Annotated in this window: 50 protein-coding genes, 3 tRNA genes and 1 pseudogene (1 of these 54 running past the window's edge); 18 read left to right on the plus strand and 36 right to left on the minus strand. The window is 53.5% G+C overall.

Going from position 1 to position 57,671, the window contains the following annotated elements; translation table 11 throughout:
- Window positions 1-397: 397 nt before the first annotated feature.
- The 4 genes from nac to WFK59_RS08085 all read right to left on the minus strand — a co-directional run bounded on the left by nac (window position 398) and on the right by WFK59_RS08085 (window position 5,294).
- Window positions 398-1,315 carry a nitrogen assimilation transcriptional regulator NAC gene (gene nac, locus WFK59_RS08070; RefSeq protein WP_336755545.1) on the minus strand — a complete coding sequence of 306 codons (918 nt, stop codon included), beginning with the start codon at window positions 1,313-1,315 and terminating at the stop codon, window positions 398-400.
- A 489-nt stretch (window positions 1,316-1,804) separates the two neighbouring features.
- The gene (locus tag WFK59_RS08075; protein ID WP_233988156.1) at window positions 1,805-2,830 is read right to left on the minus strand and encodes an ABC transporter permease; all 1,026 of its coding nucleotides are present in this window, start codon (window positions 2,828-2,830) and stop codon (window positions 1,805-1,807) included.
- Window positions 2,831-2,853: 23 nt separating this feature from the next.
- On the minus strand, window positions 2,854-4,338 hold the full coding sequence (locus tag WFK59_RS08080) for a sugar ABC transporter ATP-binding protein (protein ID WP_336755546.1): 1,485 nt from the start codon (window positions 4,336-4,338) through the stop codon (window positions 2,854-2,856).
- A 32-nt stretch (window positions 4,339-4,370) separates the two neighbouring features.
- The gene (locus WFK59_RS08085) at window positions 4,371-5,294 is read right to left on the minus strand and encodes a sugar ABC transporter substrate-binding protein (RefSeq protein WP_233987743.1); all 924 of its coding nucleotides are present in this window, start codon (window positions 5,292-5,294) and stop codon (window positions 4,371-4,373) included.
- A 505-nt stretch (window positions 5,295-5,799) separates the two neighbouring features.
- On the opposite strand from WFK59_RS08085, the gene WFK59_RS08090 reads away from it, so the two are divergent.
- Window positions 5,800-5,875 (plus strand) — tRNA-Asn (locus tag WFK59_RS08090).
- Between the two features lie 84 nt (window positions 5,876-5,959).
- Here the strand turns inward: WFK59_RS08090 and WFK59_RS08095 are convergent.
- The 4 genes from WFK59_RS08095 to WFK59_RS08110 all read right to left on the minus strand — a co-directional run bounded on the left by WFK59_RS08095 (window position 5,960) and on the right by WFK59_RS08110 (window position 9,402).
- Entirely contained in the window at window positions 5,960-6,262 is a 303-nt protein-coding gene (locus WFK59_RS08095) for a helix-turn-helix domain-containing protein (RefSeq protein ID WP_233987742.1), read from the minus strand.
- A gap of 4 nt (window positions 6,263-6,266) precedes the next feature.
- Complete coding sequence (locus WFK59_RS08100) at window positions 6,267-6,620, minus strand: type II toxin-antitoxin system RelE/ParE family toxin (protein WP_336755547.1); 354 nt, start codon at window positions 6,618-6,620, stop codon at window positions 6,267-6,269.
- 299 nt (window positions 6,621-6,919) lie between these two features.
- Entirely contained in the window at window positions 6,920-8,011 is a 1,092-nt protein-coding gene (locus tag WFK59_RS08105) for a YncE family protein (protein ID WP_336755548.1), read from the minus strand.
- Between the two features lie 326 nt (window positions 8,012-8,337).
- Window positions 8,338-9,402, minus strand: coding sequence for a class I mannose-6-phosphate isomerase (locus tag WFK59_RS08110; RefSeq protein WP_336755549.1), 1,065 nt, complete (start codon window positions 9,400-9,402; stop codon window positions 8,338-8,340).
- A 450-nt stretch (window positions 9,403-9,852) separates the two neighbouring features.
- On the opposite strand from WFK59_RS08110, the gene WFK59_RS08115 reads away from it, so the two are divergent.
- Window positions 9,853-9,928, plus strand: a tRNA-Asn gene (locus WFK59_RS08115).
- A gap of 167 nt (window positions 9,929-10,095) precedes the next feature.
- Here WFK59_RS08115 and WFK59_RS08120 read toward each other — a convergent pair.
- From WFK59_RS08120 to WFK59_RS08175, 12 genes are all read right to left on the minus strand, one after another.
- Window positions 10,096-10,353 carry a YfhL family 4Fe-4S dicluster ferredoxin gene (locus WFK59_RS08120; RefSeq protein WP_233987738.1) on the minus strand — a complete coding sequence of 86 codons (258 nt, stop codon included), beginning with the start codon at window positions 10,351-10,353 and terminating at the stop codon, window positions 10,096-10,098.
- A gap of 9 nt (window positions 10,354-10,362) precedes the next feature.
- On the minus strand, window positions 10,363-11,073 hold the full coding sequence (locus WFK59_RS08125; protein ID WP_233987737.1) for a carboxymuconolactone decarboxylase family protein: 711 nt from the start codon (window positions 11,071-11,073) through the stop codon (window positions 10,363-10,365).
- Between the two features lie 87 nt (window positions 11,074-11,160).
- Entirely contained in the window at window positions 11,161-11,775 is a 615-nt protein-coding gene (maiA, locus tag WFK59_RS08130; RefSeq protein WP_233987736.1) for a maleylacetoacetate isomerase, read from the minus strand.
- The gene (locus WFK59_RS08135) at window positions 11,772-13,040 is read right to left on the minus strand and encodes an MFS transporter (RefSeq protein WP_233987735.1); all 1,269 of its coding nucleotides are present in this window, start codon (window positions 13,038-13,040) and stop codon (window positions 11,772-11,774) included. The genes maiA and WFK59_RS08135 overlap by 4 nt, the downstream gene beginning before the upstream one ends.
- A 26-nt stretch (window positions 13,041-13,066) precedes the next feature.
- A complete protein-coding gene (locus WFK59_RS08140) occupies window positions 13,067-13,570 on the minus strand; it encodes a cupin domain-containing protein (RefSeq protein WP_336755550.1) in 504 nt (167 codons plus the stop codon).
- Window positions 13,567-15,417 carry an FAD/NAD(P)-binding protein gene (locus tag WFK59_RS08145; protein WP_336755551.1) on the minus strand — a complete coding sequence of 617 codons (1,851 nt, stop codon included), beginning with the start codon at window positions 15,415-15,417 and terminating at the stop codon, window positions 13,567-13,569. Before WFK59_RS08145 ends, WFK59_RS08140 begins: the two co-directional genes overlap by 4 nt.
- On the minus strand, window positions 15,407-16,216 hold the full coding sequence (locus WFK59_RS08150) for an N-acyl homoserine lactonase family protein (protein WP_336755552.1): 810 nt from the start codon (window positions 16,214-16,216) through the stop codon (window positions 15,407-15,409). Before WFK59_RS08150 ends, WFK59_RS08145 begins: the two co-directional genes overlap by 11 nt.
- A 17-nt stretch (window positions 16,217-16,233) precedes the next feature.
- Complete coding sequence (locus WFK59_RS08155) at window positions 16,234-17,574, minus strand: KamA family radical SAM protein (RefSeq protein WP_336755553.1); 1,341 nt, start codon at window positions 17,572-17,574, stop codon at window positions 16,234-16,236.
- A 132-nt stretch (window positions 17,575-17,706) separates the two neighbouring features.
- Window positions 17,707-18,921, minus strand: coding sequence for a hypothetical protein (locus WFK59_RS08160; protein ID WP_336755554.1), 1,215 nt, complete (start codon window positions 18,919-18,921; stop codon window positions 17,707-17,709).
- A complete protein-coding gene (locus tag WFK59_RS08165; protein WP_336755555.1) occupies window positions 18,918-20,180 on the minus strand; it encodes an ATP-grasp domain-containing protein in 1,263 nt (420 codons plus the stop codon). Before WFK59_RS08165 ends, WFK59_RS08160 begins: the two co-directional genes overlap by 4 nt.
- 1 nt (window position 20,181) lies before the next feature.
- Window positions 20,182-21,204 (minus strand): KamA family radical SAM protein, encoded by a 1,023-nt coding sequence (locus WFK59_RS08170; protein WP_336755556.1) that lies wholly within the window; start codon window positions 21,202-21,204, stop codon window positions 20,182-20,184.
- A gap of 17 nt (window positions 21,205-21,221) precedes the next feature.
- Complete coding sequence (locus WFK59_RS08175) at window positions 21,222-22,331, minus strand: C-terminal binding protein (RefSeq protein ID WP_336755557.1); 1,110 nt, start codon at window positions 22,329-22,331, stop codon at window positions 21,222-21,224.
- A 276-nt stretch (window positions 22,332-22,607) separates the two neighbouring features.
- Here WFK59_RS08175 and WFK59_RS08180 point away from each other — a divergent pair, with 276 nt between their 5' ends.
- Window positions 22,608-23,525: a LysR family transcriptional regulator gene (locus tag WFK59_RS08180; RefSeq protein ID WP_293003293.1), complete on the plus strand. Its 918-nt coding sequence runs from the start codon at window positions 22,608-22,610 to the stop codon at window positions 23,523-23,525.
- A gap of 366 nt (window positions 23,526-23,891) precedes the next feature.
- On the opposite strand, the gene WFK59_RS08185 is transcribed toward WFK59_RS08180, so the two are convergent.
- The 5 genes from WFK59_RS08185 to WFK59_RS08205 form a co-directional block, all read right to left on the minus strand.
- Window positions 23,892-24,023, minus strand: a complete 132-nt coding sequence (locus WFK59_RS08185; protein WP_262287706.1) for a hypothetical protein — start codon at window positions 24,021-24,023, stop codon at window positions 23,892-23,894.
- 395 nt (window positions 24,024-24,418) lie between these two features.
- A complete protein-coding gene (locus WFK59_RS08190; RefSeq protein WP_336755558.1) occupies window positions 24,419-25,780 on the minus strand; it encodes a NosD domain-containing protein in 1,362 nt (453 codons plus the stop codon).
- A gap of 51 nt (window positions 25,781-25,831) precedes the next feature.
- Window positions 25,832-27,520, minus strand: a complete 1,689-nt coding sequence (locus WFK59_RS08195; protein ID WP_336755559.1) for a glycoside hydrolase family 32 protein — start codon at window positions 27,518-27,520, stop codon at window positions 25,832-25,834.
- Window positions 27,504-28,925: a glycoside-pentoside-hexuronide (GPH):cation symporter gene (locus WFK59_RS08200; RefSeq protein ID WP_031376315.1), complete on the minus strand. Its 1,422-nt coding sequence runs from the start codon at window positions 28,923-28,925 to the stop codon at window positions 27,504-27,506. The genes WFK59_RS08195 and WFK59_RS08200 overlap by 17 nt, the downstream gene beginning before the upstream one ends.
- Before the next feature lie 124 nt (window positions 28,926-29,049).
- Window positions 29,050-30,060 (minus strand): LacI family DNA-binding transcriptional regulator, encoded by a 1,011-nt coding sequence (locus WFK59_RS08205; protein WP_336755560.1) that lies wholly within the window; start codon window positions 30,058-30,060, stop codon window positions 29,050-29,052.
- 330 nt (window positions 30,061-30,390) lie between these two features.
- Between WFK59_RS08205 and WFK59_RS08210 the strand changes: the two genes are divergently transcribed.
- Window positions 30,391-31,089, plus strand: coding sequence for an RluA family pseudouridine synthase (locus WFK59_RS08210; protein WP_336755561.1), 699 nt, complete (start codon window positions 30,391-30,393; stop codon window positions 31,087-31,089).
- 61 nt (window positions 31,090-31,150) lie between these two features.
- Here WFK59_RS08210 and WFK59_RS08215 read toward each other — a convergent pair whose 3' ends face one another.
- The gene (locus WFK59_RS08215) at window positions 31,151-31,690 is read right to left on the minus strand and encodes a DUF2058 domain-containing protein (RefSeq protein WP_233987721.1); all 540 of its coding nucleotides are present in this window, start codon (window positions 31,688-31,690) and stop codon (window positions 31,151-31,153) included.
- Window positions 31,691-31,867: 177 nt separating this feature from the next.
- Between WFK59_RS08215 and WFK59_RS08220 the strand changes: the two genes are divergently transcribed.
- The 3 genes from WFK59_RS08220 (at window position 31,868) to WFK59_RS08230 (ending at window position 34,815) form a co-directional block, all read left to right on the plus strand.
- Window positions 31,868-32,500, plus strand: a complete 633-nt coding sequence (locus WFK59_RS08220) for a TetR family transcriptional regulator (protein WP_233987720.1) — start codon at window positions 31,868-31,870, stop codon at window positions 32,498-32,500.
- 82 nt (window positions 32,501-32,582) lie between these two features.
- Window positions 32,583-33,965 carry a D-arabinono-1,4-lactone oxidase gene (locus tag WFK59_RS08225; RefSeq protein ID WP_336755562.1) on the plus strand — a complete coding sequence of 461 codons (1,383 nt, stop codon included), beginning with the start codon at window positions 32,583-32,585 and terminating at the stop codon, window positions 33,963-33,965.
- A 16-nt stretch (window positions 33,966-33,981) separates the two neighbouring features.
- A complete protein-coding gene (locus WFK59_RS08230) occupies window positions 33,982-34,815 on the plus strand; it encodes a glycosyltransferase family 8 protein (RefSeq protein ID WP_233987718.1) in 834 nt (277 codons plus the stop codon).
- Window positions 34,816-34,867: 52 nt separating this feature from the next.
- On the opposite strand, the gene WFK59_RS08235 is transcribed toward WFK59_RS08230, so the two are convergent.
- Complete coding sequence (locus WFK59_RS08235; protein WP_233987717.1) at window positions 34,868-35,989, minus strand: Gfo/Idh/MocA family protein; 1,122 nt, start codon at window positions 35,987-35,989, stop codon at window positions 34,868-34,870.
- A gap of 31 nt (window positions 35,990-36,020) precedes the next feature.
- Here WFK59_RS08235 and WFK59_RS08240 point away from each other — a divergent pair, with 31 nt between their 5' ends.
- A complete protein-coding gene (locus WFK59_RS08240) occupies window positions 36,021-36,185 on the plus strand; it encodes a hypothetical protein (protein WP_336755563.1) in 165 nt (54 codons plus the stop codon).
- A gap of 147 nt (window positions 36,186-36,332) precedes the next feature.
- Window positions 36,333-36,408 (plus strand) — tRNA-Asn (locus tag WFK59_RS08245).
- A 74-nt stretch (window positions 36,409-36,482) separates the two neighbouring features.
- Here the strand turns inward: WFK59_RS08245 and WFK59_RS08250 are convergent.
- A pseudogene (locus tag WFK59_RS08250) lies at window positions 36,483-36,796 on the minus strand (zincin-like metallopeptidase domain-containing protein); the annotation flags it as partial.
- A gap of 283 nt (window positions 36,797-37,079) precedes the next feature.
- On the opposite strand from WFK59_RS08250, the gene WFK59_RS08255 reads away from it, so the two are divergent.
- A complete protein-coding gene (locus WFK59_RS08255; RefSeq protein ID WP_336755564.1) occupies window positions 37,080-38,330 on the plus strand; it encodes an MFS transporter in 1,251 nt (416 codons plus the stop codon).
- A gap of 245 nt (window positions 38,331-38,575) precedes the next feature.
- Here WFK59_RS08255 and WFK59_RS08260 read toward each other — a convergent pair whose 3' ends face one another.
- The 6 genes from WFK59_RS08260 to WFK59_RS08285 form a co-directional block, all read right to left on the minus strand.
- Window positions 38,576-38,914 carry a hypothetical protein gene (locus WFK59_RS08260; protein ID WP_233987708.1) on the minus strand — a complete coding sequence of 113 codons (339 nt, stop codon included), beginning with the start codon at window positions 38,912-38,914 and terminating at the stop codon, window positions 38,576-38,578.
- A 49-nt stretch (window positions 38,915-38,963) separates the two neighbouring features.
- On the minus strand, window positions 38,964-39,503 hold the full coding sequence (locus WFK59_RS08265) for a hypothetical protein (protein WP_262287620.1): 540 nt from the start codon (window positions 39,501-39,503) through the stop codon (window positions 38,964-38,966).
- Window positions 39,504-39,940: 437 nt separating this feature from the next.
- The gene (locus tag WFK59_RS08270; protein ID WP_233987706.1) at window positions 39,941-40,930 is read right to left on the minus strand and encodes an isopenicillin N synthase family dioxygenase; all 990 of its coding nucleotides are present in this window, start codon (window positions 40,928-40,930) and stop codon (window positions 39,941-39,943) included.
- 25 nt (window positions 40,931-40,955) lie between these two features.
- Entirely contained in the window at window positions 40,956-42,383 is a 1,428-nt protein-coding gene (locus WFK59_RS08275; protein ID WP_336755565.1) for an amidohydrolase family protein, read from the minus strand.
- A gap of 11 nt (window positions 42,384-42,394) precedes the next feature.
- Window positions 42,395-43,384, minus strand: coding sequence for an ABC transporter substrate-binding protein (locus WFK59_RS08280; protein WP_233987704.1), 990 nt, complete (start codon window positions 43,382-43,384; stop codon window positions 42,395-42,397).
- A 261-nt stretch (window positions 43,385-43,645) separates the two neighbouring features.
- Window positions 43,646-44,569 (minus strand): LysR family transcriptional regulator, encoded by a 924-nt coding sequence (locus tag WFK59_RS08285; protein WP_336755566.1) that lies wholly within the window; start codon window positions 44,567-44,569, stop codon window positions 43,646-43,648.
- A 212-nt stretch (window positions 44,570-44,781) separates the two neighbouring features.
- Here WFK59_RS08285 and WFK59_RS08290 point away from each other — a divergent pair, with 212 nt between their 5' ends.
- Genes WFK59_RS08290 through WFK59_RS08325 form a run of 8 tightly spaced genes read left to right on the plus strand, consistent with a single transcriptional unit; the run spans window position 44,782 to window position 52,498 of the window.
- Complete coding sequence (locus tag WFK59_RS08290) at window positions 44,782-45,756, plus strand: PDR/VanB family oxidoreductase (protein WP_336755567.1); 975 nt, start codon at window positions 44,782-44,784, stop codon at window positions 45,754-45,756.
- A gap of 20 nt (window positions 45,757-45,776) precedes the next feature.
- Complete coding sequence (locus WFK59_RS08295) at window positions 45,777-47,057, plus strand: cytosine deaminase (protein WP_336755568.1); 1,281 nt, start codon at window positions 45,777-45,779, stop codon at window positions 47,055-47,057.
- Entirely contained in the window at window positions 47,047-47,508 is a 462-nt protein-coding gene (locus WFK59_RS08300) for a RidA family protein (protein WP_336755569.1), read from the plus strand. The genes WFK59_RS08295 and WFK59_RS08300 overlap by 11 nt, the downstream gene beginning before the upstream one ends.
- A gap of 21 nt (window positions 47,509-47,529) precedes the next feature.
- Window positions 47,530-48,411: a creatininase family protein gene (locus tag WFK59_RS08305; protein WP_336755570.1), complete on the plus strand. Its 882-nt coding sequence runs from the start codon at window positions 47,530-47,532 to the stop codon at window positions 48,409-48,411.
- A gap of 13 nt (window positions 48,412-48,424) precedes the next feature.
- Entirely contained in the window at window positions 48,425-49,408 is a 984-nt protein-coding gene (locus tag WFK59_RS08310) for an ABC transporter substrate-binding protein (RefSeq protein WP_336755571.1), read from the plus strand.
- Complete coding sequence (locus tag WFK59_RS08315; RefSeq protein WP_336755572.1) at window positions 49,405-50,232, plus strand: ABC transporter ATP-binding protein; 828 nt, start codon at window positions 49,405-49,407, stop codon at window positions 50,230-50,232. The genes WFK59_RS08310 and WFK59_RS08315 overlap by 4 nt, the downstream gene beginning before the upstream one ends.
- Window positions 50,233-50,236: 4 nt before the next feature.
- Window positions 50,237-51,052 (plus strand): ABC transporter permease, encoded by an 816-nt coding sequence (locus WFK59_RS08320; RefSeq protein ID WP_233987696.1) that lies wholly within the window; start codon window positions 50,237-50,239, stop codon window positions 51,050-51,052.
- A gap of 24 nt (window positions 51,053-51,076) precedes the next feature.
- A complete protein-coding gene (locus WFK59_RS08325) occupies window positions 51,077-52,498 on the plus strand; it encodes an FAD-binding oxidoreductase (protein ID WP_336755573.1) in 1,422 nt (473 codons plus the stop codon).
- 76 nt (window positions 52,499-52,574) lie between these two features.
- Here the strand turns inward: WFK59_RS08325 and katG are convergent, their stop codons facing one another.
- Both katG and WFK59_RS08335 read right to left on the minus strand, forming a co-directional pair.
- The gene (katG, locus tag WFK59_RS08330; protein ID WP_336755574.1) at window positions 52,575-54,785 is read right to left on the minus strand and encodes a catalase/peroxidase HPI; all 2,211 of its coding nucleotides are present in this window, start codon (window positions 54,783-54,785) and stop codon (window positions 52,575-52,577) included.
- 202 nt (window positions 54,786-54,987) lie between these two features.
- Window positions 54,988-57,671: the 3' portion of an efflux RND transporter permease subunit gene (locus WFK59_RS08335; RefSeq protein WP_336755575.1), read on the minus strand. It continues 379 nt past the right edge of the window; 2,684 of the gene's 3,063 nt are visible here — the last part of the coding sequence; its start codon lies beyond the right edge, outside the window — the gene reads right to left on this strand; the stop codon is at window positions 54,988-54,990.

Here is a 57,671-nt window from a genome sequence, read left to right on the forward strand (position 1 = left end):
GTCCGCAGCGCTGAGGAGTGAGCGGAGGCCAGGAAGAGCCGACAGGACGTCGGCGAAAGGACGGCCTCGCCAGGGACGGCGAGTCCGGACGGTCCGTCGGCCGCAGTGAGTAACGAAGGCACCGCGCGCAGCGTGGCGCGAAGGCAGCCGGACGCCGGGATTGTTAAGGGGCGGGCGTCCGCCCCTTGACGCGTCCGCCCGCTCGGGCAAGCTGAAACTCCCCAACGCCTGGCGGGCGAAACCTTACTCAGTGCCAGCCCGCAGCCATGCGAAACCCACTCAGTGTCAGCCCGCCGCTAGCGTAACCTGACCCCAGCCCGCCGCCAGGCAAAACCAGCTAGCCATGCGTAACCAGCCCCAGCCCGCCGCCAGGCGAATCCCAACAGAGCCCTGCCTGTTAACTCACTAACATCAACTCCCTCTCTTCGCTCATCGGCTTATTCAGCAGCGACAGCAGAATATTTTTCACAGCCTGTGCCGAAGGCGACAACGGTAAACGGGCGGAGATGTTCAGTGATAGCGGCAAACTCAGTGACGGGCTGTTGATGCGCGCCATCCAGGCATGGGTCGAGCCGACCAGCGAACGTGCGGCGGATTCCGGCAGCACGGTGACGCCCATACCACTGGAGATCGCTGCTGTCAGCGTGGAGATCGACTCGATTTCACCGATGATCCGCGCACTCAGGCGACGCAATGAAAATGCCTCATCGACACGTTTGCGCACTGCACTGTAGTCGCGCGGCAGGAACAGACTCATCTGCGCCACATCAGCCAGATCGACGCTGGCACCCGGGCAGTCGGTAGCCCCCACCAGATAGAGCTCCTCTTTCATCAGCGGCATACTGTTAATTCCGGCGGTCGGCGCACGGTCGTACAGCACCGCCATATCCAGCTGACCGTTCATCACTTTTTCATTCAGCGAACTGCCGCTGTTTTCATGCAGGTAAACCAGCACTTCCGGGAACTGATCGCGTACCGTCTGCAACAGCGGCATGGTCAGCGAGGATGCGGCGGTACCCGGTGCCAGGCCGATCGATACCTGGCCACTCAGCACCTGACCGGCATTGATTACCGCGGTTTGTGCCTGCTCACACTGACGCAGAATAGTACGCGCGTGGGCGTAGAGAATCTTACCGGCTTCGGTCGGCGTTACGCCGCGCTTGGTGCGGATCAACAGCTGTTGATCCAGCTCGTTCTCCAGCGTCGCCACCTGCTGGCTGAGCGCCGGCTGGGCGATGTGCAGCACTTCTGCCGCCTGAGTCAGACTGCCGATATCGACGATTTTAACAAAGTACTTCAGTCGTCTTAAATTCATCTTGCCTCCGTCACTAACCCCGAATAGCGAAATTGGTCTGAGCCAATCACCTTGTTGCTAAGGAAATTGCAAGATGCAGGCCAGGTTTAGTCAGCACAGCCGTTGCTCTAACCAGAATTTTCCTAACGCGCCGGAAAATAAGCGTTTCTGATTACCTCATAAGAGTTAATAAGCAGCGGCGATAGCCGCACGGAAGCGTAAAGCGCACCAGGCGCACCGGGATAGTGCAGGCGCTGCGAGTCAGATGTGCATAAAAGTGATGACCGGCAGACTGTTTTAGTGCAGCGGCAGCCTGAAAACGCGCAGAGAGTCTGGCTTCAGGCGTCGCGGATGCAGAAAGAAGTGTAAACGCTATCAGTGGGATTTCTTATCTTTAGCGGGAATCTGGCGGCAATTCGGCAGGATTAAGATGAACCTTGCCCTCTCTGCCAGGCAGCAGAGAGGGCAAGGCATGCGCCCGCTTTCCGGCGGCGCAACGCCGGGAGTGAATCAGCGTTTTTTACGGTTGCGATGCATATCAATCGAAACCGCAGCAACAATAATGATCCCTTTAATGATGTCCTGAATATAAGCATCGACACCCACGAAGGTGAATCCGCTCTTAATCAGGCCGAGGATCACGGCACCGATCAGCGTACCGGTAATGCGACCAACACCGCCCATCAGGCTGCTGCCACCGATCACGGCTGCGGCAATCGCATCCAGTTCGTAGGACATCCCCATGCTCGACTGTCCGCTACTGACACGAGCGGCCAGCACCACGCCCGCCAGGCCCGAAAGTGCGCCGGCGATGGAATAGACGATGATCAGGTATTTATTAACGTTAATGCCGGAGACTTTGGCGGAAGTCATGTTGCCGCCGATGGCGTAAACATATTTACCGTAGCGGGTATGCTTCAGCGCGATATGGAACAGCAGCGCCACCACCAGGAAAATCACCACCGGCATCGCACCCTGACCGATAGAGGTAAAGCCATCGGAAAGGAAGCTGATCGGGTTACCCTGGGTGTAATACTGTGCCAGACCACGCGCCGACACCATCATGCCGAGCGTGGCAATAAATGGCGGGATACCGGTGCGGGTGATCAACACGCCATTCACCACGCCGCACAGTAAGCCGACGCCGATACCGGCGGCAATCGGGATCGCTGCCGGCATATTCACCAGCGACGGATACATCGGCGACAGGCTATCCGAGGTTTGCGCCAGACTGGCGGCAACTACGGCCGTCAGGGCGATGACCGACCCGGAGGAAAGGTCGATACCGGTGGTAATGATCACCTGGGTGACGCCGACCGCAATAATCCCGATGATCGCCACCTGCAGAACAATCAGGATCAGGCGGTTGGTGTTGAGCAGAAAAGACTGGTCACGCACGTACCAGCCGAACATTTCAAAAATTAACGCAATCCCCACCATCACCACAAAAATGCCGGTATCTTTCGGCAATTTGTGACGCAGACTGGCGAAAAAAGAGGGTTGCTGCGGTGCTGCCGGAGTGGCAGTGGCTTTCATATTGCTCATAGTTGTCTCGCGCCTCACTCGGATGCCAACGACAAAATGGTTTCCTGATCGGCCTCTTCTTTATCGAGGATGCCGGTTATACGCCCGCCGTGCATCACCATCACCCGGTCGCTCATGCCGAGAATTTCCGGCAATTCAGACGACACCATAATGATGGCCACGCCACGGTTGGCGAGTTCACTGATTAAGCGGTAGATCTCCGCTTTAGCCCCGACGTCGATACCGCGCGTCGGTTCATCCAGAATCAGGATCTTGGGTTGCGCCAGCAGCCAGCGGGCAATCAGGACTTTTTGCTGGTTGCCGCCGCTGAGGTTGTTGATGATCTGATCCATGGTCGGCGTTTTGATATTGAGTCGCCGGATTTGATCCATACAGTCCTGCGCCATCTTCACATGGCTGACAAAACCACTTTTTCCGCTGTACTCCGGCATGTTGACGATGCTCATGTTCTCCATCACCGACAGCACCAGAAACAGCCCGGACTTTTTGCGATCCTCGGTGAGAAACGCCATCCCTTTTTCAATCGCGGTGGAGGGCGAGTCGATATTGACCGGTACGCCATCAATCAGAATCTCACCGCTGTCGAAACTTTCCATACCGAACAGGCTTTCCATCACCTCGCTGCGCCCCGCACCCACCAGCCCGGCCACGCCAAGGATCTCGCCACGGCGAACGCTGAAGTTGATGTCGGTGAAGCGGTCTTTGCAGCTCAGGTTGCGAACCGTCAGCACCTCTTCACCAATGGCATTGTTGAATTTCGGGAACAGCTGGGTCAGTTCGCGCCCCACCATCTGGGTGATTAATGACTGGCGGGTATATTTCGCCGTCTGGTCGCTGCCAATCCAGCTGCCGTCGCGGAAAATACTCACTTCGTCGGTGATGGTGAAAATTTCATCCATCTTGTGACTGATATAGATGATGGCTTTGCCCTGCTCCCGCAGGTCACGAATGATGGTAAACAGATGCGCGACTTCGGTTTCGGTTAACGCGGAGGTGGGCTCATCCATAATCACGATGTCTGAATCCCAGGAGACCGCTTTGGCAATTTCCACCATCTGCTGCGAGGCGATACTGAGATCGCCAACCATGCTTTCCGCTTTTAACCGGATGTTGAGCCGGTTGAGTAGCGTCTGGGTCAGCTGATTCAGTCGGGCATGATCGACAAAGCCAAACTTCATCGGTTCGCGGCCCAGCCAGATATTCTCCGCTACCGTCATGTACGGCACCAGGTTCAGCTCCTGGTGGATCATCGAAATACCGGAACGCAACGCGTCCATAGTGTCCTGAAACTGCACCGGCTCCCCTTTAATGCGAATGGTGCCCTTATCGGGACGATACATCCCGATAAGGCACTTCATTAAAGTGGATTTGCCCGCGCCATTTTCGCCCATCAAGGCATGTACCGTTCCCGGACGCACCCGCAACGAGACGTTGTCGAGTGCTTTCACGCCGGGGAAGAACTTGCTGATGCCTTCGGCTTCAAGCGCAAAAGCGGTCATACATCACCTCCGTACAGCTGGGTCGGGAACGATTATTTCAGGTTACGCTGGGTAAACTGTTCCATGTTTTCTTTGGTGATCAACTGGTAAGGGATATTGATAATCTTCTGAACCTTCTCGCCTTTCGCCAGCTTCACCGCGGTCTGTACCGCACCTTCACCCTGGCCCTGCGCATCCTGGAAGACGGTCGCGATCATTTTGCCCTGCTTCAGCATCTGCAACGCATCGGGCGTGCCATCAACGCCAGCAATCAGAATCTTGTCCGGATTTTTGCCCAGCGCCTGTAAGGCACCGATCGCCATTTCGTCGTTGTTAGAGGCGATAGCATTAATTTCATTACCGGCGGTCATCCAGTTGCTGACCACATCCACCGCGTCGTTACGCATGAATTTTGCGGTCTGCTTCTGCACAATTTTGATACCCGGGAATTTCGCGGCAACCTCTTCAACCCCTTTGGTACGGTCACGGGTCGCTTCATTGGCCAGATCGCCCATCAGAATGGCGACGTTGCCTTTGCCGTTCATCGCTTTAGCGAGGGCTTCCATCTGTAAGCGGCCAGCCAGCTCGGAATCGGAACCGACATAAGCCATTTTGTCTGTCAGCTCAGCCTGTGGACGACGGTTAACGAAGATCAGTGGGATGCCGGCTTTGGTTGCCTGATCCATAATCGGTTTCACCGCGTTGGTATCGACCGGGTTGACGATGATGGCGTCGACGCCCTGACCGATAAAGGTCTGAACCTGTTGCAGCTGCTGTGAAACGTCACCTTTTGCATCTTCGATCTGGCCTTTGACGCCATCTTTCTGCATCTCTTTCTGCATTGAGGTGCGGAGAATGGTCAGAAAGTTGTCATCAAACAGTGCCATAGAGACACCGACAGAGAGATCTTTTGCCATGACGGCGGCAGGCAACATGCAGGCTAACAGTGAGGCGACAATCGTTCTTTTAATGTTCATAGGGACCCTTCTTATTTGTTAACTTGCTCAGTGGCTGACACTGCGAATGAAAAATATCTTTTACATTCATCCAACCGGGCTGGCGTCTGTTTCGTTAAATTTGAGGTAAGACTTCCGGTTCTGGCTATTTTTGTGACCGACCACTCCTTTTCACAATCACTTGATTCACAAACAGTTAATTTCAAAATGTTGTTTTACTTTTTCACAACAGTTGCGTCCGTGATGATAAGCAGTTTATTTATTCCATATAATCACGTTTTGAAATTTTTATCATAAAAGCACTGAAATGATTGTTTTAACATCGCCAAATAACAAAACTTTGACATGCATCTAACATCTGTCAGGAAATGCCCTTAAATTGAGATCCTGTTGGCAGTTTGAAAAGTCACCGAAAACCCTAAAAAAACGCCGATCCGCTGCTTTTACGAGCATCTGAACGCAATTCATCAAAGAGGGCTTTGACAAGCTGAACCCACGCCGCTAATATTCGCCCCGTTCCAGCAATTCCTCTGTAGTTCAGTCGGTAGAACGGCGGACTGTTAATCCGTATGTCACTGGTTCGAGTCCAGTCAGAGGAGCCAGAATTAGAAAAGCCCGCTCAGGGAAACCTGAGCGGGCTTTTTACGTTTTTGGTCACGGCGGCATGGCATCCCCGCCTGAATGGTTTACACCTCAAACCCGAAGTGAGAGCCGTCCGGCAGTTCCACCACCAGCCGCAGCTTACCCCCTGCCGCATCGATATAGCGCTTGAGCGTGGAAAGCTTCAGGTCGCGGCCCGGCTTCTCCATACCCGCCACGGTAGGCTGTGTAATACCCAGCGCCTTTGCCATTTCGACCTGTGTTTTCTGGACTTTCTCGCGCAGTTCGGCAAGGTGAATGTTGAGCAGGATATCCGTCGCCATCGCCTGTGCGTCGGCAACGACTTCCGGTTTTTCATCCGCAATAAGCTGTTCAAGCGTTCTACCCATCTGGTTACTCCTCATCTTTAAAGCCATTCAGCCAGTGTGTAAATTCCCGATCGGCAACCGGAAGCATCTCCCGATAAAAACGCGTTTCATTGCCCACCTTATTTCCGGCACAAAGCACAATCGCCGTGCGGTTCGGGTCAAAAGCAAAGAAAGCCCTTATCGGCTCGCCGCGACTCTGAATACGCAGCTCTTTCATGTTGATATAAACAGAGCCCTTTAGCGTATCGGCATATGGCCTGGATAACCCCGGCCCCTTTTCGCGCAACACCATTAATCCTGCCAGTACACAGGCGCGATCGCTCTCATTAAGCAAGGTAAACCAGCGATCAAATCTCTCCGTCGTTTTAATCATCCACACGGGATCTCCTTAATAATATAGGTCAAATGCTATATAGGTGTAAAGCGATAATCGAGTGTGATGCAGGGGGATTTCAGATGCCTGTGCCTTTAGTGCAAAGTGAGAGAGGCGTTCAGCAGGGTCAGTGATGAATCCATACAACCTTCATCGATTTGCGAGCAGTACCAGATTTGTTATGGGGGTGAGATGATGTGAGGCGTTGTTATCAATAAGAAAACCCGCTCAGGCTTCCCGGAGCGGGCTTTCATTTTGTTCGCGTCGCTTCCCTGCCAATACAGAGTGACGCTTTTAGCGCGTGATTACTTCAGTGCAATCCGCACGATTTCGTCCGTGCCCTTAGTCGATGAGTCCTTGTTAAACTCCGCCTTCAGGGTGACATAGAGCGTGTTGTTGTCCGGGCCAATCAGCAGGCTGTTAGGACTTTTATCAAACGCCCAGCTCTTTTTCACCGCGTAGGTAGTGGCGTCCAGCTGCAGCACTTTTTTCGATTCGCGCTGGCTGATGTAGAGCTCATTACGCTGCGCATTGAATTTAATACCCAGCGCGTCACCTTCAATACGTTTGATCACCTTCCCGCTGCGTTCATCGAACACCAGCGTGGTTTTGGCTTTGGAATCGTCCGTGACAAACAGACGACCGGTGGCCGGATCTTCCGCCATATTAAGGAACAGGTACTCTTTGCCATCACCGGCGGTCAGGCGTTTTTCGATTTTGTGACTGCGCGGATTGATCACCAGGATTTCACCGGAACCGTTGGCGGCATAAATACGTTCGGTCAGCGGGGAATAGAGGAGACCGGTGACCCACTTACCGGCATTTTTAATCTCGGTTTTCAGCTTAAAGGTTTTGGTATCCACCACCGAGATATAGCCAGGATCGGCAACGCGACCGACATAGAGCTCGTTACCGTGCCACAGCACTTCGCGCGCCCCGGCCGGATAACCTTCTTTGCTGATTTTGCCAGGGAAGACCAGACGCTGCAGCACTTTGCCACTCTGCGCGTCGACTTTAGAGATCGCACCATCCAGTGAGTTGGTGGTGTAGAACACGCTGCCCTGCTGATCGATGGCGGTCCCGAAGTTTTTCATGTCGGTGTGGGTTTCACCTTTGGTCGCCAGCGTGGCCGGATCGAGGCGATAGATCATGCCGCCATTCACATCCTTAAACGCCTGAGCGCTGGCAACAAACAGCGCTTCAGAAACCGGTGAATAGACCATTTCATACAGACCGTCCCCCAGAGCGCGTTGCGTTATCGCCGTATCAACCGGTTTTGCTGCTTCAGCAGCAGGCGCATCGACTTTTTTGGCTGGGGCCTGACAGGCGGTGAGGCCAAAGGTGGCGGCGATGGCCAGAGCAACAGTGGCTTTGCGCGGACTAAACAACGATTTCATGCGTAACTCCATCAAGGGATGAATCGCACCGGTCCAGTGTGACCGGGCAAAAGAATGAGAATCATACGCATTATCAACCGGTAATCCAATCTCATCGCTGATTTCTGTTCTCTTTCCGCCTGAATGAGCTGGTGTCCTGCGCCATAGGCCGTTTTTGATGACGTGAGGCTTAACGCAATGGTGCGGCATCGCGACCTCAGTTCAGAACCGTTGCTGTAGATTCCGGCGCGGTCCTGACACCTCTGACCGGTGACGGGGAGATGCAGGAAAGCAGGTGCGCCAGGCGGCGGCGCCCCGCGCCTGACACGCCCTGCGCTGAGCCAGCTTTATTCTGCCAGGGTCGGAATCTCCCCCAGCGCGGCAATGGCCCGATCGCTGTAACCGGCCTGGCGCAACGGTGTTACCACTTCATCAGCCAGATCCGGCACATAACCGATTAACAGGTCACCCGCATCGTGCAGAATCACCTCATCCAGCGCGGCAGGCAACAGCAGTGATTCCGCCCGACCCATCTCTACACTGACGCCATTGGCTTCTACCCTCAGCGGCTCACCAGGGTTGGAAAGAATACGCGCGCTGTTGAAGCTGAAGCGTTGTGTCTGGCTGAACTGCCAGCGCTCCAGCGCAAAATAAGGACTGGCACAGCAAAACCGCCGCGTCAGATCCGCACTGTTCAGCGTCAGGCCCGGCTGAGGTTCGCAGCGCAGCTCCGGCCGCAGTTCCTGTAACAGCGCATCAATGTTCTGTTCCCACTCCGCCTGGCTCAGACGCGAGCCGTCTTCCATTTTCCACGGCATGGCGTGCTGCTGGATGTCGGAGGTCTGTTCGATTTCATAGATCAGCGTGTCGGGACCAAAGCTGTGCAGCATCCCGCCAGGGACGTAGAAGGTATCACCGGTTTTGACCGGCACCCGATGCATCACCGCATCGTAATCTTCCGCCAGCAGCGCCGCTTTGAGCCGGGCATGATCCACACCGGCGCGTACGCCCAGCAGACAGGTGGCATCCGGCGCCGCCCACAGAATATGCCAGGCTTCGGTTTTGCCGTTTGGCTGCTGCTCAAGACGCTGCGCCGCTTCATCATCGGCGTGCAGATGCACCGGCAGCATTCCGCTGCCATCGATAAATTTACTCAGCAGCGGAAAGTGCGGACCGCGCCAGCCGGGAGCGACGATGTCATCAGGGTAACGGGTGATCAACTCGCGCAGGCTGGTGCCCGCCAGTTCGCCGTTGGTGACCGAGGCGATCATGCCGTCGACATCGCTGATCTCCCAGGTTTCGGCTACGCGTGAGTCCGGCAGCCCTGCTTTACCCAGCTGCTGCCGGATACGCTGGCCGCCGAAGATGTGGGTGGCGAGTGGTGTTGTCAGCTTTAATGGATAGGCTTTCATTTTTCCTCCTTCACCTGTCAGAGACTTTTGATGCGGCCGCTCGTGATGGCGGTTTTCTCTTTCGAATGGTCAGAGCGCTGGTAACGCTCTTCACTGTGATGAGGTTTTGGCTGCCTTGTTACTGAGCCAGCAAACCCGGTTTGCGCTGGTCGCTGCTGAGGATAGTGTGGACGCTCTGTCATCGGTTTCTCCTTTTTAAGCGCGCGAGCGGCTGATTGATCAGCGTCTCGCCAGTGAGAATCGGTGCTGAATCGTTACTGATAAGCCAGTAAGTTTAGCAGCCGTCCCTGAGGCGCAAGGGCGATGAAGAGAAGTCCTGTGTGAGCGCAGCGCTTTTTGGCTGCCAGGCAGGAGCGGGAACTGATTACGCTTTCTGCAATCGATCGCATCCGGTGAAAAAGGCCATTGCGCCTGCGGCAGAAATCAGTAAACTGCGCGCCATCAACCGATTCCTCTGTAGTTCAGTCGGTAGAACGGCGGACTGTTAATCCGTATGTCACTGGTTCGAGTCCAGTCAGAGGAGCCAGATTTAGAAAAGCCCGCTCAGGGAAACCTGAGCGGGCTTTGTGATAATTTCTCCCTCCTTTACGGCAATTTCTCTTACCGGGAAAGCACAGATGCTGGATAAAAAAGTCAGTCAGGCTTAACTGGCCGGCATTGCGCCTCGGCGTATTTTTTGTCAGGACTTCTATATCAGGAAACAACCGACCCGGTGATTAGCGTATATTTCTCCCAAAGTTTTTCTTTGCTTTCGGCTAGTTCGGGTAACAGCGGAATACATTCCACCGGACACACTTGCTGACATTGTGGTTCATCATAATGACCCACACATTCAGTGCAAAGGTTTGGGTTAATCACATACAGTTCATCTCCTGCGGAAATCGCGCTGTTAGGGCACGCCGGACGGCAAATATCACAGTAGATACACTCTTCAGTAATAGTAAGTGACATCGTGCAGCCTTATGATTTCCAGGGTGGGTTGAAAGGAAGCTGTACATTTTCCGGTGCTGCCGTGCGCGCGACGTTAAGTTCCTGGGCAAGTAGCCCGAAATAACTGTCCAGCGCGGTCAGCTCAACCACACCCGACTCTCCAAAACGCGCTTTGAATGCGTCATAGGTGGCATCCTGCACCATATGAGTTTTATGAAGTTCGGTGACAAACTGATAGGTAATGGCTTCATCGTGGGTCATATGCGGAGGTCTGCGCTGTGCCGCCAGGGCATCGGCAGTTTCACGGGTCACCCCTGAGCGTAAGGCAATCGGCTCATGGATATACCACTCGTAGGGCGATTGCATTTCACGTCCGGCAATCAGAATGGCGAACTCACGGATGCGTTTAGGCAATTCGGAAGTGAAACGCACGTGCTCACCCAGCATCTGAACACGCGTCAGTAATTCCGGGCTTCTCAGTAACACTGAAAACGGCCCGAAAATACAACCGCGCGGTCCGGCACTGATTTTTTTAATCGCGGCAAGTTGCTCCGGGCTGGCCTTCTGCGGATCCATATCTGGCAATCTGTCCAGGCTCAGGTCGCTGTCAGAAAACCTGACTTCATCACACTGTGCGGGCCATTTCAGCGGGTCGCTGATTTTCTCTGCCTGTGCAGCATGCGCCGCACCGTTTGCCAGTAAAAATGCCATCGCCACTGCTGTTTTTTTAAACGTATTCATTTCTGACTTCTCTGTTTATTGTAGATATTGGCCTCAACGCTGAAGCCCATTTTTCTGAACCCGCCACCCGGCAGCGCCCAATGTTCCTTATGGAACCTCGTGGAAAGCATCAAGCTCATAACACAACGCATAAATGCCGAAGAGCAACTTGTGATGGCTCAGATCTATCCCCTGTTTACGCGCCGACTCACACTGAGCAAAAAGACATATATCCGCCATCACAGGAGAAGCACCACAGCAAAACGGCTGGTGTACGGCTCTCTGCGACAAGGTTTCTTCTGCCACTTGCAGGGATTCGTCCAGCCAATGCAGCTTCCACTGACTGATATCGGTTTCGGTCATGTCAGACGCACGCAGTCTGTCTGCCACACGACGGGTGATCAGCGGGTGATAATCGGCCGCGAACAGCGAGGCAAAACTCCGGCAGGCGGCCCGCTCCAGCGGATCGCGAGGCAGTAAGTCGTGCCCGGCACGGATATCGTTCAGGTATTCGATAATGGCCAGTGACTGCGTCAATATCTGACCGTTGTGCATTAACAACGGCAGCTTTCTTTGTGCATTGAGTTCGCGGTAAGAGGAGGTAAGATGCTCCCCCTGTTGTAAATCGACCTCAACATATTGATAGCTAATGTCTTTTAAACGCAATGCAATGCGTACCCTGTTCGTCGCAGACGACGTGCGGCAACCGTAGAGCCTGATCATAAGCTGTCATCCGCCGTCTTGAGTGAGCCACGCTTAATCACACCCACGAGCCATTTGAAGAAGCCTGGTGCCTGCAGGAGGATCATAAAACCAAACGCGGCCTGATAGGCTATTTGCGGATAATGACCTGCGACATCCATTGGCCAGAATCCAATGATCACCCCGAACAACGTTTGCGTGAGAAAGGCACCGAACAAGATAAGCAGATTGAGACAGGTTGCCGCGCGGCCGGTCATTGCCGGTGACACATTTTGCGCGACGATGGTGTATTCAAGGCCAGCGATGGTGCCGATGAGTGTGAAGCCTATCGACAATGCGGGAAGCAAAGGCACGATATTTAATGCACAAAGCACCTGCACGGCCAAAAACAGCGCAATACCGATTCCCCCCACGTCCAGCGGTTTAATGTTAAATTTTCCGGCCCATTGTGTTACCGCTCCCACGGACAATGACCCCACCACGACCGCGCCCATGCCAATGAAAAGATAAACGGAGGTTTCCGCGATGCTGTACTGCCCGACATCCTGCAACCATTTGCCCATCCACAGTCCCTGCAAACCAAAAGCGACAGTGTGCGGGAGCAGCAACAGACTAATCACTTTGCGAAACGCCCGGTTTTTATATACCTCAAGCAATGAGGCGAGGCTCGGCCACTTCACCATTTTGTGTTCAACAGGATCTTTCGGTACCCACAAGGCGATGGCCAACATCACCATCAGCGTGATGCCTGCCATGACAAAAAACAGCATCCGCCAGGAGATAAATCCTACCAGCCAGGCAACCGGCAAGGTTGACAACATCGCGCCCAGTCCACCTGCCGCCAGAAGATACCCATGAATCGAGGGTAATTTGCCTACCGGCACCCAAAATGACAGCACTTTAATTGAGCCCATAAAACATGCCGCCAACCCCAGCCCGATGAGTATTCTCGCCAGCAATAAGGTGGTGAAGCTGTGCCCGATACCAAACAGCACCGCCCCAGCCACCGCCACGCCAAGCAGAGTAAGCTGCACACGTTTCGGACCATAACGATCAAGCGCCAGCCCGACAGGCAACTGCGCCAGAGAAAATGAGAAGAAATACGCACTGGATAAAATGCCGAGCTGCCCGGCCGACAGCGACATTGCCGAAATCAAAAAGGGTGCTAATACCGCATTAATATTCCTGAACAGAAATGACGTACAATGTCCGAAAGCAAACGGTAAGAAAATGTGCGTCATTACTTTTGATGCGCTCAGCGACGGAGACGAAGATATTTCAGCCATGATGATACCTTTAATAATTAAGTAATTTATTTCGAATGAGGCGAGTAGGTTTTATCTCCATCGTTTCGTAATAATGTTCCCTGCTTTGCCATACCCGGCAAATTCTGGATCACATACAAAACCAGATTTTCATCCTCCTGATTAATAAACTGATGCTCACTCCATGCCGGCACATATATAACGTCACCGCTGGCAAACGGCGTCGGGGAGTTATTATCCAGCACCAGTTCCCCCTTTCCGGATATCACCACGTACAGATGCCAGAAAGAGTGAGAGTGTGGCGTAGTGCGGTCGCCGGCAGGAATAACCTGAACGGTGACAGACAGATCATGCAAGGTTTCTCCCTGCTTCTCGCGATGGGGATTTTCAAGAAACAGTGCACCACGGGCCGTGAATTCTTCAGTTTGCAGGGCCTGCAAAATAGATGACTGCTTCCAGATGACGCTCTCTTCGCGAGGCCGCTGGTTATCCTCCAGATAGCGACTGAATGAACGCAAGTTTCCCGGCTGTAAGACGTTCTGTTCAGTCATGCTGATGCCTCCACCGGTGTCGTGAGCGGATATTCCTGACGGACGAGACGGCGCAGGCAACTCTTCACGCTGATATTCGCATCCTCAAACTGTCGCGAGGGCAAATGTGGGCGAGGCAAGGCGTGGGTATAGTAATGTGGACCTTCGACGGGGAAACCGATCGCCCAAAGATTTTCGTCGGCCACTCCGCTGGCATTAATCGGATGCAGCTCTCTGTCTACCGCCATCCCCCCCGGATGATAATCACCATTCATATAAGGCGTAATGAGTCCGTTCCTGAGCAGATTACGAGTAAGCTCGCTGCCATCCGTCAGAGGGGAATATGCGTCGAGTCTGGCGATAATAATGGCGTCTACCGGGCTCTGGTAATTTTGCCGGGTAAACTGGCCGCGCAGTACGAAGCGGGACTGGCTTTCATCGCAAACAATCCTGGTCGCCGGACCGCCACCCAGTGTGACGACACCGGCCGCAAACAAGGCGAGTAGCTCCTGGTTTCTGCGCAGCGGAGGGCCGAAAGAGATGCGATTAATAATCGGATTAAAGGATTCGATAAAGTAACGGTGTGATTCTGGTGTCAGCCCGTTCCATTCAACCGCCCGGCGCAAGGCTTCCCGCACATCGCGCAATACATCGGTCGCCGCCTTTAACGGGCTGTTCATATTGCCTGATTTAGCCTGTTGCAGGTCATGATTAACCATCTCAAGGAAGAATGCACACCAGGACGGGTAGTCATCAAAGGTCCGGTTGCGCAGCGGCCAGAGCACCTGCTCAATCTGCGCAACAACATGTTCGTCGGCGCTGAATGTCTCCGGATCCAGCCGTGTCTGCATCAGCGCGCACTGCCAGGCATAAGCCATCTCTTTAATTAAGAGGGGCAATATCTGCGATTGGAAATCGATCTGTTTTGAATTCCGTTCGGCAATATTGCTGGCAGCGATCGCCTCTACCACCGCAGGCGTCAGAAATTGCCCGGTATGACGACCGGTTAGCCCCTTCTGATTAATACCCCTGCCCGCAAACGGCAGACACTGGCGTGAGGAGAGCACTATTTCCGGCTCCCTTCCCGAGGCGATATATTCAAGCCCGTCACCGGATTTGATATAGCGTCCCCCGCGCCCGAGGGTCAGCGCCGAAATCGTGTCATGCGCCGTCAGGCCGAATCCCTGAATAAGCACCCGGCATTTTGCCGAAAGCGTATCAAGCCGCTTAACCGGATAGGGAGAAGCGTGATAAGCCAGCAGCGGATTGCGATCACGATGACGCTCGCAAAATGCTGAAAAATGGCTATCGCTGTGCGTGGTTTTACGGTATCCGTGCCCGGTGGTCAGGAAAACGAAATCACAGGCAATACGTTTTCCGTCTTGCAGAGTGACGGTAAAACGTTCGTCTTTAGTCAGGTTTACGGCAAACTGACGATATTCGGTAATCGTGATATTTTCCGGTAAAAGTTTAAGCAAACGCTGATAGTAATCTGTGAGGTATTCACCCAGCAGCGATCGGGGCAAATACTCCATATCCGTCAGCTCTGCCCCGACGCCATTTTGCGTAAAGGTATCGTTATCACGCCGGTAACCCGCCGTTTTTGCCCACTGAATAAACGATTCGCCTCCGGCCTTCAATGCCTGGCTGTTACCTGCAAACAAGGTGATTTGAGAGGAGACCGTATTCACCAATAAATGCTCAGGTTGTTCTGCCGGATGGCTCCCCTGCCCCGGATTTCCCGGATTAATAATATGCAGGTGAATAGGATCCTGAATAGCATCGTTAATGACATTTTCGATAATACGGTCAAGGACATTCAGGCCACGAGGACCAAAACCAATAATAGCGAGATGATTAACGCGCACGGATCTCTCCTTCTGGCGGAAGGTGGAGTTGTACAATATTTTCTTCGCCCTTAAAGCGCGGGAATAACGTTCGCACCTGGGGATCATGGCCGGGAATAATGCAGGTAAGGTCGGATACAAGCTGCTTCAGGGTATTATGCGCCGCCAGCATGTCGGGAATGTCCATCACGATTGGAAACGGCGTTGAGGCATCGACATGGTGCCAGTAATGCGCAGAATCGCTGGCCAGGACAATTTTGCCACGCGCTGTATTTACCGTGACAATTTGCAACCCTGCGGTGTGCCCCCCCACAAGCTGCGTATGAATACCCGGTAAAATTTCCTCATGCCTGCCGACATAGCGCACTTTACCTTGATGCAGACGATAAACCGCATTGGCAATATTCTCGGGATCATAAGGCGCTCTCACATAGCGGTGCAGCATGTGTCTGCCGGTGCAGTAATGCATCTCTTTTTCCTGCATATACAGCGTGGCATTGGGAAAGGCCTTCAGATTGCCGATATGGTCATAATGCATATGCGTGACAATAATTTTTCCAATGCGGTTTGCGTCAACATCCAGCTTTTGCAACAGCGACTCTGGCGAACCGTAATAATGTCGATCACGTTTCACGGCCAGCTCGCGATTAAATCCGGTATCCACCATCAGCAAGGTATTTTCATGGCGAATTAACCAGCAATAAAAATCCAGCGGCATATCACTGTTATCGTGTTCATCGTGCGAAATAAAGTTTTCATTACGCGATCGGTTTTTATGCTCTGCATAGCGCAGCGCATAGACTTCATATTCAGGTATCATTTTTAATTCCGGGCAGTTTATACAGTGACGATTCTGGCCATTTCTTCGAAAGGCGTGGTTTTGTCTTTATTTTCGAAAAAGAAATGTGACTCACCAAAGGCAGGTCGCAGATGGTCCAGCCACGAGGCCTGCGGATCATATCTGGCAAAGAAGGGCCGACGTACCCAGTCCGGGTTACGCGCCTGAAGAAATTGCAGCGCAAAGACTTTCTCGCCACGGATTTCTGTTATCCCATCAATCATGACTTTACCGGGGAAGGCACTCATTGAAGGGCCGCGCACCGTCCTCGCCAAACCGGATACCGACTGATAAGCTTGCTGGAATATTTCCCAGGCCTTAAAGAGAGGAAGCCCAAAATATTCATTGGGGCCGGTATCCCGCTCGACAAACATGTAATAAGGGATAGCGCCGAGACGTACACCGGTCGTCCACAGGGTCGCCCACCCTTTTGGATCTTCATTAATATGGCGGATAAGTGGAGATTGCATTCTCACCGTAGCACCGGTGGCAATAATACGCTTCAGCGCAGCCTGGGCTATTTCAGGCTGGATCTCCTGAGGGTGATTATAGTGTGCCATCAGGGCAAGATTTTTCCCGGCAGCCACAACCTCTTCGAACAAGCGTAATACATCGTCAGCGTCTTTATCGGTAACATAGCGCTGCGGCCAGTAAGCCACCGACTTTGTACCGATACGAATATTCTTGATATGGCTAAGCTCAGGAATAAGCAGAGGACGAATATAATCACCCAGAGCGCGCGCATTCATAATCATTGGATCGCCGCCGGTGATTAATACATCGGAAACTTCAGGATGACGCTTGAGATATTCAACCAGCAGGGCGGAAGTGCGCGCCTCAAATTTAAGTTCATCCATGCCCACAAACTGCGGCCAGCGGAAACAAAAGGTGCAATAAGCATGGCACGTTTGACCTGCAGAAGGGAAAAATAGCACGGTCTCTTTGTATTTGTGCTGAAGCCCCTGCACTGCCTCACCGTTGAGCATAGGAACATTATGTGTAAGCTGACCCGCCGGGTGCGGATTCATACGATGGCGGATCTTATTAATGATCGTCTGCAATGTCGCTTCGTCTTTATTCTGACGAAGAGCATCACTGAGCTGGGAAAATTCATTTTCCCTTAGCATTTCACGATGCGGGAATGTCAGACGAAAAATAGGGTCATCGGGGATATTATCCCAGTCGATAAGTTCATCGAGGATATATTGATTGACACGAAAAGGTAATACCTGACTCAGCACCTCAACGGTATGTTTCATTTCGGGAGTGAACTTTTCCCATTGAGGGGCTTTACTGATAGTACGTTGGGTATAAGGGATAAACTTCGTTACGGCTGTCATTTTTATTACACACCTTGCCTTCAATTTTAAAACATGATTAATGGCCCTCGAATGGGGCGCATTTTTATTACTGATATTTATTTTTTATATTCACCGGGTACAGACAACAACAACAGCGAATCCATTAATTATCTAATTTTTCACCCACTGTGGCCGGCTTACTCCTCGTATAAGGCCATAAGCCCCATAACACAGCAGTTCAACTACGATCAGAGAGGAAAAAATACCCACTGAAAGCATCAGGCCATAATCAGCGATGTGAAAGAGGTAAAAGACTGCAACAGGCGTCACCAGCGCAGTGAAGATACTGAAATTAATCACACCAAGACGGTTATTCGTCATCAGGACAGAACGACAATATCCGCGGACAATCCACATTGTCGAAACACCAACAATAGCGATAAAAAAATACGCATTCATATATAACACTTTACTGTCTGCCGGAAACAAATTAAAGCTACCCAGAATGAAACACAATAATATAAACAACACCGGCGCAACCAGACACTGAACGCTGAGAAATGTGAATAGTGATTTTGCCGGCGGCTGGTGGCCCAGTATCTTGAGCAGAATACTTTCGATATCAAGCACCGAGCCTATCGAAATACATATCATCCCGAAGGTCAGCGGCCAGTATTTTAAAACAGTGTCTCCTTCGGCGACTTGCCCCAAACAGATCACAACGATGATATTACTCATCAGTGATGAAGCTGACATAAGGAAAGCCGAAGCGTACGGCGCTAACAGCGCAGCATAGTGATGACCTGTGCTGTCATATAAACGAATGCCCTGCCAGCGTACCATAATGAACAACAGGGCCGCCTCGGTGTATGCTCCGCAAACCAGCGCCACAATGGCCGCCATATCGACAGGAACCTGAAATCGGGTCAAGGTAAAACACCCGATGACCGAGACCAGCACCCGCACTAAAGAAGCCCGGCTCATTAGTGCAGTTTTTCCTTCCAAAATACAGCATCCCTGCAAATACCTCCTGACGGCTACGGCCAATAATGAGAGTGAAAAGAAATGCGTGATGAATACAATATGTGGCGTCATCTTCGAACTGAATATTGAGACGGCAATATTGAATATAACAAAGACACTGACAGCCAGCAGCATGGCGAATATCAGCGTCTCCCTGCTCTTCCTTATTTTGATAACCACTGCACACAAAGGAAAAACAAAGGCATTGGCAAACATAAAGGTACTCAAGGCTATGGCATAATCTCCGGACGCCTGCAGACTATAGGCGGACAGAATGACCGAAATAAGCGGCAACTCCAGATTAAGTAAGCTAATACTGATTGCGCTTGGCCACCACAGCCTCAACATACCCCATGTATTCATTCCGTGACCTCATTACCGACCTGTTGCATACGCTGATAAGGAATATATTGTTCAACCAGCCAGTGATAATCTTCTTTCAGAGACGAATAAGAGGATCCCCAAAGCAGGACACCGCCAATACGGTCGCGAACACTTTGCGGGCGAACAAGCAGCGAACCCTGCTTCACTTCCCACACCGTTTTATATTCATTTACGATGTTGATGTCTTTCGTCAGGTCGGCACATTCCCCTTCCCGATGGGGGTACCACACCCAGGCGGCATAAGTTTCTGACTGTGGCACCGGTTTCTGCCACTGCCCCATTTGTGAACGAAAATGCTGCTCTTCAATATTACTTCCGGAGCAGAGTGCATGCATTTGTGGGATCCAACCGCCCGGCGCCCGCGCTGCAATCTCTAAAAATACGATACGGTTATCCTGTGTGAGGAATGCTTCGAGGTGCGTGGCCCCGTCCGGCACATAGCCCAGAGCATCAAATACGCGTTGATTGTATTCATAAAACTGCTGATACAACGGGTCATTTTTTTCCAGCGGCAGGCTACCAATAGGTTTGCCCTCAATGAATTCCGCATTCGGATAGCTGTATTGACAGATATAAATCTCTTCGATTTTGCCGTTAAAAATCAGCGAGTCGATATGGTAAAGACGCCCTTCGATAAACTCATCGAGCTCATAGTTCGCGACGACACGGTTATCACTGCACCAGCGGCGTAACGCGGCAGGATCTTCAATTTTAGCGATCAGCTCACTCCCCGCCGAGTCAATCTGCTTGGCGAAAACGGGATACCCCACGGCCTTCTCAATCTGCTGACAATATTTTTCCGGCTCACGCTGATACTCTGCTGGCGAGAATGGCAGCACTCTGGGAATAGCTATGTTCCCGGCTTCCATTACCGCTTTCATACGCAGCTTGTTGATGAATGGCTCTATTTGCGCAAATGTCGCGCCCTTAATAGCCAATATTTCACGCAACCGGGCAGCATGGCCGAGGAAATACTCGTCATTAGTGATGATGCTGACTTCAGACATATCGCTGATATGGCGCTCAGCGAACAAATCGCGGCAAGCCTGCTCGAGATTGTCGACGGTAAAAGGGTCGCAAATTTTGATATCGTCAAAACAAACTTTTTGATCTTCAGGCAAATTTCCCCATCCCTGATGTCCGGTAAGCAAACAGACCGAAAACCGATCGCGGTCGATTAATTTATTCCAGTCAGCACGAAAGGTGACAATATTTTGAAGAATGATAAATGTTTTCATATTAACAATTCTCAGGCGAGCCCTGCTTAATAACCGTTGACCAGTCGTGAGTGTTTACTGTCTTGCCATAAAAATCAGTCACTGTCGCGGTGTCGGTATTCCAGTGTTCGCTGGGGACAACGACTTTTCCGGATGCGCTGGGAATATCGATAACATGCTGCGGGAAGGCCAGACCGGAAAGTTCATTGCGTAATTGCGTCATGATCGCCATTTCATCTTCCAGGCTCATAACAAAGCGACGCGTAGAGGTCACTTCCTGACCATGATAAATATAATAAGGTCGTACACCCAGTTCGAATAAACGCAGGAACAGCGTTTTAAGTGTTTCTTTATTATCGTTGATGGTTTTTAAGAAAACGGTCTGCGTTAACATCACATAACCCATTTTTCTGAATGCATGAATCAGCTCGATGACTTCAGGCTGAAGCTCATCGGGATGATCAATATGCAGGCTTAAATAGACCGTTGGTTTTGCTTTTGCCAACTCTTCCATTAATTCCATACGTACTTTGCCAGGGTTTTGTAACGGATAACGCGTATGGATCCTCACCACCTTAACATGTTCGATTTCTTTCAACTTGTTAAACAGGTATTGCAATCCTTTCGGGTTGGTCAGAGGGTCACCCCCGCTGGCAATGACTTCATAAATGGTCGGATCATTGGCGATATACTCTACAATATCATCGATCTGAGACATTTTAAGTCTGCCTTCAACGTCCAGACCTACTCCGACACGATCCTGACGTTCGCAATAACGACAGTTGGCCGCACAGGTATAAGAGAGCAATACCAGCAGCTGACCATCATATTTTCTTACCGTGCCGAATACCGGTGTCGAGGTCTTTTCATTTAATAAATCCACATCCAGATTAGCCGGCAAGGTTTCATATTCTGGGTTAAACTCATACATATCTCTGATTGCGACGCTTTTCTTAATCAGCTCTCTTAAATAAGGCGTGGTTTTTTCAGAGAATCGGGTTTCTTCTTCAAATTGTTTAATGTCAATCATATTATCTTTAGACATGCTCATAACCTTTGTATTTAGTAGGGTACAGAGTGCTCGCCGGAATTTTCATTAACGCAGTTTCTGACAGGTAGCCCGTTCATTTTTTGTCGAACCAGTTCAGCGGATTTGGTTCGCATTTCGAGAAAAGATTCTTCCGTATAAAAAGCGGAGTGTGCGGTCAGCAGCACGTTATCCAGCGTTCTGAAGCCGTCGGGAATATCGGGTTCATTTTCCAGCACGTCCAGACCAGCAGCTGCCACTTTTCCTGATTTGATGGCTGAAAAAAGGGCGTCAGAATCAATAATTCCGCCGCGCGCCGTGTTGACCAGCAAAACACCCATTTTCATCATGTCGAATTCGGCGTGTGACAACAGATGGTGAGAAGTGCGGTTTAAAGAGGCATTCACGGAGATGATGTCTGAGCTAGTCAGAAGCTCTTGCAGAGATTCGCAGCGAAAGACACCATGCGTTTTATCCAGCCCGCTGACCGCATAGGGATCGTAGAACTGTACATTCAGACCAAACGCCGCCGCCCTTCTGGCAACCGCACCACCGATACGACCAAAACCGATAATGCCTAATTTACGGCCGCGCAGGCGATAGAGCTTTTTGACACTTGCCCAATCCCAGCCACCTTGTTTGACGTGGATATGGATCTCTTCAAGTTTTCTCGCAATGCCCAGCAGCAGTGCCAAAGCATGGTCGGCAACTTCCTCCGTGCCATAATCCGGAATATTAAGCACAGAAATGCCCAACTCACGAGCAGCAGAGATATCAATATTGTCAAAACCCACCGCCGCTTTAACAATGGTTCGGCAATTTTTTAAACTGGATAAAAATGCTTTATCGAAATTAACGGCGGGTACACATGCCCAGATAATAAGATAATTGACTTCTGAAATAAAATTTAAAGGAATTTCACTTACATGGCTAATATGCAGTAACTGAACATCATGCCCGGCTAATATCTGTTGTTCGACAATAGCTGTGTTGAAATGCTTTTCAGTCGTTGAATCGATGATTAAAATCTTTTCTTTACTGATGTTCAAATTACCGTCCTTAATAAGGGAACCAAATGATGTATTTAAGCGCCATAACCAGGATATATTTAATAAAAACTCTTCGCCATTGCTGAAATCAGACATTTATAGCCTTGACTCCACCAGGCGACGGCTTACGCTGCCTGGAAGGTTAAGAATGAAAAAATATCTCATTTATTAATAATTTTTTATCTGCTCAATGACGTTTTCGCTCGAGACGACCGGCCGATGAAAGTTAATTTTTCGGAAAATCCTCACCGCCAGACGTTTTTTCGTACGCATATTTCAGTCAGGATTTTTCCGATAAGCAATATTTACCAAAATGAAAAACATGATACAATTTCATTAAATTGATTTCAGTAATGACGAACGGGAATGGTGATGGGCTTATATCTTGATATGCATTCAGTTGAGGCTTTTCTTAAAGTTGCCGAGCTAAATAGCTTTACCCTGGCAGCCGAGTCACTTTGCATCACTCAGTCAGGAGTTACCGTTAAAATTCAAAAGCTTGAGAATATTCTAGGATATCCGCTTTTCCACCGAACGCCGCGTCATATCTACCTTTCGCCGCAGGGCGAAGTGTTCCTATCCCGGGCTCAAAGTCTGATGGTGGCCCACGCCAGCGCGTTAACAACGCTCAACGTCTGTGAAAATATCCAAAATATCAAAATTGGTATTAGCGACCATGTACTGGATATCCCGCTCATGCAGACGATTCAAAGTATCAGACAAACTTACTCCGACCTTATGATTGAAGTTAAAGTAGACAGCTCTTCCAAAGTTCTGTACGCACTCGAAAATAAAAAATTAGATATAGCAATTATCACTCAGGATGGCGATAAAAAAGGCGGAGAATATCTACGGAGTGAAAACTATAGATGGTATTGCTCTCCAACTTTGGCTTTTAAGCAGGATAAAATCCCGCTAATTACCTTAAGAGAATCTTGCCGTATGAGGAAGCTCATTCTGGACTTATTACTTGAAGCTCGAATCCCGTGGTTTGATAGTTTCCAGGGCGGCGGAATGGAAACCATCATTGCGGCAGCAAAATCAGGGCTGGGGATTGTTCCCTTACCAGAAACCGCGCTCACAGTTTCGGATCTGAAAGAGCTAACGGACGCCAGTCACGTTGTCAGTCTTCCGAAAATACCATCGGCGCACATCGTTACCTATAATAACTGCCTGGATGTGCGCTCCAGAACGATGCTTAAAGATCTTTCTCAGGCAATCAAAAATCAGATGCTGAAGATGCCTGATGCCGATGAGTTTGTCTCACTGAGTAGACTGATGGCAGTGTAACGTTTCCGTCCTATTCTATTTTGTTGGAAAACCATACTTCGGCGTAATGCTTGTCTCCTGGCCTTCAGTATGTTCCTGTCAGTGTAGCTTTCAATCGATAACAGTCGGATGCGCAATGAAAAGCATTAGCCTCGACGGAGTAAAGTACCATGGGCGGCGGCCATTGTTACCCGCTCCCTGGCTACGCTTATTGCTGGGGGGACGTCATAGTCATGTTCACCACATACAACAAAGGCTCCAGACACCTTTTGCTCAACACAATCTTATTGGTGGTCACTCTGGTGGTCCTGACAGAAAGGCAATTCATTTTTAGCTTACTTACTAGCCAGTTACTGGCAAAGGCGATCCCAGTCAGAGGAGCCAGATTTAGAAAAGTTCACTCTCCTGCGGGCCTGCTCCGGCATCAATTTTCGCGAGTATCTGCTGAGCCTGGCTGGCCAGCTGTGCGACTTTTTTTCGGCTTACGCTGGCGGGTTTCATACGTTCAGGTAGCGGCATTGTTACTCCTTTAAAATAGCCTGCAATAAACAACGTGATCAGCGGATTAGGTTGCTCAAAATTTAACAGTCCCGATAGTGATTCAGATATCCCGATCCCGGTTAGTCTTTGTGGTATCGGGATGCCAGCGTCATGAAGTCACATCACCACTCACTGTCGATTTGCGGCATGGCTCATGCCATACCAATGCGCGTCTGCTGCCGATCAACAGATGATGACTGCCCTGCCGCCGGTGCCTGTGTTTTGCCTGACCACCGCTATCCACGTCCACGGTAGCGGTGGTCACCGTTCACATGCACCACCTGTGTAGAGAAAGGGTGCGCCGCATTGGTTGCCGTCAGTCAGCTCAGAATAAAATCACTCATAAACTGTCTGCGTGAGCCCGTTAAGCGCTCTCAGCTCAGCAAGCCAGGTACGGGCGTAGCCCTGAACGCATTCACTTTCTTATCCAGCAAAACCTGACTCTCACTGCCTGAATCCAGTACGGTATTTTGCAAAGAGGCTTCTTCGATCTGTACTGCGATAACCTCCAGAGCTACCAGCCCTTTTGTTGCCAGCAGTGCACTCACCTGAGTTGAGAAACAGGATTCGGTGGCCGCACTCTCCGCCGGTGAAACTTCGGTGGTCGCGACAATATGGTTATCCGAAATATAATTCCCCTCACCCGACACCAGCCGGATTATCACCGGTGTTGCGCCCTGCGGGATGATAGACTGCAGATCAATCGTTTCCGAAATATGATTAGCAATAATGGAGTTGTTGTTACCGCTGATATAAAGCAGACCATATAAATCATCTAATCCATTATTATAAGCCTGCATCGGTCCCCAGGGTTCACGCTCTCGGAAAAAATGGTTAGCCGTGACCAGGTTTTCTGAACTATTGCCTTCCAGAACCAGCATCCCCGGATAAAATGAATGAAATCTGTTGCTGGATATCGAAGAGCGAACTACCCCAGAAAAATGTACGCTGCTTTTGCCGCGTGGGAAAATATTATTGGCCGTAATCAGCAGGCCGCCAAAATTTTCTGCATAAATAGAATAGCCTCTGTAACCTGCACCAATCAGATTATCGGTGATTTTTGATGCCTGCCCCGAACCGCGCAACTCAATGCAGTTTCCACATTCAGCGATGAAATTATTGTGTATCGCCAGCGCATCAGCGTTAAAAATTGTCACCCCATGCTCTAAATAGACCAGTCCCATGCCGCTGATACGGAAAGAGTCTTGCGCGCTCGCGATATAGATACCGGTTTTACCGTTCAGATAACTATTTTCGGGATCATCATTGCCTGAACCATCATCGACAAAATGTAAGCCATCAATACAAAAATCAGCAAACTCGACCGAACTTATGCGTGGTTCACCGCTACGTTTCACATAAAAGGCAGCACCGGCAGAGGGGTCACTTCCGGCAGCGGGAGAAAGATTAACGCATAGTCGACTTCCCCCCGGCCACACTTCATGCCATTTTGCCCACTCACTTTCGGGCGTATTAAATCGAATACTTGAAGAGGTGAAGCCATGCCCGGAACCAATAATCTTCAGATAGCTAATATCAATTAACACCTGGGTAAGAAGCGGGTAGTCGCCGGGTGGAATATAGATAACCGCGCCCGGCTTACCGCCTTGATTGAGATCCGTTTCGGTTTGTCTGATTTTAATATCAGAAATAATACTGTTTATAACCTCACCAATATCCTGATAAGGGTTACCTTCCTTCCATTCTGTAACATCGTAATAGTTTTGGCTTGTCATGACTAATTCCTTCGGTGACAGTAATAAGAAAAAAATCAGCAGTAAATTGAGTTATGGCTGTGCGTAAGGGGAGTGATAGCGGGTTATTTTTGCCTGTGCGCCAGAGAGCGTTATTTCAGTCAGTGAACTGCATGAATAATAACGTCGCGTTCCACACACGCTCCCCTGCTGAGCGAAAACTTCCACTATTCCGGCATCAAAACATAATGTCACATCGCCCACGTTGGCCAGCGGTGCCTGATAACGGCCGTCATCCCGATCTTTTTCCAGCAGACTTAACGTGTGTCCATCGTGCGCCAGAATAATCTGCTGCCCGGTTTGACCGGTCAGAGTCAGGCAAAAATGCGAGGTCGGGGTAAAGGTAATGATGCAGGACTTACAGGCAGTGCTGCCTGACCAGTGACTACACGCATCCAGCCGCTCTTCACTGATGATCAGCGAGGCTGGCGGCAATACCGGTGTCATACAGAGTTGTTGCCGGGCATTAAGATGAAAACGACGCGGCAGAGACATTTCGCCGGAATAGGCAGAATGAACATTCTTTTGTGTCGCCCAGTTGTATAACCAGGCAAACCCTGTGCGACTGTCGCTTTCACCCCAGGTCTGCAGGGCGTAGAAATCGGTGCCGAAATCCAGCATCTGCAGCGGTTGCGCTGAGGGAGTGAAATAACCGCGCCGAAAATCACCTGTTTGTGCAAATAACAGATTATGTCGTCCGGTTGTCGGCTCGGTGTAACCCACAATACCGATAATCATTACCCAGACGCCGTCAAGGCAGAAAAAGTCCGGGCATTCGACGCAGCGGCCCCCATTTTCCCGAAAATAAGGGGGCGCGGTGTAGAGCACATGATGGAATTGCCAGCTGTCACTCTCTTCGGAGTGAAACAGCAGCATGGCAGGATCGCCGTTCACCGACGCGCCCAGGATCATATAAAAGGTCGCGTCCGCTTCCTCATACCAGACTTTCGGATCACGGAAATCACAATCGACGCCTGCAGGCAGCTCTGTTAATACTGTTTTTATCAAAGCGGGTTTGTCGTAAGCAGGCTGCGGAACCGCCATTTTCTGGATTTCGCGATAACCGCGATAAAGATCGTAAGCCGGAAGCCTTTCGGTATACCAGAAACGCGTTTGCCCCTCGGCATCGATGAAAGCGCTGCCGGAAAATGCGCCGCCCGTTGCCCCAAGCGCAGATAAATTTTGCTCTGGCTGAAGGAAAACCGGATAGTGACGCCAGTGGTAAAGGTCCTGACTCACCGCGTGGTTCCAGTGCATCGGCCCCCATTGAGTACTATGCGGATGATATTGGTAAAACAGATGCCACTCCTCACCTTTCCGATGCAGACCATTAGGGTCATTCATCCAGCCGGTACGTGGAGAAAAATGTAATGCCGGGCGTAACTCTTCCTGCAGATAGTGCTCTGCAACTGCGCGGTCATCTCGCAGGCAAAGGTCGTTATTTTCGATATCAATAAAGCTGACGCCCTGCTGCGGGAGCGTGTCAGGGTGCCAGCTGTAACACAACGAAATCTCACTGTGCTCCGGTAACCACTCCAGAGAGACCATACCCTGCTGCCATGCGGTCCAGGTAAAATAGTGATAATACGGCGGTGCTGTTTCTATTTTGAAAAGCACCGCATTTTCCATGTGGATAGCAAACAGGGGCTGACCGGCCGGCTTTGTTTGCTTTATCCATAAATCAAGGCGCTGACCTTGCTTAACATTAATGGACAGGGACATTTTTAAACTCCTGCGATTGAACCGAACCTTTTTCAAGCTCGCGTTTTGCGAGATCGACTTTAATTTTTTCCAGGAAGAGGTTATCCAGTTTGAAGTAGCGCACCATAAATGCGCTGATGAAATAACTCACCATCGGCAGTAATGAGAACATGATAATAATGCCCTCAAGGGTCTGCGCATTTTGTTGCGGTTTGTTAGCGACATAGCCGGTATAGGAAAGAATCCAGGCGACGATGGCTCCAGCGACCGCCAGTCCCATTTTCAGCATAAACAGATTGCCGGCAAAGGAAATACCGGTGAGTCGTTTGCCAAATTTCCAGTCACCGTAGTCATCGACGTCTGACATCATTGCCCATAGAATAGGTCCGGACTGAATTAAATGCAGAATATTAATGATCACAAATAGCGTAAGCAGTGGCGTCAGCGATTTTGGGTCAACAAACCACAGCGCGAAAGAGAGAACACCAAGGATAATATTAATAATGCGGAATAGCTTAATTTTATCAAATCGGTCAGTCAGTGGCTTAGCTATTACGCTCCCCAACATATTACAGGCGACACCAAGCGCCATAAAAAAGGTAATAAACCCAACGGAGGCCTGCATCACATAGGTGGCATAATAAATAGTAACAGCCCCGCGAATAAAGGCCGGGAAGACGTTAAGAAAGGTAATCGTAATCATCAGCAGCCATTGGTCATTTTTAGCAATGTCTTTCAAATCTTTCATTAACGAATCGTCAGATTTAATTGAAACAACGCGCTCTTTGATACTGGCAAAACAGAACAGGAACATCAGCGTCGCGGCGCACCCCATGATCACCATGGTCAGCTGAAAACCTGAAGCGCGGTTACCGTTACCCAACCAGTCGGTTAACGGTAAAATTGAGGAAGAGACAATCAGCGTCGCCAGGCCATTCAGGAAGAAACGCCATGATAAACAGCCCAGTCGCTCTTTTTGATTCAGGGTGATCACCCCCGCGACTGAGCAATAGGGAATGTTGATTGCGGTATAGATCAGTGACATCACCAGATAAGTCACCCAGGCATAAATGATTTTTCCGTTCATGCTCAGGTCAGGTGTGGTAAACATCACGATGGCACCCAGGCCAAAGGGCACCGCCATCCATAACAACCACGGGCGGAACTTACCCCATCGACTTTGCGTACGATCGCAGATTGCACCCATAATCGGATCGCTGAAGGCGTCAAAAATACGGATCACCAGAAATAGTGTTCCAACGACGCCAGGCGCTAATCCATATACATCGGTATAAAACCACGTCAGATAGAGCGCCAGTACACTCCAGATCATACAGGATCCCGCATCCCCCATCCCGTAACCGATCTTCTCTTTCAGACGCAGTTTTCCATAAGCGCTTTGCTTTTCCATTACCGTTGCGGACATAAAATCACCTCAATAATGCACAGCTATAAAAATTAAACACAGAGCATTATCGCCAGCCCCTGTGCGGATGACTGAATAAAAATTTTCGGCTCGTTTAAAAAGAATTAAGCGGGAAAAGCAGAAATCAGACAGCCGTGATATTAAGCGCGATACTGCTCTCACGTATAATTAACCGTGAGACAATTTCATACATTTCGATACTCTCCTGCTTAGGGGTATTATTCACCATCTGGAATGCCAGGTGGGCGATGTCGCCAATCGGTTGAGCCACGCTGGTTATTTTTTTGGTCTGCGCCAGCAGGGTATTGTCAAAACTGGCGATAGCAATATCCTGCGGGACAGCCACCCCTCTTTCCTTTAAGCCATCGATAACATAACTGGCAGCAACATCGTTATAGACCCAAAGAGAAGAGCACGCTTTTTTCCGGTCAGCTAACATCCCGATAATATCGTCCAGTATCCGAATATGGCCGGATATTTTTTCACCTTCGCCTTTCGCTATCCAGAATTGATTCTCTTTAGCGAGTGTTAACCCCTGACTGGTGATTTTTTTACTCCAGGAAGAGACCTTTCGATTATCGACGCCCTCCTGAGCAATAAAACCAAAGGTGGTATGCCCGGTCTGGATAAAATGCTCCGCAATAGCTTCTGCACCTTTCCTTTGATTGATAGAGACAGAATTAAAAAAACGAGAAACCTGCGTGACCACCGCCACCGGAATGCTGGTCGCGGTCAACCATTCCGCAAGTTCGCTTTCGGCCTCTGTGGGCACCCATAGCAGGCTGTCGATCCCCATTCCGATTAGGCTGTGAATAATCTGCTTATCCTGTTGAGGCTGATTCTGATGGGTCTTAATAATCACCGATTTCCCGATGTATCTTGCTTCCTCTTCAAAGGTCGCCAGTAACTCAGAAAAGTGTGGATTCACCAGGTTTGGTAGCACCACGCCAATCAGCCCGGAACATTTACCACTCAGCTGAAACGCACTTTTGCTGGGGACATAGCAAAGGTAATCCATTGCATCACGTACTGCCTGGCGTGTTTCCGGCGTCACGCTGGGATGATGGTTCAGCACACGCGATACGGTAGCCGTAGACACTCCCGCTTTTTTTGCTACGTCTTTAATCGATGCCATGATAATGAGATGCGTCGTTTAATCAGGCGGTCACTATAAAGTGTGATGAAGGTCAAAAATGTAAGCCAGTTCACATGTTGCTGCGTTACATAAATCCCTGCTTATCCACTCAATTCAGTCTGAGTTACCTTTACCTTTAAAGAGAGACAACAGAGTATGTCATGGTTAGCCCGTTCCGCATTCGCTGGCGGCCAGACAACACGCCACCCCGCAGCGGGCTGATTAGACGGCGAGCATAACCGGCTGGTGTTCTGATCGCCCGCCATCCACCATTCGTCACACCAGGCAAAATTAGTTATCATCCGCCTCCCCTTTCCCGCCGGTAACCCGATGTCTGAGATAGTCGATACTTTTATTGCACCGCCGTGTCATGACCAGATTGAGATCCTCTATCAGGATGATCATCTGCTGCTGATCAATAAGCTCAGCGGGCTGCTGAGCCTGTCGGGCAAAAATCCGCTGAACCTTGATTCGGTACATCACCGGCTGGTGAAAAACTTTCCGGGCTGCACGCTGGTACATCGGCTCGATTTCGGCACCTCCGGGCTGATGGTGATTGCCCGCAACAAGGCGATCAATGCGGCGCTCTGCCAGCAGTTTAGCCAGCGCAGCGTGCGCAAAATCTACAGCGCGCTGTTGTGCGGCCATCTGGCTGAGGACGACGGGATGATTGAGGCGGCGATTGCGAAAGATGCGGCGTGCTTTCCACGAATGACGATTTGCGCTGCCCACGGCAAGCCTGCGCGTTCGCGCTATCAGGTGATTGAGCGTACAGAGTATGCGCAGCAAGATGGCAACGTGGTGCCGGTAACGCGAGTGGTATTAACCCCGGAAACCGGGCGCACTCATCAGCTGCGGATTCATTGCCAGCTATTGGGTTACCCGATTCTGGGCTGTGACCTGTATGGCGGGCTACAGAGGCCTGGTTGTGAAACAACGCCGCGATTGATGCTGCACGCCAGCGAGCTGCATTTTATGCATCCGGTCAGCGGCAAGGCGATTCACGCGCGGCACGCCAGCCCGTTCTGATGCCGGCGACGCGCAGCAGTGACCGTTATTGTCCTGCCGTCACCGCCGCCGCAACGCGGACTTACCACATCAGGTCGTCCGGCACTTTAAAGTCAGCATAGGGATCGTCTTCATCCTGCGCTTCCTGACTCAGTGCACTATTCAGTACGATGCTGCTGGCATCGCGCTGCGCAATTTTATCCGCCACGCTGGCCGGGATAATCGCATACTGATGCTCGCCGCCGTTCTCCGCCGCCAGACGGGCAATAGCAAGACGGCCGCTGATCAGCTGCGCTTGGGTCAGCTTATCGACGTTGATCTTTTTAATCAGGTTATTATCGGTGAAGTTAAAGCCGATGTTGCCCTTTGAAATGTCGATCCTGTTCATTTCAATCAGCTGTTTCACCTGCGCTTTATACTCTTTGGATAAAACCGCCTGTTTCTGCTGCTCGTTCAACTGCCTGTCGCGCTCAAGCTGCGCTTTCTTATTTTCTTCAACCGCCGCTCTGGCCTCACGCGCCTGAACGCGTGATTTCTTGGCGGTGCGCTGGACTTTGTCCATCTTTTTGCTGCTGACTAATCCCGCTTTCAGCATCTGCTCTTGTAAGGTGAGTTTGGTCATGTTGGTTTCTGAGCCTGTTACGAAATTTCCCCGATTATACCTGTAAATTCCCGGCCTGTGTCAGCTTGCCGTGGTGGATCGCGCTACGCGATCGTCGGCTGCGCCGCGCTGTCGGTTAAAGGCATCCTTCTGCCGCTGTGCTAACATTCTCCGGTCAAAACCACCCTGTTGAGCACTATGTCGGAATTAACCAAACGTAAAAATGACCCTGAAGGGCTGAAAAAACGCATTATCGCGGGCGCACTGAAAACTTTTGCCGAGTTTGGTATGCAGGGCGCGCGACTGGAGCAGATTGCCGAGCACGCGCAGACCACCAAACGAATGGTGGTCTATCACTTCGGCAGTAAAGAGCAGCTCTACATCGACGTGCTGGAGCAGGTCTACCAGCAGATACGCCAGCACGAAACCGGCCTTAATCTGGCGGCGATGGAACCGGAACTGGCGATGACGCGTCTGGTCGAAGCCAGCTTCGATTATCATGTCGCCCATCCCGATTTTATGCGGCTGGTGTGCAGCGAGAACCTGCTACGCGGTCGCTACATCAGCCAGTCAACGCAGATCAAAACCCTCAATCGCAGCGCGCTGGACGTGCTGGATGACATTCTGACCCGCGGTCAGCAACAGGGCCTGTTTATCGAAGAAGTACAGACCATCGACGTGCATCGCCTGATCAGCAGTATCTGTGTGCATCACGTTTCCAACCGCTACACCTTTAACGCGCTGTTCAGCCCGGATAACAGCGAAGAAGAGAGTATTCGCCGCAACCGTCAACTGGCTGTAACCGCAACGTTACGCTACATCCGCAAATAAACGGGCATCTTTACGGCCTGGCTTAGTCATGGTCTACGCTTAGTGAATATCGTCACAAAAACGCCATAAAAGGAATGCTGTTGTGAGCAGAGACGCCCACCTTTACCCGCTTCGCCACACCGATGTTGATCCCAACGATGACCGGCTCTGGAACTGGGCGCAAAACGCCCAGATCGGTAGCCGCCATCAGGTTCAGCGTCCCTCCAGCGAGGCGGAACTTCAGGAATTAATGCGCCAGTCAGGCGGTAAGATCCGGGTGATCGGCAGCAAGCTCTCCCCCGGTCGGATGCTGCACGTCAGCGAACAGGATCTGCTGCTCGATCTCAGCGCGTTCAGGGGCCAGATCGCTAGTGATGAACAGAGCGTGACCTTTGGCGGTGCGACACCGCTCGATCAGGTTTACCGCAGCCTGACCGGGATGAACCGGATGCTGGCTTCGTCGCCAGGGGTGATTGCGATTCAGACCCTGGCCGGCGCGATGGCGACCGGCACGCACGGCCAGGGTCTGCAACAGAGTTCGATTGCCGATGAAGCGCTGGCGATCCGTATGGTGCTGACCGATGGCAGCGTGCGGGAATTTACCCGTGGCGAGCCAGACTTCCCGGCGGCGCAGGTTTCACTCGGCGCGCTGGGCATCGTGACCGCCGTGACGCTGCGAACCGAGCCGTTCCGCATCTTTACCTGTCACAAAAATGCGGTTTCAGCGGATACGCTGGAGCAGGACCTGCTGCGCTGGAATGAAGAGTATCCGCTCAGCAAGGCCTGGTGGTTTGTTGATGACAACCGGGTACACGTCTGGAACGCCCACGAGGCGAGTGACGACGAGCGTCTACGCTATGAACAGCAGGATCGTCAGGTGGTTGAGCACGAAGGTCAGGCGGATGACAGCCTGAATGACACCATCGATCAGACGCTGGCGCACATGCATCGCGATACCCAGATTCAGGGCAAAGGCGGTAAGCAGTTTCGCACCGTGACCCGTTTTCGCGACTTCACCGATGTTACCGGAGACATCTATCAGCTGTTCTGTCGGGGCATCGCGGTGCCGCAGATTAATGTCGAAATCGGCGTGCCGCTGGCGAAAACGCCTGCCATTATCCGCCGGATTAAGCAGTGGTATGCGGAGAACCGCCCGCATATGCATTACCCAATCATCCTGCGCTGTACTGGTGCCTCTTCGGCCTGGCTCAGCCCGGCGTCTGACCAGCCAACCTGCTTTTTCGGTTTCGTGGTCTATTACGCCGATGACGGCACGCTGTCACAGGAAGGTCTGCATTTCCTGACCGAAGTGGAAAAACTGCTGGCCGACGAGGGTGGACGCCCGCACTGGGGCAAGTATTACGACGCCGATCGCTATAACTGGCGTGAGATCTATCCGCAGTGGGATGCGTTCCGCGCCCTGCGCAGCCAGCTCGATCCGCATGGCCGGTTAGGTAATGACTACATCGCCCCACTTTTTGACTGACTGAATAAGGAAAAATATGTTTGCCTGGGTAACGCTGTTAACTCAACCCGACTATCTGGTGGGCGTCAAAGCGCTGCACCGCTCGCTGAAACAGAGCAACAGCCAGTGGCCGCTGGTGGTGATGACCACCTCAGCGATTTCCGCTGACGATTGCCAGGCATTGCAGGCCGAGGGCTGCGTCATCGCCCCGGTTGAGCCCATCTATCCGCGCGCCGATCTGGATCAGCATTACGCCTCGGCGCAGTTTGGCGAAGTGTGGACCAAGCTGCGTGCCTGGCAGCTGACTGATTATCAGCGCGTGGTGTTTCTCGATGCCGATATGCTGGTGCTGCAGAATATGGATGAGCTGTTCACGCTCGATCTCGGGGATAACCTGATGGCGGCGTGCCACGCCTGTCGCTGTAATCCGAATCAGATCGCCTCTTATCCGGCGGACTGGCAGCCCGAGCAGTGCCACTACACCTGGCAGGCGCGGGGTGAAGCCGCTCCGCCCAGCCTGGACTACTACCTGAACGGCGGTTTTCTGGTGCTGACGCCCGATAACGCGGTCTACGACGCCCTGGAACAGCGTATCGCGGCGATTGATGACCTGAGCGATTATCCCTTCTCAGAACAGGACCTGCTGAATGAGGCCTTCGCCGGTCGCTGGATGCCGCTCTCTTACGTCTACAATGCGCTGAAAACGTTGCCGTTCCAGCATCGCCCGATCTGGCATGACGACGAGGTGAAGAATCTTCACTTCATCCTGGCGAAGCCGTGGAAGCGCGATCTGGCTCAGCCGGAAAGCCAGCGCGACCGCTACTACGCACTGGATAAGCTGTGGTGGGAAAAAAGCGGCCTCGCCTGCTAATACCGGACGGGAAGCGCTGGCTTCCCGTCTGCTGCGTTTTCCGTCGCTCGCCCTACACCGTCATCCAGCGGCGCTCCCGCGCAGAAAGCGCAATCGCCTCCAGCACCTTCTGCACCTGTAATCCTTCCGCAAAATCGGGCCACATACGATCGCCCGCTGCGATGCCGTTAATCAAATCGCGGATCTCAACCGTCTTCTGATCGTTAAAGCCGATGCCATGTCCGGCCGAGACGCAAAAGTTGGCATAATCGGGGTGCGCCGGGCCGGTCAGCAGCGTTTTAAAGCCCTGACGGCCAGCCGGCTCATCGTGAATGTAGAGTTCCAGCTCCGCCATGCGCTCCTGGGTATAGCGCAGCGTGCCTTTGGTGCCGGTCACCACATAGGTCAGCCCCATCTTAGCACCACAGGCGATGCGGGAGGTTTCAATCACGCCATGCGCCCCACTGTTGAAACGCAGCAGCGCACTGGCCTGATCTTCGTTTTCCACTGGCAGCTGGCGGCTGAGATCTTTTGGGTCCGGACGTGAAGTGATCACCGTCATCATGTCGCCACTGACCTCGGCGATATCCCCCACCAGATAGTGCGCCATATTGACGATATGCGCCGCCAGATCGCCAAGCGCGCCCAGACCGGCCAGCGCTTTCTGGCAGTGCCAGTCGAGCGGCGTCTCCGGTTTTGCCAGATAATCTTCGTTGTGGGTGCCGTAGAAATGCACCACCTCACCGATCTCACCATTGGCGATGATCTCTCTCGCCAGCTGGCTGGTGGGGTTTTTCATGTAGTTGAAACCGACCAGGGTTTTGACGCCAGCGGCCGTGGCGGCGGCCACCATCTCTTCGGCATCGGCCACGCTCAGCGACAGCGGCTTTTCGGAGTAGACGTGCTTTCCGTGGCGGATCGCCTCCAGCGCCATCTCTTTATGCAGGAAATTAGGGGCGCAGATGTCGACCACATCAATAGCCGGATCGCGCACCAGCTCGCGCCAGTCGCCGGTCGATCGGGCGAAGCCAAAGGTCGCGGCCTGGCGGGCCGCCAGCTCCGGGTTCACTTCCGCTAGCATCTCCCGCACGATCTCGCCTTTCAGCGCAAAAACGGTGGGGGCCTGGGCATAAGCAATGGCGTGACAGCGACCAATATACCCACTGCCAATCATGCCGATTCTGACTTTGTTCATTTCAACTCCATAGGCGCATCTCAAGGTTGAAATGAAATCTAAATTTCATTTATGCCGTTTACAAAGCCAAAATGAAATAAATGTGACGATGGTGGAAAACTATCCGGTAAAACCACTGATTACGCCGCCTGACAAGGGGATCGCTACGGCAAAACACCTCATAAATACCTCATTTTTTGCCGCCAGCGATTTTTAACTCCGCTGGGCGGAACGGGCGAAAAGCGAGTATTTTTTGTGGGGCATCAGGCGGGAGTGGCGACTATTTCAGCAGTCGGGCGATTTTGTGAAAAAGAGCTTTGACATGGCCCGGGCAGGCCGTTACTATGCGCCCCGTTCCAACAATTCCTCTGTAGTTCAGTCGGTAGAACGGCGGACTGTTAATCCGTATGTCACTGGTTCGAGTCCAGTCAGAGGAGCCAAATTTGAGAAGCCCGCTCAGGGAAACCTGAGCGGGCTTTTTGCGCTTGTAGTTATTAAATATCTCACCGAAACATTTACCCATCGAATAATAATGCGCTTTGGACGCTGCACTCGCGGCCCTGAAGATATAGCGCTTGTCATTCTTCAGTGCTTTCAGCCAGGAAGCAATATCGCTTTCATGCTGCACCTCTCCAGCGATCCCCCGATCCGCCATCAGGTACGCGCTTCCCGGCTCGGCGATCAACTCCTCAAAAGCCTGACTCGCACTGCCAAACTTCCCTTTCATTTCACGATTCAGGCGGCTTTTGCCCCAGTCCGGTGAACCCGCTCATGCAGACCGGTGGCGTGAAAATTGGCCGCATCAGTAAAAAGGTAACGCTCCGGCAACCCTGTAAACATCCCGTAAAACCCGGCTACGTGATTTTAGATATCTTTCCTTAACGTGTCGTGATGTTCGCGAAGTCAGCTCCTGGCACGAGGCGGACTGACATACAGGCCAATATCCATGAGGAGTGAGGAGTGAGGAGTGAGGAGTGAGGAGTGAGGAGCGGAAGTTATTTCTCTGCTTACCTAAACGACATAATGCAGTGTAACTATCAGATCATGCTAAAGTATTAGCAAAAGACAGGCGTTCTAAAATAAATCCTCTTATCCAGAAGCCATTTTTACAATGAAAACATTTACTAAAAAAGTTAGCGTTTTTCACTTCAGTCCTTTTCGTTATCTGTTTGCTGCTCGCCTTCTTACCGTTTTGGGCAATGGTATTGCACCGATTGCATTAGCGTTCGCAGTGCTTGATATTGGCGGATCGGTATCTGATTTAGGTCTCGTTGTTGCGTCCCGCTCAATTTTTAACGTTTTATTCTTGTTGATCGGGGGCGTATTAGCGGACCGCTACTCTCGTAACCAGGTATTGGTATCCTCTTCTGTTATTGCGGCAGTTTCACAAGCTATTGTCGCATGGTCTGTGTTGGACGGTTCAGCAACTGTGATGAGTCTGGCATTACTTGGAACTTTGAATGGAGCAGCAGCTGGCATCGCGTTACCTGCATCCTCAGCGCTGGTCCCTCAAACTGTTCCAGTGCAGAATTTGCGAGCAGCGAATGCATTAATTCAGCTTGGTATTTATGGCGGTACGATTATCGGCACTTCGCTTGGTGGGATGCTAATCAGTTCTGTCGGACCCGGTTGGGGACTGGCAATTGATGCGATAGGTTTTGCAGCCTCTGCACCGCTTTATTTCTTAATTCGTATTACATCAATCAAAGCATGCCCACCATCAGGTAATATCCTGCAGGACTTAAAAGAAGGATGGGAAGAATTCACAAGCCGAGCCTGGGTATGGGCAATTGTGGTCCAATTCACCATTATCAATGCAGCATTTAGTGGCGTAATGATGGTACTTGGCCCTGTGATTGCTGATGCTTCTTTTGGGCGAGCTAATTGGGGAATTATGGTTGCTGCGCAAAGCGTTGGCCTTATGACAGGTTCATTCTTCGCCCTAAGATGGCGTCCACGACGCGATCTTTTTATTGGTGCAATGCTAGTATCACTATGCTCACTGCCAATTTTTATGCTTAGTCAACCTGCTTCTGCAACGTGGCTGATTGCAGCTTTTTTTATTGCTGGTGCAACGTTCGGTCTATTCGGAGTCTCATGGGCTCATTCACTACAAACTCATATTCCTCAGGAAAAATTGGCTCGCGTGTACGCCTATGACGCTGTAGGTTCGTTTGTGGCCATTCCCTTAGGTGAACTGGTCGCTGGGCCGCTGGCAATTCATTATGGCAGGAGTAATGTGCTTCTGGTTTCAGCGATAGCAGTAGTCATAGCAACTTTAGGCACCTGCCTGGTCCCTGCGATTAGACAGCTCGACAATTTTTCACAGGTGAATTCGAAAAAAGCCACGAGCTCCTCATGACAATATTCAAAAAATTACAAAATATGAAATGTAAATTATTGCTTGAGACTCTATAAAACGATGGAAAATTCCCAGGAGATTAGTATTCCCTGAACGCTTAAATCTCCGTTATTGGCACACAGCGGTTGAGCTAACGAATCGGAAGGTCCGCTATGAGCGAAAAGCGGACATCAGTAAGTCCGCGTTGTATCAAGTAGAGGGTAGCAGGTCAATTGCTATGATGGAGACGCCTCTGGTTGGGGTGTTTAAAAAAATACCCCTTTAGGATCATCACCTTTTTGAAGGTGAGGACTCTGCTCATCAAGTTTATAATTAATCAGATGACCATCCTCGGTAAAAGATAAAGTAAGAATTTGTTCATGACCGAGTATTTTCGGCGAAAGCGGAACTATTACGAGTCTGCTTTGTTGACTCCAGATATAGCGCCAGCTCAGGGCTTCACTGAAGTTTTCAGGAAAATTGGGTGGCCCAAAACGGTTCAGGACTTCCCGTTTAGTTGTTTTTCCAGCAATTAACCAACTGCTAAGAGGTTTTTTTTCAGAAAATGTCTCCGGAAGATTATGTGAGCGCACGCCTCCAGACATACAGCCCTGCACGAAAGGTAAAGCCAACATTAAAGTATAAATGATTAATTTAATTGAATTTGGTCGCAAAGTAATCCTCTTTCTTAAACGGTTTAGCTTTAAGGATTTTCACTCCTGTAGCTGGATCGGTTACAATTTCACTAAAGTGGAAAACACATTTAGTAAACTGTTCATGTGCATCAAAATTCACGTCGTAATCTTTTCCAGCCTCAAGATTAACTAACGCTGACATTGAGCAGCTTCCCTGATCGGTATTGTCTGTAAGAATATGGAAAATAGCCTGACCTGGTTTTGCATATACTTCAAAATAATAATTCTTATAATCATTCTGGCGATAACTTATCTTAGGCATACCAATATCTCGGGTGTCATTATAATAACCAAATGAAGTATGCGGCACTAACTGTTGATATTCTCTGTTCTCTTTAGTCGATATCGATGTGCCGGTTACATTCCCAACAAAACGGATTCGAGCCAGATTGCTTTTTTCACCGACGGGGTCTTTATAAAGCGGCGCGGAATAATTAAAGGCTGAGCAGCCACTTAATAAAGAGATACTCAGGATAGTAAATGATAAATATTTTTTCATTACAATAGAAACCCGGAATTAATTTACCTGGTACTATCGGCAAAAACAGCCAATATTTTAATTGTTTCTGCCTATTGCTTTTTATGTTATCTGAGCCTCAGGCTTTCAATCGTTTGCCAAAGAGAACCGTGGTCAACCTTAAGCAAGTCACACAAGAGAACCGATCCGGAAGCAAAGAGACATCTTGCGCTGTGGACTGTTCGAGGTGACCTGCTTCCCGCACATCAACTTAACATGAAGTTAGCAGCGTCCGCTTCTGGCACAGAGCAGACCGTCAGAGCTCTTTGGCCACCCTCTCGCTTCGAGCCGACTTTTAGATGCTTGTTCTGAATACCCGTCTTTTGCAGAGAACCTCGTGGCACGATCAGCGATGAAGCGAAGTTTTTAAAAAAGCCCGCTCAGGGAAACCTGAGCGGGCTTTTTGCTGCTATTCCGCTTTACCCTTTGGCAAAGTTCGCCTGGATACGCTGTTGCAGATAATCTTCAGCGCTGATCGCCGGATACTTCGCCTGCGGGCCGAGGATCTCGACATCTTTATTCGCCTGACAGAAGAACGCCAGGCTATAGCGCGCGCCCTGATACTCTCCTGGCAGCGGGCTTCTCACCCGATGGAAGTTTGACGGCAGCTGGTCGTCACTCCAGCGCATCAGCATGTCGCCAATATTGCAGGTGATCACCTCTTCACGCGGTTCAATACTGGTCCACTGCTGGCTTTCGCGATCCTTGCCAGGGCACACCTGCAGGCCGCCCTGACCGGGGCGCTGGAACAGCAGCGTCAGGCAGTCGAAATCGGTATGCGCACCGGCACGCCACATTCCCTGCTCCGACTGTTCGGTCGCATAGTAGTGCAGCATCCGCAGCGTGCTCTGGTAGGTGTTCCGATCGGGATTGTGCGCCTGCTCGAAGAAGTGCTCAGGAAAACCGAGCTTGAGTGCAAAGCAGGAGAGCAATTTCATCCCCAGTTGCCAGCACTGTGATTCGAAGCTCAGCATGGTCTGCTTAAAGGCGGGCAACTCCTGCTCGGTCGGCCACAGCGAATCCATTAAGGGACGGGTAATCTGATAGGACTCTTTCTGATCCGGGGTTTTGGTCGAAGGACGGACCTGCGACTTATTTTCCCAGCCGGCGTTACGCGCCAGCGGATAGCGGGCTTTGACCGCATCCGGCAGTGAGAAGAAATCTTCCGTCATGCTGAACGCCTGACGGATATCGTCGAGAGCGATACCGTGATTGCTGACCTGGAAGAAACCGATCTCCACCGCGGCCTGCCACAGTTCATCGGCAATCTCAGGTTTACGCTGTTCAAAATCTGACAGGTCGATGCAGCGGACCTCACGGGCAAAGGTCTCTTCACCCATTGCGCCCATCGCCGCTTCTTTTTCCAGTTCCTGCAGTGCGTAGCCTTGTGTCTGGGTTGATTGTGTCATTATTTTTTTCCTTTACAGAAGAGGGTTAACCGGCGGCACGCTGTTGCAGGGTGCGGACGGCTGACATTGCCTGATGGCGCATGGCGTCGAGATCGAGGCCAGGGATGTGATCGTTTTCGACAATCACCCGGCCATTGATCATCAGTGCCCTGAGTGAAGCCCGGCCACCGCAGGCCACCGGGCCAATCGCCATGTCGTGCAGGCCGAAGTAGCGCGGGTCGTCCAGCCGGTAAATGGCGATATCAGCCAGCATCCCGACCTGCACGGTGCCGCTCTGTTGCAGGCCGAGGATCTGCGCGCCGCCAGCGCTGCCCCAGCGCACCACATCTTCGATGGTCGCCGCATCGCCGCCGCCTTCAAACGTTCCGCCGTCATAGCGTGGCGTGGCAAACATGCCTTTTCGGGCGCGCTGCAACAGCCAGGCCGCATGGGCTTCACTCTGCATATCTGCCGCTTCGTTCGATGCTGCACCGTCCACGCCCAGCGAAACCGGGACGCCCGCCTGCTCCAGCGCCAGCAGATCGGCAATGCCACTGCCGAGACGGCCATTACTTTGCGGACAGTGCGCAATCCCGGTCCGGCTGTCACCCAGCAGCGTGATCTCGTGCGGCAACAGCTTCACCAGATGCGCAAACCAGACGTCATCACCCAGCCAGTCGTGTTCGGCGCAGAACTGCACCGGCGTCATATTGAAGCGATCGCGCGCCGCATCCAGATAATCCACCGTTTCCGACAGATGACTGTGCAGCCGGATACCGAGCTGGCGCGCCAGCCCGGCCATTTCGCGCAGCTGCGCGCCGGGAGCCGAATGCAATAGCGTGGTCGGAGCCATCACCACCCGCCGCAGCGAGGCTGGTCGCGGATCGTGGTAGCGCGCCACCAGCCGTTCGATATCAGCCATGTAGTGGCCGAAATTCTCCGGGCGCAGCGCCTGTGGCAGATCCTGCTCAATGGTCCGCCCCTGCGTTGCGCCGCCGCGGCACAGCACAATGCGCATCCCCAGCGCCTCGCCTTCACTGAACAGAATCTCTGAGGGATCAAACGGCATATCCGGCCAGTAGAGATAGTTATGATCGGCGACCGTGGCGCAGCCGGACCGCAGTAACTCAATCAGGCCGATACGCACCGCCAGCCGGAACGTCTGCTCGTCAAAGGTGGCGCGAAAGCGATAGGGCGTCGCGCTCAGCCAGGCGGTCAGGCTTTTGTTCAGCCCCTGCGGCTCACCTTTGAGCAATGACTGAAACAGGTGGTGATGGGTATTGACCCAGGCGGGATAGACCACGCAGTCGCGGGCATCGATCAGCCGCTCGTCCGGCAAGGCGCTCAGCGAGCCAATGGCTTCGATCACGCCCTCACGGACGCGGATATCGGGTCCGGCCTGGCGCGCCCGATCGCCCGGCAGGCCAGTCAGAATGGCGTGCGCATTTTTAATCAGTAATGACTGAGATGACATCGCATCACTCCTCACGGTTTAACCTGCATCTGCTGAACAAACTCGGTGGTGTACGCCTGTTTCCAGTCGGTATCCGCCTTCAGCAGGCTGGCTTTCACCATGAAATCCCGGGTTTTCTGCCAGCGCTCCTGTGTCATGGTGCCCCAGCCGGCTGTCGCGGCATCGCCGCCGTCAATCAGATGGTGCTGTTTGATTTGCGTCACGCCCCAGGCCAGCAAATCATCGGTCATCTTCGGGTTATCTTTTTTAATCAGCGCATTGCCCGGTGCCGGGTTGTTCAGATAGCTCACCCAGCCCTCCATTGAGGCACGGACAAACTTCGCCATCGCCTCATTGCGGCTGCTGATCTGGTCTGGTCGGGTGATCAGAATGCCGCCGTAAGGGGGATAGCCGTGTTCGGAGAAAAGAAAGAAGTTCGATTTCACCCCGGCCTTCTGTGCCTGGAAAACCTCAGAGCTGACGTAAGCCTGCTGGGCCACATTCTGATCGGCAATAAACGGCTGAATATTGAAGGTATAGGGACGTACCTGCCCATCACTGAGCTGATACTGCGCCTTGAGCCACGGCCACCAGGTGGATTGGCCGGAACTGGAAACCAGAATGGTTTTGTCTTTCAGGCCGTCAAGGGAGGTAACGGAGGCGTGGGTCAGTAGCCCCTGCGGATCGAACTGGAACGGGGCGGCAATCGCTTTCGCCTGAAAGCCGCGCTGTACCGCTTCCAGTAACTGCAGGTCATAACCGATGATCACGTCGGCCCGCTTTGATAACAGCAACTGCATACCGTTGATCTGCGGTCCGCCGGACTGAATGCTGACATCCAGCCCGTAGCGCTGATAAATGCCGGTCGCCTGCGCCTGATAGTAGCCGCCCTGCTCAGCCTGGGCGTACCAGGAAGTGAGTAAGGCGATTTTCTCTGCGGCACCCACTGGGAAGACAAATGCGCCAGAAATCAGCGTGCTCAGCACGCAGCCAGACAGGGGAATGCGGAATAGTAACTTCATTGCTCCTCTCCTAATCGTCACCGGAGAGAGGCTGAGCCAATGCGGCTCAGCCCCCAACCGGTTCAACATGAACCGCGAAATGGTGGCTGAGCAATGTCCCGCGCAGTTACCTGCACTGACCGCTTCTACTCACACTGAGTTATACAAAAAGGATGCCAGGTCAGCGGATCGGCGTGGATGGCGGCTGGCGCAGCGATCGGTGCCGGGCGCGCTGCAACCTTTGATTCATTAAGGAGCAGAGAGCACCATGCTGGTGCAGAGTCAGGATCGGTGATGGCCTGGAGTCTGGATCTGACTGAACAGCATTTCCAGCTGTTTAAGCATCATTGAGGCCGCCAGCGAGAGCTGCCTGGCCGGTGCGACGCACAGCGACAGGGTAAAGGTTTTGAGCTGCGGATCGGTCAGCGGAATAAACCGCAGTTCGTCGCTTTTCACCTCATCCATGATATCGAGCCAGCAGAGAATGCCGATGCCGATCTTCTCTTTAATCAGCGAGCGAATCATGTGGATATTATTCGATACCGCCACTTCTCTGATGCTGCCACCGTGGATGTTGATCAGCGCCTGCACCGGTTCCGCCAGCATCAGCGGCGCGGAAGGCAGGATAAACGGATAATCCATGCACTGATTAAATCGCACCCCGCTTTTGCTGGCGAGCGGATGTCCGCCCGGCACCACAATCCCAAGGTTAATTTCGGCAAACGCCCGCACCTGCAGCTCACGTGAGGTATGCGGATTGAGCATCACGCCAAAATCAGCATCACCTGAGATCAGCGCCTGCTGAATATCGACGTTATTCATGGTGGTCAGGGTGAAAGAGATATTCGGGTAGTCGAGATGCACCTGCCTGAGCATCGACGAGAAAAACTGCCGATTAATGGCGTCGATGGTGGCGATACGCACATGACCGCGGCGCAGACCGCGCAGATCGTCAAGCTGTTCGCAGACCCGGGAAAAATCCTTTTTCCAGTTATTTGCCGCGTGCAACAACAGCTCACCGGCGGCGGTCAGCCGCAGGCCGCTGGGGTGACGCTCAAACAGCGGCATCGCCAGCTCTTTCTCAACCCGCAGGATCTGCCGGTCGATGGAGGATGCCGCCACATGCAGGGTTTCGGAGGCCTTACGAAACGATCCCTGACGGGCGACTTCAGTGAAATAGAGCAAAAATCGGGAGAAGGCGAACATAGCGAGTGCTCTCTTTTATGCAACGGGATGTGCGAATCAAAGCGCTGGACGCAACAGTTTTATCACAATAACGTAGATTTCATTGCAACGGGAACGATTGTTTCATCGCCGGACAGGCAGATGCCGGGCAGCGAACCGCTGTTTCGCTTCGGGTCAGTCGGCGAGTGCGTTTTCGTCCTTTTTATACAGGCCAGCTTAATGAAAAACGGTAAATGACGATGAAAGATGCCGGACTGATTCCTGTCACGATTAAATCTGTCGATATTAACGGTGTCGATAATCTTTCTCTGCAGCTTATTTCGCAGCACGGCGAAGCGTTACCGGCTTATTTACCCGGCGCGCACATTGACGTGATTATTCCGGATATCGGTCCGCGCCAGTATTCCCTTTGCAGCTACTCCCACAGCGGCGAATATTATGAAATCTGCGTCAGGCGGGCAGAACGTTCCAGCGGCGGTTCACATTATATTCATCATCATTTCCGGCCCGGCGATAAGCTGACGATTTCAGCGCCGCGTAATCACTTTCCGCTGCCCGAAGCGGGACGCTATCTGCTGTTTGCTGGCGGGATTGGTATTACGCCGCTGCTGACCATGGCGGAACAGATTGTCCGGCAAGGTATTGAATTTGAGCTGCATTATTATCTTTCTGCGCCACAACAGGCCGCCTTTGCTTCACGCTTATCAGCGCCCTTACTGGCCGACCAGGTTTATTTTCATTACAGCAGCGCCAGTGACTCCCTGCGTCACCTCACGCCGCCCTGTTTATCACAGCCTGACCCACAGACGCGAATAATCGCCTGCGGTCCGGATGGCTTTATTCAGCGCCTGCAACATCTTATGCAGCAGCATCACTGGCAGCCGCAACAATTATCTTTTGAGCGGTTCAGCAATGCGGCACTGAATAACAGCGCCAGCGATAACCCATTTTATATTCAGCTCAGCTCAACCGGCAGCCGTTATTTAGTTGGCCCGAATCAGACAATTGCTGAAGTCCTGTTAAGCGCCCGCGTCGATATTATGCTGTCGTGCGAACAGGGTATTTGTGGCTCCTGCATTACGGATGTTATCGATGGTATTCCCGATCATCGCGACTGCGTGCTGACTGCCGAAGAGAAAGCGGAGAATACGCAGATAACCTTGTGCTGCTCGCGATCCAGAACGCCGGTTCTGGTCCTCGATCTTTAATGCCACCCCGGAGCCTGAAGATGCCTGCTGCTTTCACTGACGCCCCACTGAAAGGCATTGCTAATGTTCGTCTGCCCGCCTGGCTGCTGCCAGCGAACTGGCCGACGGAAGCGGGCGAGCCGCTGCTGGCGGATCTGCGCTTTGAGGATGGCAAGATTGCCGCCCTGACGCCCGCCGGACGCGATCAGATTGGTCTGTGGGATCAGCACGGCGCGCTGGCGTTACCGGGGCTGATTGAACCACACGCGCATCTCGATAAAACCTTTACTCTTGCCCGCAGTCGCCCGTCGAAACCGGGTCTGCTGGCCGCGATTGAGACCCTGCATCAGGATCGTCAGCACTGGACGCCGTCAGATTTGCAGCAGCGCGCCCGCAAGGCGATCGCATTAGCGACGGCTAACGGTGTCACCCGCTTACGCACCCATCTCGACTGGTTTGACGCTACCGCCCCGCTCGCCTGGACGGAACTGGCCGCGATAGCCTCGCCAACGATGCGGCTGGAACGGGTCGCGCTGGTGCCGCTGGGCCTGTTTGCCGACCCTGAGGTCGCTGACCGCATCGCCCGCACCGTGGCGCAGAGCGGCCAGCATTGCCTGCTCGGCGGCTTTATCCACTCCTCAAACTGGGACCCGGCGGCGATGACTCACCTGATGCGCAGCGCCGCACGCTGGCATCTGGATCTCGATCTGCACATTGATGAAGAGCTGTCGCCCGTGGCCCAGGGTCTGAGCTGGCTGGCGCACTGGCTGGCTGAAAACAGCTTCAGCGGCCACATCTGTTGCAGTCACGGCTGCGCGCTGGCGTCCGGCAGTGAGCAGCAGGCGAGCCAGGTGTTACAACAGCTGGCGGCACAGCGCGTCACGCTGATTGCTCTGCCGATGACCAACCTGCTGTTGCAGGATGCCGTAACCGGGCGTACGCCGCGTCAGCGCGGCATCACTCTGCTGAAAGAGGCGCAGGCGGCTGGCGTTCCGCTGCTGATCGGCTGCGACAACGTTCAGGATGCCTTTTGTCCGGCAGGCAGTTATGACCCGCTGGATACCCTGAGCTGCGCCCTGTTCGCCCTGCAACTGAGCCACGTTTTTGACCACGCTTCACGGCTGATTTGTGATGTCGCCGCCCTGACCGGAGAACCTTCAGCCGTACCGCCGCTGTCACCCGGCAGCGACGCCACGCTGGTGCTGTTTCCCGGCAGCGACAGTGGCAGCTGGCCATTAAACAGTGCTGCCCGTCTGGTGATCCAGCGCGGCAGGCTGACCCATCAACGCACCTGGCAGCAGGAGAACCCCTATGAGTCTTGAAGAGGGCGCGGGCAAACCGCTCGCCCACTATGCCGCCTGGCGTCGCGCCGGCGATTTTGTCTTTCTCTCCGGCATCATTCCGGTTAACCCGCAGAACGGCACTCTGGTACGCGGCTTTAAGGATATCCCGGCCGAAGTTCGCCAGTTAGTTGGCGAAACCGGCGAGTTCTCCACCGATGCCAGACAGGGACCGATCCTCGCGCAGAGCTGGTACGTGCTGGAAAGCATTCGCCACACCATCGAACAGGCGGGCGGGCAGATGAGTGATGTCTTCAAGCTGGTGCAGTACTTTCGCAATCTCGATCACTTTCCCTGTTACAGCCGGGTCAGAAAGCTGTTCTATGACGGCCAGCCTCCGGTTTCAACCGTGGTACAGGTCAGCGAAATGCTGCCCAGCGCCGAGGTACTGATTGAAGTGGAAGCCACCGCCTGGCTACCGCTCCCCCGATAATTTCCGATCACGAGGCACAGCATGATTAACGGTTATATTCCCGCAGCGCGATTTCTGCCTTTTCTCAGCTGGACGGCGATTGCTGCCCTGCCCGACAAAGCCAATACGGTGATTGTGCTGCCGACCGGCGCGATTGAGCAGCACGGTCCGCACCTGCCCTGTTCGGTCGACAGCGTGATCGCCTCCGGCGTGGCGGGCCATGCGCTGGCGCGGCTGCCCGCGTCGGTCCCGGCCTACGCCATTCCGCCAATCACCTACGGCAAGTCAGACGAACACCTGAACTTTCCCGGCACGCTGACCTTAACCGGCGACACCCTGCTGCAAACGGTGCTGGAAATTGCCGAATCGCTTTACCGCGCCGGTTTTCGCAAGCTGCTGATGATCAACGGTCACGGCGGACAGCCGCAGGTGTTGCAGATGGCGGCGCGGGAAATGCGCCTGCGTCATGGCGATATGATCGTGATCCCGCACGACGTGTTTCGGGTGCCGAATGTCGAAAACCAGTTCCTCAGCGCCGAGGAGCAGAAGATGGCGATGCACGCCGGTCACAGCGAAACCGCTGTGATGCTGGCGCTGGCGCCGGAGTGCGTCCACCTCGACCAGGCGGTTGCGAACTATCCGCCAGCATTTCCCTGCCCGACGCTCTCGTCAGGCCGACCGGCGGCTGCCTGGGCCGCCTACGATTTCGGACCGAGTGGCGTGATTGGCGATCCCACCGGCGCTACCGCCGAACAGGGCCACGCGATCCTCGATTCGCTGGCGGCAAGCTGGGCGCAGGCGATCACCGAAATCCACCAGATGAGCTGGAAAATCCGCAGCGAACCCACCTGGGGAAAACAGCACTGGCACGGTTTTGTACAAACCACCTTTACGCCCCCTTCGTCTTCTTTTGTCTCTGAATAGTGGAGTGCTTACGATGAAACCTGGATGTCGATCGACTCTCTCTCTGCTGGCCCTGCTGCTGACCGGGGTTTCTGCCTCCGCGATGGCGGAAGAGAAGTTTACCTTCCTGACCAACTGGTATGCCCAGGCGGAGCACGGTGGCTTTTATCAGGCGCAGGCCGACGGGCTGTACAAAAAAGCCGGACTGGATGTCAGCATTAATATGGGCGGCCCGCAGGTCAACGTGATGCAGCTTATGGCGGCCGGACGCGCCGACTGTACGCTGGGCGATAACGGCCAGGCGCTGGAGACCTGGGAGGCTGGGGTTCATGCCGTTACGGTGGCGACGGTATTCCAGCATTCGCCGACGGTCTTTATCAGCCATGACAAGGTGGACCAGCCGCAGCAGCTCAGGGACAAAACCTTCCTGCTGGCAACCGAGGCCTATAACTCGTTCTGGCCGTGGGCCAAAAGCGAGCTGGGACTGGATAAAGTGAAAGTCCGGCCCTACACCTTCAGCGTTCAGCCTTTTCTCGCCGATAACAACCTGGTGCAGCAGGGTTACGTCACCTCCGAGCCGTTCTCGATTGCCAAAGGCGGCAAACCGTTTTACGTCTACATGCTCAGCGACTGGGGCTATCCGCCCTACGGTAACTCGATTATCTGCATGGCTGACACGGTGAAAAAACGACCGGCCGCCGTGGCCGCCTTCGTCAAAGCCTCGATGCAGGGCTGGAAAGCCTATCTGCAGGACCCGACCGCCGGCAATGCGCTGATCGCCAAAGATAACCCGCAGATGCGCGCCGACCAGATCGCCTTCGGCATCGCGCAGATGAAGAAATACCAGCTGGTTACCGGCGGTGACGCACAAACCGGCGGTATCGGCATCATCACCGAAGCTCGGCTGAAAAAGAGCTGGGAGATGCTGGTGAAAAACAAGCTGATCGACGCGGAGAAAGTGCCGTTCGACCAGACCTATAGCCTCGATATGATCAAAGACGCGAAGGTGATGCCATGAATTCCGCCCCCAACCTGACCGTGATGCGCGATCGTCGTGCCGCCACGCCGCACGCAGAGCCGGCTATCGAAGTGTTGTCGGCAGAGAAAATTTACAGCAACGGCACCCGCGCGCTGCTGCCGGTCAATCTCACCATTCATCAGGGCGAATTTGTCACCCTGCTCGGTCCGTCGGGCTGTGGCAAAAGTACGCTGCTAAAAATGGTCGCCGGGCTGACCGAGCCCAGCGATGGCAAACTGGTGCTGTGGCGTCGCGATAGCCGGGAAAGCGCGCAGGTTCCGCTCTCCTTTGTGTTCCAGGAAGCCACGCTGATGCCGTGGAGCACAGTGCAAAACAACGTTCGTCTGCCGCTGGATCTGGCGGGCGTGCCGCGGGCCGAAGCCAATACCCGCGTCACCGAGGCGCTGGAACTGGTCGGGCTGGGTCAGTTTGCCCGGGTGCTGCCGCGCGAGCTCTCCGGTGGTATGCAGATGCGCGTCTCGATTGCACGCGGGCTGGTCACGCGTCCGAAACTGCTGCTGATGGATGAACCCTTTGGCGCGCTGGATGAAATCACCCGCAATAAACTCGACAGTGACCTGCTGCGGCTGTGGCGTGAACAGGGCCTGACGGTGGTGTTCGTTACCCACTCAATACATGAAGCGGTTTTTCTGTCGCAGCGGGTGATCATGATGGCAGCCCGGCCGGGCCGGGTGGTGGAGGATATCGCCATCAATGAGCCGTTCCCGCGCAGCGAAGATTTCCGTGTCAGTCCGGCTTTTTCACGTTACGCAAAGCAACTGCAGGACAGCCTGCTACAAGCCAGCCAATCGGGCGGGGAGTAATACCATGCAGACGCAAAAATCTTCGCCGTGGATCGCCAATCCCGGCTTTCGCAAAGTGTTTTATCCCACCGTGGTCGCGGTGGTTGTGGTGCTGCTGTGGCAGGGCTGGGTGAGCTACTTCAACATCCCGCAGTTTCTGGTGCCGTCACCGCTGGTGATGCTGCAAAGCCTGTGGACTCATTTCGGGTCGCTGATGATGGCGCTGCTCTTCACCCTGAAAATCACGCTGATTTCGTTTTTACTCTCGATCGTCATCGGTGCCGCCGTGGCCTTTGTGCTGGTGCAGAACCGCTTTGTCGAAACCGCCCTGTTTCCCTACATCGTCTTCCTGCAGGTGACGCCCATCGTCGCCATTGCGCCGCTGATTATTATCTGGGTCAAAGACACCACCCTGTCGCTGGTGGTCTGCTCAACCCTGATGGCGGTGTTCCCGATTATCTCTAACACCACCCAGGGGCTGCGCAGCGTCTCGCCGGGGCTGCTGAGCTACTTCAGGCTGAGCCGCGCCAGTCGTCTGCAGGTGCTGATTCGCCTGCGCATTCCTTCCGCGCTGCCCTACTTTTTCGGGGCGCTGCGAATTTCCAGCGGGCTGTCGCTGATTGGTGCAGTGGTGGCCGAGTTTGTCGCCGGGACCGGCGGAAATAATACCGGGCTGGCCTACCAGATCCTGCAGGCGGGCTATCAGCTCGATATTCCGCTGATGTTCGCGGCGCTGCTGCTGATCTCCCTCGCCGGGATTGCACTGTTTGGTGTGATGTCGTGGATTTCCCGCCGCGCGCTCAGCGCCTGGCACGAGAGCGAAGCGGTTCAGTCTCATTAACCTCTATTTTCAGGCAGGAACACGATGCACATTGAACACCGTCAGCAGGCACTTACTCTGATACAACAGGCACTTCCCGATCTCGACTGGACATTGCAGCCGCCAAAGGTTAAACGCCTGTCGCGCGACTTTCACTGGTTCAGCCCGGTACTCAAACGGCAACTGGAAGATAAGCAGGCCGATGCGGTGGTTAAACCGCGCAGTGAAGAGGAGCTGAGTCTGCTGGTCAGCGCCTGCGTACAGCATCAGTTACCGCTGATATTGCGGGGTGGCGCAACCGGCAACTATGGTCAGCTGGTGCCGCTGGAGGGCGGCATTCTGGTTGATATGACCGGCTTTAATCAGCTGTGTGAACTCAGTGATGGCGTGGTGCGGGCGCAGGCCGGAATGCGGCTGGCGGAGATTGAAGCCCTGACCCGCCCGACCGGCTGGGAACTGCGCTGTATGCCTTCGACTTACCGCCTTGCCACGCTGGGCGGGCTGTACGGCGGCGGTTTCGGCGGCATCGGCTCAATCAACTATGGCCCGCTGGCCGCAGCCGGTAACGTACTCAGCGTCAAAGTCATGACGGTGGAGGCGGAACCGCGCATTTTGCAGATACCGGCACCGCAGGCGCTGCTGCTGCATCACGCTTACGGCAGCAACGGGATCGTGCTGGAGGTTGAGCTGGCGCTGGCCCCGGTTCACCACTGGATAGAGCGGCTCGACGTGTTCGACGATTTTACCGATGCGCTGGATTACGCCAATGCCTTTGCCCGTTCACCAGGAGTGGTGAAACGTCAGCTGGCACTCTTTGCCGCGCCGATCCCCGGCTACTTCACCCATCTTAATGGCCATTATCAGGCGGGTCAGCACGCGGTGATCAGCCTGATTGCCGGGGAAAGTGAACGGCTGGCAACGGGGCTGCTGGAGAAATATCGCGGCAGCAACGCGGTGCGGCAGCCTGCCGACGCAGCACGCGAGGCGAATGCGTCACTGATGGAATATTGCTGGAACCACACCACGCTTCATGCGCTGAAGGCAGACAGCACGCTGACCTATTTACAGACTGCGTTTAACCCGGCCTGTTATCGTCAGCAGATTATTGATATGGCCGCCCGGTTGGGTGATGAAGTGATGTCGCATATTGAGTTCCTGCGTGACGGTGAAGGCAATATCACTGCCAGCGGCCTGCAACTGGTGCGCTATACCAGCGAAGCAAGGCTGAATGAGATTATGGACACCTTCCGCGCTCATGATGTCAGGATCAACAATCCGCATGTCTATCAAATTGAAGAGGGCAAACAGGGCGAGATCAAACCCGAGGTGGTGTCGGTTAAACAGTGCCTCGATCCAGACGGGTTACTTAATCCCGGTAAACTCAAAGGCTGGGCGCTGCGTGACACGCTGGTGTTAGATGACGATCCGCTGTTACTCCAGCGTCAGCCTGGCGAGCCCGCTCGCTGAGCCATCAGGCTTTGAAAAATAAAAAACCCGCTTATCACTCAGCGGGTTTTTGCTTTCAACAGTTAACAGCGGGCGATCAGAGTTCGAACCGATCGAGGTTCATCACTTTGGTCCAGGCTGCAACGAAGTCTTTAACGAACTTCTCTTTAGCATCGCTGCTGGCATAGACTTCCGCCGAGGCGCGTAATACCGCATTGGAGCCGAACACCAGATCGGCGCGGGTAGCGGTAAAGCGGACTTCACCGGTCAGGCGATCGCGACCTTCGAACTGTTCGCTGGAGCCATCAACCGCTTTCCATTCAATGCGCATATCCAGCAGATTGACGAAGAAATCGGCGTTCAGTTCCCCGACGCGGCGGCTGAAGATGCCGTGCTGGCTGCCGTCGTAGTTGGTGCCCAGCGCGCGCATTCCGCCAATCAGCACCGTTAATTCCGGCACCGTCAGCGTGAGCTGCTGGGCCTTATCAATTAACAGGTTCTCGGTGGTGGTTTTACCGTAGCCGCGACCGTAGTTACGGAAGCCATCGGCGCGAGGTTTCAGCAACTCAAACGACTCGATATCGGTCTGATCCTGACGCGCATCGACCCGGCCCGGAATAAACGGCACCTCAATCTCAACGCCAGCCGCTTTCGCCGCCTGCTCAACCCCGACCACACCGGCCAGCACAATCAGATCGGCCAGCGAAACCTTGTTAAATTCACGCTGCAGCGCTTCCAGCGTCGGCAACACCCGGACCGCAATAGCGTTTACGTCCCACTCGCGTTGCGGCAGCAGCGCCAGGCGCGCGCCGTTGGCACCACCGCGTTTGTCACCGCCACGGAAGGTAGAGGCTGACGCCCACGCCACCGAGGTCAGTTCGCTGACGCTCAGGCCCGCGGCGGCAATCTTCTCTTTCAGCTGGGCGATGTCGGCGCCGGTCGGATGGTAAACCGGTACCGGCAGCGGGTCCTGCCAGATCAGATCTTCTTTCGGTACTTCCGGACCGATATAACGCGCTTTCGGCCCCATATCGCGGTGCGTCAGCTTGTACCAGGCGCGGGCAAAGGCTTCATTGAATGCCTGCGGATCGTTGTAAAAACGACGCGAAATTTTCTCGAACTCCGGGTCGAAGCGCAGGGTCAGATCGGTAACCAGCATGGTCGGTTTACGTTTCTTCGTCTGGTCGAACGGATCAGGAATAATCTCTGACGCATCGACCGCTTCAAACTGGATCGCGCCCGCCGGGCTGCGCGTCTGGACCCACTCATATTTGAACAGGTTCTCGAAGAAGTAGTTGCTCCACTGGGTCGGCGTCTGCGACCAGATCACTTCCAGACCTGAGGTAATCGCATCAGCACCAACGCCGGTGCCGTGGCTGCTCGCCCAGCCCAGACCCTGTGCTTCAAGCGGTGCGGTTTCCGGGTCAACGCCAACGTGGTCGGCCGAACCGGCACCGTGGGTTTTGCCCAGCGTATGACCACCGGCGATCAGGGCGACGATCTCTTCATCGTTCATGCCCATGTTGCCGAAGGTGGCACGAATGGCCGGGGCAGCCGAAGCCGGATCGCCGCTGTGTTCCGGGCCTTCCGGGTTGACGTAGATCAGCCCCATTTCCGTCGCGCCCAGCGGTGACTGCGCCAGCGCTTCCGGGTGACGGTGTTCCAGCCAGGTGCTTTCATCGCCCCAGTTGACATCCATATCCGGTTCCCAGACATCTTCACGTCCGGCACCAAAACCAAAGGTGCGGAAGCCGGAATTTTCCAGCGCCACGTTGCCCGCCAGGATATAGAGGTCAGCCCAGGAGATCTTCTGACCATACTTCTGCTTCACCGGCCACAGCAGACGGCGCGCTTTATCCAGGCTGACGTTATCCGGCCAGGAGTTTAACGGGGCGAAGCGTTGCTGACCGCGTCCTGAACCACCGCGACCATCAACGGCGCGATAGGTGCCGGCGCTGTGCCAGGCCATACGGATAAAGAGACCGATGTAGCTGCCCCAGTCGGCAGGCCACCAGGCTTGTGACTCTGTGAGCAAGGCTTTGAGATCGGCTTTCAGCGCAGCGTAGTCTAATTTGGCAAATTCTTTACGGTAGTCGAACGACTCGCCCAATGGGTTAGAGCGGGATGAGTGCTGGTTCAGCAGGTCGACACGCAGCTGGTTAGGCCACCAGTCACGGCTGGTCGTGCCGCCGCCTGATGTCTGGTTTGCCTTTCCTGCGTGAAAAGGACATTTACCCGCCGCCGCTTCGCGATCGGCTTCGACAATAGGCTTTGCATCTTTTGCATCTTCATCAACAGAATTGCTCATGGTCACACCTCTTTTATGTATTCTCAGCGCTACTCTATAGTGGCTTTTGAAAAAGGCACACCTGTCTCATCCTATACCTTTGATAGCCTGCTCCTTTGAATATGCTTAGCTGAAAAGGTTTTAACGATGAAAAGCACCGCGCCTGTCAACAGGCACGGCGTAGCGCAGGATGTTCAGAGGGGCGGCTTTCACCGCCCGCCGGTTACTCCGCTACCGGGCGGATCCGGAACCAGATGGCATACATCGCCGGCAGGAAGACCAGCGTGATAATGGTGCCGCCCAGCGTACCGCCAATCAGGGTATAGGCCAGCGTGCCCCAGAATACCGAGTGCGTCAGCGGGATAAACGCCAGAATGGCCGCCATCGCCGTAAGCAGCACCGGTCGGGCGCGCTGCACGGTCGCCTCAACCACCGCATCAAACGGGGCCAGCCCCTGCTGCTGATTGTGGTGAATCTGACCAATCAGGATCAGGGTGTTACGCATCAGAATCCCCGACAGCGCAATCAGCCCGACCAGCGCATTGATGCCGAACGGCTGATTAAACAGCAGCAGCGTCGGCACCACACCGACCAGTCCAAGCGGAGCGGTTAAAAATACCATCACCATTGCCGACATGGATCGCACCTGCAAAATAATAATCAGCAGCGTGATGGCGATCATGATTGGGAACAGCGGCGCCATCGCCTGGGTCGCTTTTCCCGACTCCTCTATCGAGCCCGCCAGCTCTATCCGGTAGCCTTCCGGCAGCGATGCGATGATCGGCTGCAGGCGTTTGCCGAGGGCGGCTGAGACATCCGGCGGTTGCAGATCGTCAGCGATATCGCCGCGCACGGTGATCACCGGCGTGCGGTCGCGCCGCCGCAGCAGCGGATCTTCCATCTGTACTTTAACTTCGCCAATCTGTGACAGCGGAATACGCTGGCCCGCCGCGCCCACCAGGGTAAAGTCGCCGATCCGCGCCGGATCGAGCCGGATATTGCCGGCCGCCCGTCCGACCACCTGCACCGAACGAATATCTTCCCGCACCGCAGTGATCGGCACGCCCGACAGCAGAAACTGCAGCTGGCGGGCCACGGCGCTGGAGGTCAGCCCCACCGCCTGCAAACGGTCCTGATTGAGGGAGAAATGCAGGGTCGGCACCTGTGAACCCCAGTCGCTATTGACCGTTCTCATCATCGGGCTGGCCTGCAGTACCGCTTCCACCTGGCTGGCGATAACCCGCAGCCGTGCAGGATCGGGTCCCATCACCCGCCAGGCCACCGGATAAGGTGAATAGGGGCCAAACACCAGCTGAGTGACGCGCACCCGCGCCTCGGGAGCCAGACCGCTGGCCGCGGCCGCGCGTAGCCGTAACTTCAGCGCGTCACGCGCCTGCTGGCTGTCGGTCAGCACCACCAGCTTGGCAAACGAAGGATCGGGCAGTTCCGGTGCCATCGCCAGATAAAAACGCGGTGGTCCCTGGCCGATATAGGCGGTGACAATTTTCGCCTCCTGCTGCTTTTTCAGCCAGGTTTCGATTTTTGCCGTGGCCGCCGCGGTCTGCTCAATGGAACTGCCGTAGGGCAACTGAAGTTCCACCAGCACTTCCGGACGATCGGAAGTCGGGAAGAACTGTTTTTTCACCAGCCCCATGCCGAACACCGCCGCCACAAACAGCACAATCACCGCGCCCGCCACCGCCCATTTGCGGGCAATTACGCGCGTCAGCAGATGGCGAAAGCGATTGTAGTGACGGGTGTTGTAGATCGCCGCATGGCCGCCCTCGACGGTTTTGATGGCTGGCAGCATCTTCACGCCGAGATACGGGGTAAAGACCACCGCCACCACCCATGAGGCGATCAGCGCAATGCCGACAATCCAGAACATGTTGCTGGTGTACTCACCGGCGGTCGACTGAGCGAATCCGTTGGGCATAAAGCCCACCGCGGTGACCAGCGTCCCGGCCAGCATCGGTGCGGCGGTGTGGCTCCAGGCATAGGCGGAGGCTTTAACCCGATCGTAGCCCTCCTCCATTTTGACCACCATCATTTCGATAGCGATGATCGCGTCATCCACCAGCAGCCCGAGCGCCAGTATCAGCGAGCCCAGCGTGATCCGGTCAAAGTTTTTCCCGGAGGCCTCCATCACCACAAATACCACCGCCAGGGTTAACGGCACCGCGGCCGCCACCACCACACCGACGCGCCAGCCCATGCTGACGAAGCAGACCACCATCACCACCAGCAGCGCCACGAAAAACTTCACCATGAACTCATCAACCGCCGAGCGGATATTCACCGACTGGTCGGTGACCTGAGTCAGCGACATGCCGAGCGGCATCGCCTGGTTAATTTTGACGGTCTCCGCCGCCAGCGCCTTGCCGAGATCCAGCCCGTTCCAGCCGTCACGCATCACAATGCCGAGCAGCAGCGCCGGTTCACCCTGATTGCGCACCAGAAAGGTGGCAGGATCGTCATAACCGCGCTCGACCGTTGCCACATCCGCCAGCTTCAGGCTTCTGCCCTGCACCACAATCGGCGTTTCACGGATCTTTTCCAGCTTATCGAAGGCCCCTTCCAGCCGGATAAATACCTGCGGTCCGGCAGTGTCGATGGAGCCGGCTGGCGTCAGAACGTTCTGGTCATTCAGGGCGGCGAAAATGTCCTGCGGCGAGATGCCGAGCGTCGCCAGTCGATCGTGTGAGAAGGAGACGTAAATGCGCTCGGCATGCTCACCAATGATGTTGACCTTTTTCACGCCCGGCAGATGCAGCAGCCGCTGACGCAGCGCTTCGGCATCTCGCACCAGCAGACGCTGCGGTTCCCCTCTGGCCTTCAGCGCCATCAGCGCAAACGTCACATCGGAGAACTCGTCATTGATCATCGGGCCTATCACTCCGGCAGGCA

It is taken from the genome of Pantoea sp. USHLN298 (assembly GCF_037149395.1).
Taxonomy (GTDB): Bacteria; Pseudomonadota; Gammaproteobacteria; order Enterobacterales; family Enterobacteriaceae; genus Pantoea; species Pantoea astica.

Coding starts and splice junctions, on each gene's coding strand:
- WFK59_RS08235 (WP_233987717.1), bottom strand. CDS start 35,989: ATGAACAAAGTCAGAATCGGCATGATTGGCAGTGGGTATATTGGTCGC.
- WFK59_RS08175 (WP_336755557.1), bottom strand. CDS start 22,331: ATGTCTGATTTCAGCAATGGCGAAGAGTTTTTATTAAATATATCCTGG.
- WFK59_RS08195 (WP_336755559.1), bottom strand. CDS start 27,520: ATGTCCCTGTCCATTAATGTTAAGCAAGGTCAGCGCCTTGATTTATGG.
- nac (WP_336755545.1), bottom strand. CDS start 1,315: ATGAATTTAAGACGACTGAAGTACTTTGTTAAAATCGTCGATATCGGC.
- WFK59_RS08160 (WP_336755554.1), bottom strand. CDS start 18,921: ATGAATACATGGGGTATGTTGAGGCTGTGGTGGCCAAGCGCAATCAGT.
- WFK59_RS08240 (WP_336755563.1), top strand. CDS start 36,021: ATGAAATCTAAATTTCATTTATGCCGTTTACAAAGCCAAAATGAAATA.
- WFK59_RS08210 (WP_336755561.1), top strand. CDS start 30,391: ATGTCTGAGATAGTCGATACTTTTATTGCACCGCCGTGTCATGACCAG.
- WFK59_RS08110 (WP_336755549.1), bottom strand. CDS start 9,402: ATGAAAGCCTATCCATTAAAGCTGACAACACCACTCGCCACCCACATC.
- katG (WP_336755574.1), bottom strand. CDS start 54,785: ATGAGCAATTCTGTTGATGAAGATGCAAAAGATGCAAAGCCTATTGTC.
- WFK59_RS08155 (WP_336755553.1), bottom strand. CDS start 17,574: ATGACAGCCGTAACGAAGTTTATCCCTTATACCCAACGTACTATCAGT.
- WFK59_RS08150 (WP_336755552.1), bottom strand. CDS start 16,216: ATGATACCTGAATATGAAGTCTATGCGCTGCGCTATGCAGAGCATAAA.
- WFK59_RS08215 (WP_233987721.1), bottom strand. CDS start 31,690: ATGACCAAACTCACCTTACAAGAGCAGATGCTGAAAGCGGGATTAGTC.
- WFK59_RS08230 (WP_233987718.1), top strand. CDS start 33,982: ATGTTTGCCTGGGTAACGCTGTTAACTCAACCCGACTATCTGGTGGGC.
- WFK59_RS08275 (WP_336755565.1), bottom strand. CDS start 42,383: ATGTCATCTCAGTCATTACTGATTAAAAATGCGCACGCCATTCTGACT.
- WFK59_RS08080 (WP_336755546.1), bottom strand. CDS start 4,338: ATGACCGCTTTTGCGCTTGAAGCCGAAGGCATCAGCAAGTTCTTCCCC.
- WFK59_RS08135 (WP_233987735.1), bottom strand. CDS start 13,040: ATGGCTGAAATATCTTCGTCTCCGTCGCTGAGCGCATCAAAAGTAATG.
- WFK59_RS08300 (WP_336755569.1), top strand. CDS start 47,047: ATGAGTCTTGAAGAGGGCGCGGGCAAACCGCTCGCCCACTATGCCGCC.
- WFK59_RS08095 (WP_233987742.1), bottom strand. CDS start 6,262: ATGGGTAGAACGCTTGAACAGCTTATTGCGGATGAAAAACCGGAAGTC.
- WFK59_RS08165 (WP_336755555.1), bottom strand. CDS start 20,180: ATGAAAACATTTATCATTCTTCAAAATATTGTCACCTTTCGTGCTGAC.
- WFK59_RS08265 (WP_262287620.1), bottom strand. CDS start 39,503: ATGAAAAAATATTTATCATTTACTATCCTGAGTATCTCTTTATTAAGT.
- WFK59_RS08075 (WP_233988156.1), bottom strand. CDS start 2,830: ATGAAAGCCACTGCCACTCCGGCAGCACCGCAGCAACCCTCTTTTTTC.
- WFK59_RS08170 (WP_336755556.1), bottom strand. CDS start 21,204: ATGTCTAAAGATAATATGATTGACATTAAACAATTTGAAGAAGAAACC.
- WFK59_RS08105 (WP_336755548.1), bottom strand. CDS start 8,011: ATGAAATCGTTGTTTAGTCCGCGCAAAGCCACTGTTGCTCTGGCCATC.
- WFK59_RS08290 (WP_336755567.1), top strand. CDS start 44,782: ATGACGATGAAAGATGCCGGACTGATTCCTGTCACGATTAAATCTGTC.
- WFK59_RS08285 (WP_336755566.1), bottom strand. CDS start 44,569: ATGTTCGCCTTCTCCCGATTTTTGCTCTATTTCACTGAAGTCGCCCGT.
- WFK59_RS08200 (WP_031376315.1), bottom strand. CDS start 28,925: ATGTCCGCAACGGTAATGGAAAAGCAAAGCGCTTATGGAAAACTGCGT.
- WFK59_RS08280 (WP_233987704.1), bottom strand. CDS start 43,384: ATGAAGTTACTATTCCGCATTCCCCTGTCTGGCTGCGTGCTGAGCACG.
- WFK59_RS08085 (WP_233987743.1), bottom strand. CDS start 5,294: ATGAACATTAAAAGAACGATTGTCGCCTCACTGTTAGCCTGCATGTTG.
- WFK59_RS08205 (WP_336755560.1), bottom strand. CDS start 30,060: ATGGCATCGATTAAAGACGTAGCAAAAAAAGCGGGAGTGTCTACGGCT.
- WFK59_RS08295 (WP_336755568.1), top strand. CDS start 45,777: ATGCCTGCTGCTTTCACTGACGCCCCACTGAAAGGCATTGCTAATGTT.
- WFK59_RS08220 (WP_233987720.1), top strand. CDS start 31,868: ATGTCGGAATTAACCAAACGTAAAAATGACCCTGAAGGGCTGAAAAAA.
- WFK59_RS08120 (WP_233987738.1), bottom strand. CDS start 10,353: ATGTCACTTACTATTACTGAAGAGTGTATCTACTGTGATATTTGCCGT.
- WFK59_RS08140 (WP_336755550.1), bottom strand. CDS start 13,570: ATGACTGAACAGAACGTCTTACAGCCGGGAAACTTGCGTTCATTCAGT.
- WFK59_RS08180 (WP_293003293.1), top strand. CDS start 22,608: ATGGGCTTATATCTTGATATGCATTCAGTTGAGGCTTTTCTTAAAGTT.
- WFK59_RS08185 (WP_262287706.1), bottom strand. CDS start 24,023: ATGCCGCTACCTGAACGTATGAAACCCGCCAGCGTAAGCCGAAAAAAA.
- WFK59_RS08310 (WP_336755571.1), top strand. CDS start 48,425: ATGAAACCTGGATGTCGATCGACTCTCTCTCTGCTGGCCCTGCTGCTG.
- WFK59_RS08190 (WP_336755558.1), bottom strand. CDS start 25,780: ATGACAAGCCAAAACTATTACGATGTTACAGAATGGAAGGAAGGTAAC.
- WFK59_RS08305 (WP_336755570.1), top strand. CDS start 47,530: ATGATTAACGGTTATATTCCCGCAGCGCGATTTCTGCCTTTTCTCAGC.
- WFK59_RS08255 (WP_336755564.1), top strand. CDS start 37,080: ATGAAAACATTTACTAAAAAAGTTAGCGTTTTTCACTTCAGTCCTTTT.
- WFK59_RS08260 (WP_233987708.1), bottom strand. CDS start 38,914: ATGTCTGGAGGCGTGCGCTCACATAATCTTCCGGAGACATTTTCTGAA.
- WFK59_RS08315 (WP_336755572.1), top strand. CDS start 49,405: ATGAATTCCGCCCCCAACCTGACCGTGATGCGCGATCGTCGTGCCGCC.
- WFK59_RS08125 (WP_233987737.1), bottom strand. CDS start 11,073: ATGAATACGTTTAAAAAAACAGCAGTGGCGATGGCATTTTTACTGGCA.
- WFK59_RS08270 (WP_233987706.1), bottom strand. CDS start 40,930: ATGACACAATCAACCCAGACACAAGGCTACGCACTGCAGGAACTGGAA.
- maiA (WP_233987736.1), bottom strand. CDS start 11,775: ATGATCAGGCTCTACGGTTGCCGCACGTCGTCTGCGACGAACAGGGTA.
- WFK59_RS08325 (WP_336755573.1), top strand. CDS start 51,077: ATGCACATTGAACACCGTCAGCAGGCACTTACTCTGATACAACAGGCA.
- WFK59_RS08320 (WP_233987696.1), top strand. CDS start 50,237: ATGCAGACGCAAAAATCTTCGCCGTGGATCGCCAATCCCGGCTTTCGC.